This is a genomic window from Rhizobium sp. NLR10b (assembly GCF_019685435.1).
In the GTDB taxonomy this organism is placed as follows: domain Bacteria; phylum Pseudomonadota; class Alphaproteobacteria; order Rhizobiales; family Rhizobiaceae; genus Rhizobium.
On the sequence record NZ_JABDWV010000004.1, the window covers coordinates 341,110 to 398,780 of the forward strand.

A 57,671-nucleotide genomic window follows, 5' to 3' on the forward strand; every position below is an offset into this window, starting at 1 on the left:
CGGCCGCTGCCCAATCCCATATATATTGAAAAGGCGCAATACCACCACCGGTATTTGCTCGTATGTAGCAGCGAACTCACAGAGCTGTTCGGCAAGATATTTGGAAAGTGCGTAAGGGTTGTTCGGCTTGACCGGATCGCTTTCATGGATCGGCAGCCGTTCCGGCACCCCATAAACATAGGCGCTTGCGAAGACGAGTTTGGCCTTGTGCCGCTTGCACCAGTTCAAAGCATGCTGTGTACCGAGAACATTGGCGGCGGTGAAACTCGGGCCTTGTGTCCAGCTATCCGGAACGAATGTCCTGCCGGCAAGATGAAACAGCGTGCGCGCTGCCGGAAGCTCCTTCCAAAGGCGCTCTTCGCTAATGTCCCCATGCGTTCGCTCAAGCGCAAGCACATCGATGCCAGCTTGTTCAAGCCGCTCCACCAGACGCTTCCCGAGGAAGCCGCCTGCACCGGTGACGATGGCGTCAACCATTCAAGAACCTGGATTGCATGGTTTCGAACTCTTCGATCGCCAATGCATAATCGTCGGGGCGTCCGATATCGAGCCAATAGCCCGGAAAATCGCGAACCGTGGCCGGCTTGCCTGCCGCCAGTAGATCGAGCATCAACTGGTCAAAGCCGTAAGCGCCGCGTTGCGGTATGTGCTCGACGGCCGCCGAAGACACCATGTAGACGCCCATGCTGACTTTATACTCGGCCGTGGGCTTCTCCCGGAAGCCCGTTAGTCGTCCTGCGGCGTTGGTATCAAGAACGCCGTAGTCTATGCGATGCTGGCGCGTCTTGGACGAGATCGTGAATATATTGCCGTCCCGGACATGGACATCATGAAAATCGGCATAATTGAGGTCCGTCAGGATGTCGCCGTTCATCACTAGAAAATTCTCAGGAAGATCCTTGATCAACCGCAGCGGCCCCATCGTGCCAAGCGGCTCGTCCTCGAGCGAATAGTCGATGCGTACGCCCCACTTGTCGCCATCCTGGAAAAACGCCTTGATCAATTCGGCCTGATGATTGACGGCAAGCGTGATGTGCTGAAATCCGCCTGCTATCAGCTGCCGGATGATGACCTCAAGAATAGGATAATCGCCGATCGGCATCAAAGGCTTTGGAAGGACGACGGTATAGGGCCGCAACCTCGTGCCCATTCCCCCCGCCAGAATGACTGCGCGTCTAGACATTGAAAATATCCGCCTTATACCGCGCCAGATTCTGCGGCTGACGCAGCCATTCGATCGTTGCCTTCAGACCATCCTCCACGCTGTAACGCGGCGAAAATCCCGTCAGAGACTTGATCAGGCTGTTGTCGCAGCACAAGCGTTCCACTTCACTGTTTGCGGGACGCAAACGCTGTTCGTCGCATTCAATCTCGACGCTGACGCCGATGATATCGGCGATGAGCTGAACGGTATCGCCAATCGATATCTCGCTGCCGGAACCGATATTGACGGTCTGGCCGATCGCTTGGTCGCAGGCCGCGAGCGCCAGAAAGCCATCGCAGGTATCCTGGACGAAATTGAAGTCCCGCGTTGGTGAGAGCGCACCAAGCTTCAGGGTCGTCCGTCCGCTCAGAAGCTGTGAAATCACGGTCGGAATAACCGCCCTTGCAGATTGTCTCGGGCCAAAGGTGTTGAAAGGCCGGGCAATCGTCACCGGCAGATCAAAGCTCGAATAATAGCTGTAGGCGATCGCATCCGCACCGATCTTGGAAGCCGAATAGGGCGACTGCGCCTGCAGCGGATGGCTTTCGCTGATCGGCACAAAACGCGCGGTGCCGTAGACTTCGCTGGTCGAGGTCTGGATCACCCTTCCCACCCCAGCGTCGAGGGCTCCTTGAAGGACGTTCAGCGTCCCATGCACATTCGTATCGATGTAGCTTGAGGGTGCTTGATAGGAATAGGGAATCGCAATCAGAGCGGCGAGATGGAAAACCGTATCCACGCCTTTTGCGACGGTGCGCATTTGCGAGGGATCGCGGACGTCTCCGAGGATCACTTCGAACTGGCCGCGGTGTTCGGATTGGTCAAGCCAGCCCCAGCTGGAAAACGAGTTGTACTGGCATAGGGCGCGAACTTCGACGCCCGACCTGACCAGCGTCTCGACAAGGTGAGAGCCGATAAATCCATCCGCCCCAGTGACAAGCACTTTCTTCATTTCAAAACACCCTCAGAATCGCGCTGGAAGAGCTTCTCCACCTCCCAAGGCAACTGGATCGCCGAAATCGACGGCTTGCGTTGCTGACCCAGCATCTGGATAATTCCGACATTGTCCTCCACGTCAAACCGAATACCCTCGGCGACGGAATAGATCGAGAACCGGCTCGATATGCCGAGCCGCAAGTAGAAGGTGCCGGTGTTGAGGAGATATCCGGGAAATCTGACGCGCGCTTTGTAATAGCCGGCTGGCCGGGTATCCAGGCGCCCGACGTCGAGTTCGGGATCGGAAAGGCTGACGAGCGTGGTGTAGCCGTCCTCCATCTTGATCTGCATCCCGACCGAGAGGCCGGAAAGAGGCTCCCTCAATTCGTATTCGACCTCGACCGAGAAGCCGTTCGACAGTTCCACGGTTTCAGAAACCTCGTCCTTCTCGTTCAATACCGCGACGCGGCATATCACCGCCTTTCCGTCGATGTCCTCGGGATTGACCGAGTAACTTGCGGTACCGCCGAATTCCGGGCGATTGAGATAGGCCTTGATCACATCTGCGGTCTCGCCCATCGCAGCAACCTTGCCATCGGCCATCAGAATCGATTTCGGGCAGATGCTGCTGATCGCGGTCATGTTGTGACTGACGAAGATGATCGTTCGACCTGCCTTCGTGACTTCCTGCATGCGTCCCATGCATTTGTTCTGGAAGTTGACGTCGCCGACGGCCAGAACTTCATCAACCAGCAGAATCTCCGGCTCGAGATGCGCCGCGACCGAGAAAGCCAGACGCACATACATTCCAGATGAATACCGCTTCACCGGGGTGTCAATGAACTCGCCGATTTCAGCAAACTCGACGATCTCATCGAATTTGGACCTGACCTCGGCGCGGCTCATGCCAAGGATGGCTCCGTTGAGATAGACGTTCTCGCGACCGGTGAGCTCCGGATGAAATCCGGTGCCGACCTCAAGCAGGCTGGCAATCCTGCCCCGTATACCTATGAAACCCGAATTGGGCATGGTGATACGTGACATGACCTTCAACAGGGTGGATTTGCCGGCACCATTCCTGCCGATAATCCCGACGATCTCGCCGTTCCCCACCTCGAAGGAGACATCATCCAGCGCTTTAAAGATGTCGCCCTTCACTCGCGACTGCTGACTCTTGTTGGAAGCATAATCGGATACAGAAACATTCGGATCGGGAAGGTTGCGCCACTTTGCCCACCAGCTTTGAAGGTCGCGATAAAGCGTGCCATGGTTGATCACGCCAAGGCGGTATAGCTTGCTGACGTGCTCGGCTCGAATAACGATATCGTTCATCAGACCGTATCCATCGCAGTTGCCTCCGCACGAGCGAAAAGCATCAAGCCGCACGTCGCGATCGCGACAGTCACAGCCAGATTGGCGAGACACAGACTGACCGGCAAAGCGGGAGAATCAAGCAGCGCCCAACGGAAGGTCTGTACCGGGGTCGTCATCGGATTGATATAAAAGAACCAGTGATACCGTTCAGGAATCTGACTAAAAGGATAGACAATCGGCGTGGCATACATCCAGAGCTGCGTCATGAATCCGACGGCATAAACCAAGTCACGAAAACGGACTGTTAGCGCCGAAACCACAAGCCCCGCACCTATACCAAGCACCGCAATATAGAGCAGCAGGAGCGGCGTCATAAATAGGAACCTGTAGCTCAATGCCAGATCGGGGGCGGCGATCTTCATCCCAACCGCAACCGTCAACAGGAGCAGGAACTGGATGGCAAATGCGACAAGCCCGCTCATGGCAACGGATAGCGGCACCACGAGCTTGGGGAAATAAACCTTTCCGAACAGGTTGGCATTTTTTGAGAAGACGTCGGAGTTATTGGCCAGACAGACGGAAAAATAACTCCAGATGATCGTTCCCGACATATAAAACAGGAAAGGTGGCAGGCCATCCGTGGAAAGATTGGCGATTTTTCCGAACACGATATAATACGTCATTGCCGTCAGCGACGGTTGAATAATGTACCAGACCGGCCCCAGAACCGTCTGTTTATAAAATGTCGTGAAATCCCGCATAAAGAACATCCAGACGAGATCGCGATATCGCCAGACGAGTCCGAGATCCGGCGCGCTGCCCTTCGAAGGCTTGATAACGATATCCCAATCTTCCTCGCGGGTGGAGGCCGATCCCTTCAGCTGTTCTGTCATGCCGCCAACTTCAGCTTTTCCGGGAGCGCAGTAAGAAGGCTGCAGACGCGCTCGATCTCATCCTTTCGATGCCCAGCCGAAATAGGCAGGCTCAGCTCGGTGGCATGCAGCTCATCGGCAATGGGATAGTCGCCGGAAAGAATGCCTTGCATTGCCTTCTGCCGATGCGGGGCGATCGGATAATGTATCTCGGTCTTGACGCCGTTATCGAGCAGCCACCGACGCAATTCGTCGCGGGCCGGATGACGTATCGCGAAGATATGAAACACGTCATACTCGGCAGGTCGACGAAGCGGCTGCGCGAGCCATTTGGGCAAATTGGCAAAATAAACATCGGCCAGTGCCCGCTTATGTTCAGTCACCTGGTCGAGGTGACGGAGTTTAACCCGCAGGAATGCCGCCTGCATCTCGTCAAGCCTCGAATTTACACCAATATAGACGTTCTCATATTTTTTCTTCGAGCCGTAGTTGCGCATATGTCTCAGGCGATCGGCAAATTCGTCATCGTTCGTGACGATGGCGCCCGCATCTCCGAGAGCTCCAAGATTCTTGGTCGGATAGAAGCTGAAGCAACCGGCAATTCCGAAGGTGCCGGTCAGCTTGCCGTCAAAGCGCGCGCCGTGAGACTGCGCGCAATCCTCGATCACCTTGAGACCATGCTCGCTTGCAAACGCCGCGATCTCGGTCATCCGGCAGGATTTGCCGAAAAGATGCGTCACGCAGATTGCCTGCGTCTTGTGTGTGAGCGCCGCTGGAAGGCGCTCCGGATCGATATTGAAGGTTTCGCGCTCGGGCTCCACCAGAACGGGTTTGTGGCCCGCGCGAAGAATCGCCAGAACAGTGGCTATATAGGTGTTGGAGGCAACCATGATCTCGCTGCCTTTCGGCAGGTCGAGCGCTTCGATCGACAGGATCAATGCATCCAGACCATTGGCCACGCTGATGCAATGTTTGCTTTCCGCAAAGGCAGCGAATTCAGCTTCGAACGCGGAGACCTCATTGCCAAGTATGTACCATCCGGACCGAATGACACGGGATGCAACCGCCTCCAACTCTTCCATCAGCGGGCGGTTGGCCTGCGCTAGACTTTCATACTCAATCATCTCAGAGCCGTTCATAGGGGGTGTCGATGTAGTCGTCCTTATCATATCCGTGAGAGGCAAAAACCAGCAGGATAGAACCAGGACCGAAGGTCATTTCATGCCAGTCCCTTGGCTCTACCAGCAGGCACTGGTCCGGTGACGACAAGGTGACCTCTTCCCTGGCTTTTCCATCGTCCATCAAAACCATCACGCTCCCCGAAATCGCCACCAAGGCCTGCCGCGTCTTGTGATGACGATGACCGCCGCGTGTGTATCCGTCAGCACCATAGATCCAGAAGCTCCGGACCACCGGAAATGGCAGTATTCCGTCCATGACGGTCAACGCGCCTCGTGAGTCGGACATTGTCTTTAACTTAAGCAGGGTAAAAGCAGACAAGATTGATTTCCAGTTTTGCAGGTCAGCCGGGCGGGAAATGCGGAGTTGGTTCCCTCACCAGGCTGATGAGGTATCGACCGTAAGAGCTCTTTTCAAGTGGAGCTGCCAGCCTCAGCAACTGCTCGGCATCTATGTATTCCAAATGAAAGGCGATTTCTTCGGGGCAGGCAATCTTCAGCCCCTGGCGCCGCTCGATGGTGGCAATGAATTGACTGGCTTCAAGGAGTGAATCGTGCGTGCCCGTATCAAGCCAGGCATGTCCTCTGCCCAAGACGGCAACATTCAGCCTGCCGGCCGCCAAATAATGACGATTGATATCGGTAATTTCGGTTTCACCGCGTGGCGATGGTTTCAAGGCGGCAGCAATATCAACCACGTCATTGTCGTAGAAATATAAACCGGTTACTGCATAAGAAGAGCGGGGCCTGGATGGCTTTTCCTCCAGGCTGAGGACTTTGCCCTGACCATCAAATTCCACTACCCCATACCGGTCGGGATCGTGGACTTTGTACGCGAAGATCGTCGCTTCGTCCGACCTCGCGGAAGCCGCGGATAAATCATGAGTCAGGAGGTTGCCGTAGAAGATATTGTCTCCCAGCACGAGGGCGGTTGCATCCCGCGCGATGAATTCCCTGCCAATCGAGAATGCCTGGGGAATTCCGTCCGGTGCAGCCTGCACGGCATATTGGAGATTTAATCCCCATTGGGCGCCGTCACCCAGCAACTGTTCAAAACGCGGGGTGTCCTGCGGCGTGGAGATAATCAGGATATCCCGGATGCCTGCAAGCATCAGCGTTGACAGGGGATAGTAGATCATCGGCTTGTCGAAAACCGGAAGAAGCTGCTTCGAAATGGCGAGAGTCGCGGGATGAAGTCGGGTGCCCGAGCCACCGGCGAGCAAGATGCCCTTGCGCAGTTTTTTATTCGAAGACAAGAGACCTCCTGTAAAACCTGGTAAAGCCGCGTGCATTCACGAGCCTGGCGTGGTGACCATCGCTGTTCGACACTGCTCACTACAGATAGATTGATCTGCATGCAATGCACTTACCAAGACGGGAAGTCGACCAATCGCCGGTCAATCGGACATTGATCGAGGATAATCTGCAGGACTGGATTGCGACGCCGCCTCTCCGTCTGCTACGGGTCGGCTAGATTTCGCCCCTAGAATGTGAGCAAGATACTCGTCAAAATGGCTGTAGACACCGCCGATCCACGCCCTCCTCGGATAAGCCTCATCACTGTTTGCTGGAACGCCGAACAGACCATTACCGATACGCTGCGCTCCATCGACACGCAAACCTACCGCGATTTCGAGCATATCATCGTCGATGGTGGCTCAACCGATTCCACCCTCGCCATCATCGCTTCGGCGCCGGCGGATAACCGCCGTGTGCTTTCTGAGGTGGACGGAGGTATCTATGAGGCCATGAACAAGGGGATTGGCCTTGCGAGCGGCGACATCATCGGATTCCTGAATGCCGACGACACTTTCGAGAGCAGCGACTCCCTGGAAACCGTGGCGGCAGCGCTGGACGATAAAGCCTATGACGGCTGCTATGGCGATCTCGTCTATGTTTCCAACCGGCACATCGATCGCAAGATCCGTTACTGGAAATCCCGCGCGTTCAAACCCGGTTTCTTCGCGCGCGGCTGGTGCCCGCCGCACCCAACATTCTATGTTCGGCGCAACATCTATGAACGGTTCGGGCGGTTTGACCTGCGTTATCGGCTTGCAGCCGACGTCGAGCTGATGATGCGATTTTTGGAAGTCGCGCGGATCAGAACGATCTATATTCCGCGAGTCTTGGTCAGAATGCGCTTAGGGGGCGCCACGAACAAGAACGTTCAAAATATATCGCGTCAGAACAAGGAGGTGCTGCGCGCCCTTGCCGACCACGGCCTCAAGGTCTCAACATCAATGTTCTGGGCCTTCAAGATCGTGAACCGGCTAGGCCAGTTCCTGATGCGCAATCGATCGCAGGACTGATCAGCTTAAAGCCGCCGGCGTGGCGGGTCACACCGCCACCCTCCGCCGCACCCCATCCGCAATTGCCGTCATCCTGTCCGCCGCCGCATAGCCGATCAGCATAAAGGCGTGCGTCTCGTTCGACCAGTAGACGACATTCATCCCTTTGCGGTTTTCCAGATCCGGCGCCTTCGGCCCCGCATCAGATTTCACGATGCAGAGCGCCATCGGGCCGGTTTCGGGATCGAGATAGGCGATCTGGGCGAGCGCCTTACCGTCATATTGCAGCAGCAGGGCGCTTTTGAAATCGATCCCCGGGAGCGAAACTGCTTCCGGGGAGAGCGACAGGCCGAGCTTCTCGTCAAGACTGGCGAGCTGGGCGGCCTGGTCCTGCCTGCCAGGAACGGGGCCGGCGAGCGTTTCGGCGGTATAGAGCGAGATATAATCGGCGACCACGGCGCGCCATTCGCTGTTTTCGCCCTTTGCGGAAAAGCCCCTGCCGATGCCGATGACGGTGCGGTCGATGGCGATGCCGGCCACAAGCGAGGCGGCGAGCGCGCCGAGGAAGCGACGGCGGACGACCGCAGGCGCGGAGGCGGGTTTTGCGTTCTCATGCGCAGGAATGGCGGCGAGCATCGCCTCCAGTTTTTCCCGCGGGGCTTCCGAGAGGAGCGGAGCGAAAGCCTGCTCGAACGGCAGACTGGCGCGCGCCAGGAATTCCAGCCGTTCGGCGACGCTCTCATCTTCCTTGACGATGGCCTCGATGCGAGCTGCCTCTTCCGCCGTCAGCTCGCCGTCGATGAAGGCGGTCAAGTCCTCGTCGGTGGGAATGGTGTGTTTCATGCTCATGGCCGTCCCCCTGCCGGTCCGGCGCCGGAGAGCCTGGCGCGGGCGGCCGCCAGCCGGCTCATCACGGTCCCGATCGGAATATCCAATATGCCTGCAACTTCGCGATAGGACAGTCCTTCCACATAGGCGAGGAAAACCGCCGTCCGCTGCGCCTCGGGCAACGCATTTACCTGTTTCAAAACCTGCCCCGCCATCACATGCGTTTCAGTATCGTGCGCGCCGTCGAACGTCAGCGCCTCGCCGGCATCGACGAAACCCTGGCCCTGGCGCACCCGGCGCGAGCGGATCTCGTTCAGCCAGATTGAATGCAGGATCGAAAACAGCCAGCGGTCGAGCCGGGTGCCGGGAACGAACTGGCCGGCGCGCTCGAGCGCGCGAAGGCAGGTCGCCTGCACTAGGTCGTCGGCGACATCGCGCTGATGCGAGAGAACGAGACCATAACGCCAGAGCCTGGCCAGGTTTTCCGTCAGACCGCTCCTGATATCCGCTTCGCTCGCGATGGCCGCCTCCGCCGATCCTGCATCCTTGGAACCGCCTGATAAACCGGCGATTCCATTCTCGCGACTATAGGCAGGAAATGGCGCGTCCGCGACCGACATTCGGATATCCTTTTCCGGCTCCATTTCCCGCCAGTGGCCTAATCTCAGATCTTCGACGGGTCGAGGATGACAGCGTTCAGATCCTGATATTCCTCGCAAGCCATGCCGCAGATCGTCTTGATCATGTTCAATTGCTCCTTTGCGAGATCGAGCCGGCCCTTGATGACATAGGCTTCGCCGAGATATTCACGGACCTTGGCGTACTGCGGATCCATCTTCACCGACTGCAGGTAATAGGAGATGCCTTCGTCGGTGCGGCCGAGCTTGCGGGTGGCGTAACCGCGATAGTTCAGCACCTCCGCGCTGTTCTGGTCCCTGACCGTATCGAGCATGGCAAGCGCCTCTTCATAACGGCCGGCCTTGGCCAGCGAATAGGCATAGTCGGTACGGTTCTCGTCCGAGACATTAGCGCTCTGCTGCTTGACGCATTTCTTGGTCTTCTGGTCGTAGATCTCGCCCTTCTTGCAGGTCGGCATCGTGCTGTTGTCATTGCCGACAGCAAAGACCGGGCCGGAGAAGAGCGAAGCGGCAAGGCAGCCGCCAAGAAGGACGGCAGCAATACGGGCTGTCATGATCGTCATGGGAAAACTCCTGGAAAGTGACGTTGCGGGGAGAAAACACCGCTGCCCCGTGGTTTATTCGCCGGCCGCTCCATTTTCTCCATCACGGCTTCGTGAAGCCCCTGAGGCCGAATAAACCGTCCCAACCGGGTGTTTTCAGCGTTGCGCCGGGAAGACAAGGAGAATTCTGTGACCGATACCGTGAAACTCGCCAGCCTCGCCACTGCCACGCCCGAACATATCATTTTCCAAAAGCAGGCGGCCGAATCTTCAGCTCGGCTGTTTGCCGGCCGTTTCGAGGATTTCCGTCATCTTGCCCGCGTCTTCGATACCGCCGGTATTAACAAGCGCCATGCGGCGCGGCCGCTTGCCTGGTTCGACGAGCCGCACGGCTGGCAGGACCGCATGCAGGCCTATGCAGAAGTGGCGGGCGAACTTTTCGTCGAGGCAGCCAGCTTGGCGCTTCGTCGGGCCGGGCTTGAGGCTGGCGATGTCGACTGTGTCGTTACCGTTTCTTCCACCGGCTTTACGACCCCAAGCCTCGATGCGCAGCTTAGCCGCAGGATGGGCTTCAGGGCCGATATCGAGCGTGTTCCGGTCTTCGGGCTCGGCTGCGCCGCCGGCGTCTCCGGCTTTGCGATCGCGTCGCGGCTCGCACGCAACCGGCCGGGCGTCGTTGTGCTTTTCGTCTCAATCGAACTTTGCACGCTGGCCTTCCGGCTGGACGAGCTGACGCGGCCGAATATCATCGCGACGGCGCTTTTCGGCGATGGCGCCGCTGCCTGCGTGCTCTGCACGAGCGGCGGCGGCCTGGCGGAAGTCGAATCGACTGGCGAGCACCTCTTCCCGGACACGCTCGATATCATGGGATGGAAGATCGACGATGGCGGCTTCGGCATCGTGCTGGCGCAATCCTTGCCGCCATTCGCCGAACGAGAGCTCGCCCCGGCGGTCACCGCCATACTGGCGCGAAACGGCCTGAGGCCGGCAGATATCGACCGCTTCATCTGCCATCCCGGCGGCATGAAGGTGCTGGCCGCAATGGAGAGCGCGCTTTCACTGACACCCGGCACGCTCGATCACGAACGCGCCGTGCTTGCCGAATATGGCAACATGTCTTCGCCGACCGTGTTGTTCGTGCTGGAACGGGTAATCCGCGCCGGGCTGCCGGAGCGGGCAGCGATGATCGCCATGGGACCAGGGTTTTCGGCGAGCTGCGTGACGCTGCGGAGGGCGGCATGAATGTGGCCGTCGATCGCGCTCCTGACATTCGTGACGCTGCAGCGGTTGGGCGAACTCGTGCTTGCCCGGCGCAACACTGCCGCCCTGCTCGCCAGAGGCGGCCGGGAGGTCGCCCCGGAGCATTATCGCGTCATGGTGGCGCTGCATGCCGCCTGGATCATGGGGCTTTGGCTGCTGGCGCCGGGCAGGTCGGTTCAACCCTTCTGGTTTTTGGTGTTCCTGGGGCTCCAGGCGCTGCGCCTCTGGGTGCTTACGACCCTGAAAGATCGCTGGACGACGCGCATCATCATCCTGCCCGGCGCGCCGCTCGTGAAATCGGGACCCTATCGCTTTCTCCGGCATCCGAACTACACGATCGTCGTTTGCGAGATCGCCGTCCTTCCCCTTGCTTTCGGCCTGCCGGTCTATGCGATCGTCTTTTCGTTTTTCAATGCCGCAATCCTGCATGTGCGCATAAAGGCCGAAAATGCAGCGCTGAAAAGCGCAATGATTTTGAAATGAATGCGATTTTCGTTTGCGCGGCGGGATCGGCAGGGGCATTTTCAATCTGGAACAATGCGGAATGCAGGGGAATGACGAAGAACGCAATCGTGCTCGGCGCTGGTATCGTGGGGGTGTCCACGGCAATCCATCTTCAGCGGCGCGGTCGGCAGGTGACGCTGATCGACCGCAAGGATCCAGGCAGCGAAACCTCCTTCGGCAATGCCGGCCTGATCCAGCGCGAGGGGGTGGCACCTTACGGCTTTCCCCAGCAACTCGGCCTTCTCCTGCGTTATGCGCTCAACAACCGCATCGATGCGCATTATCATCTCAGTACGCTGCCGAGACAGCTCGCCTTTCTCGCCCGTTACTGGTGGAATTCGAATGCCCGGCGACACGCGGTCATCACCCGGGCCTATGCGCCACTGATCGAAAATTCGATCGCCGAGCACAAGGACCTGATCGAGGCGGCGCAGGCGCAGGCGCTGATCCGCAAGAACGGCTGGGTGAAGATCTTCCGGACGGAGGCCAAGCGCGACGAGGCCCTAGCGGAGGCCGCGCTTTGGCAGAATGAATTCGGAGTGGACTATGACAGCCTGACGTCGGCCGATATCGCACGCATGGAACCCGATATGAGCGTCCGTTTCGCCGGCGGCATCCGCTGGCGCGATCCCTGGTCGGTGCTCGATCCGCATGCGCTGACATCGGCCTATCGCCGCTATTTCGAAAGCCTCGGCGGCCGCTTCGTCACAGGCGACGCCGCCTCGCTCGGCCAGTTCGGCGCCGGCTGGAAGATCATGAGCAGCGAAGGTGCAATGGAAGCGGAGGATGCGGTCCTTGCGCTCGGTCCCTGGGCAGCCGTCGCGACGCGCCGGCTCGATTATTCCTTTCCCCTCGGCGTCAAGCGCGGCTATCACATGCATTATGCCGCCAAGGGCAATGCCATGCTCAACAACTGGATCCTCGATGCCGAGCGCGGTTATTTGCTGGCGCCGATGAACCGCGGCATCCGCCTGACGACAGGGGCGGAGTTCGCAATGCTCGACGCGCCGAAGACGCCGGTGCAGCTCGACCGGGCCGAAGCCGTGGCGCGTACGATCTTCCCTCTCGGAGGAAGGCTCGATCCCGAACCATGGATGGGCGCGCGCCCCTGCACGCCGGACATGTTGCCTGTCATCGGCAAGGCGCCGCGCCATCAGGGCCTGTGGTTCGCCTTCGGCCACGCCCATCATGGACTGACGCTCGGGCCCGTTACCGGCCGCGTGCTGGCGGAACTCATCACCGGCGAGGTTCCGTTCATCGATATCTCAGCCTATTCGCCGCAGCGCTTCAAGCCATAACACCGAGGGTGGAGAGACCCCGGAGGGCCGTTGCCGTGATGCCGTCGATCGTATCGTCGATGTCGACGGTGACGACTTCGGGTTCGCCCGTCGGCACCTCGAGTGTCGCCAACTGACTTTCGAGTAGCGAGACCGGCATGAAATGCCCCTTGCGCTCGCCCATGCGCTTCGTCAGCAACGCCTTCGACCCTTCGAGGTAAACGAAGAACAGATTGCTGCCGGCAGCAGCCCTCAGCCTGTCGCGATAGATGCGTTTCAGCGCCGAACAGGAGACAATGATGCCCTCGCCCTTTTCCAGCGAGGCCTGCATCCGTTTGCCGATCAAGTCGAGCCAGGGCATCCGATCCTCATCGGTCAGCGGAATGCCCTTCGACATCTTCTCGACATTGGCGGCCGGATGAAGCGCATCACCTTCGAGGAAGGCCAGATGCAAGGCCTCAGCGAGTTTCTCGCCGACCGAGGACTTGCCGCAACCGCTGACCCCCATGACGATGATCGCATGGGCTCTGTTGATCCGATGGTCCTGCATGTTTCCTCTCAAACGGCGGCTCCCGCTCAGTCGAGCGGGAAATGACAGGCATATTGTTGTGCGCCTTCCCCACTTAATTCGGGAGAAACCTGGCGACAATAGTCCTGCGCCTTCCAGCAGCGCGGATTGAAGTGGCAGCCGGACGGCGGCTTCAGCGGCGACGGCAGTTCGCCCTGCAGGCGGATGCGGTTCTTCTCCCGCTCGGGATCGGCGATCGGGGTCGCCGACAGCAAGGCGGCCGTATAGGGATGGCGCGGACGGGCGAAGACTTCGGCGGCAGGACCGGTTTCGATCGGGCGGCCGAGATACATCACCATCACCTCGTCGGCGATGTGATGGACGACCGAGAGGCCGTGCGAGATGAAGAGATAGGCAAGGCCCATCTCCTTCTGCAGGTCCATAAGCAAGTTCAGCACCTGCGCCTGGATCGAGAGGTCAAGGGCCGAAACCGGTTCGTCGAGCACCAGCACCTTCGGCCGCAGCATCAGCGCGCGGGCAATTGCGATGCGCTGGCGCTGGCCGCCGGAGAACATATGGGGGTAGCGGCCGTGATGTTCCGGGCGCAGCCCGACGCGGGCCATCATCTCCTCCACCTTGCGGCGGCGGGCGCTCGCGTCGAGATCGGTATTGATTTTCAGCGGCTCTTCCAGAATTGCACCAACCTTCTGGCGCGGGTTGAGCGAGCCATAGGGATTCTGGAAGACGATCTGCACCTGGCTGCGCAGGCTGCGGTCGCCGACCCGCGCCGGCTTGCCGTCGATCAGCAACTCGCCGGCTGTCGGATCCTCGATCATCGTGACCAGACGGGCGAGTGTCGACTTGCCGCAGCCGGATTCACCGACGACGGCGAGCGTCTTGCCGGAATGAAGGCTGAAGCTGACGCCGTTCAGCGCCCTGACCGTGGCGTCGGCTTTGAAGAGACCGCGGTTGACGGTGTAGAAACGGGCGAGATCCCTGCCCTCGAGAACAGCGCCCGTCATACCAGGTCTCCTGCAGTTTCAACGCGCATGACACCGGGATGCCCGAGTGGCTTACCGTCCTTCAATGGATAGTTACACAGCGCCCGCCCGAGTTCCGGTCCCTGGCGCACGACGCCGCGATCGCATTCGACCGTGGCATAGCCGCAGCGCGGCGCGAAAAGACAGCCTGTCGGGCGACCGTGCTGGCCGGGAACGACGCCGGCGATCGAGGGGAGACGATGGCCGACCTGGGCGCGTTCCGGCAGAGCCGCAAGCAGGGCTGCCGTATAGGGATGATGCGGATCACGGAAGAGCGCCTTCACCGGCTGTTCCTCGACCTTCTGGCCGGCATATTGCACTTGCACGCGTTCCGCGGTTTCGGCGACGACACCCATGTCATGAGTGATCAGCACCAGCGCCATGCCCTGCTCCTTCTGCAGGCGCACAAGCAGATCGAGGATCTGCGCCTGGATCGTCACGTCGAGCGCCGTCGTCGGCTCGTCGGCGATCAGAAGCTTCGGATTGCAGGCGAGCGCCATGGCGATCATGACGCGCTGGCTCATGCCGCCCGACATCTGGTGCGGGAAGTTCGACAGGCGGTCTTCCGGCGCCGGAATGCCGACGAGGCTCAAGAGTTCGATCGAACGTTCGCGGCGCTCTTTCCGGTTGAGGCCCATATGGACGCGCAGGGTCTCGCCGAGCTGGAAACCGACCGTGAAGCACGGGTTCAGGCTCGACATCGGCTCCTGGAAGATCATCGCCATGTCCTTGCCGACGATCCGGCGGCGCTGACGGGCGGAGATGCCGCGCAGATCCTGACCATCGAACTGCATGCGGTCGGCGGTGATCCTGGCGGTCCAGGGCAGCAGCCCCATCAGGGCCAGCATGGCAACGGATTTGCCCGAGCCGGATTCGCCGACGACCGACAGGATCTCGCCCTTGTCGCAAGTCAGCGACACGCCGTCGACGGCGCGGAAAAGACCGGATGATGTCTGGAATTCGACAGTCAGATTTTCGATTTCGAGGAGCGGCATCACGACCTCTTCAGTTTGGGATCAAGCGCATCGCGCAGGCCGTCGCCCATCAGGTTGATGGCAAGAACGGTGATAAGGATGGCGAGGCCCGGAAATGTCACGACCCACCAGGCGCGCGAGATGAATTCGCGGGACTCGGCGAGCATGGTGCCCCATTCGGGTGTCGGCGGCTGAGCGCCCATGCCGAGAAAGCCGAGGGCGGCGGCATCGAGGATCGCCGCTGAGAAGGCAAGCGTCGCCTGAACGATCAGCGGCCCCAGACAGTTCGGCAGGATCGTCTTGAACATCAAGCGCAGCGTGCCCGCGCCGGCAACACGCGAGGCGATCACATATTCCTTCTCACGTTCTGAAATGACCGAGGCGCGGGTCAACCGCACGAAATGCGGCTGGTTGACCAGCGAAATCGCGATCATCGCGTTGGTGAGACCAGGGCCGAGGACCGCCACCAGAACGAGCGCAAGCAGCAGCGACGGGAAGGCCAAGATGATGTCCATCAAGCGCATGATGGCGGTATCGATCCGGCCGCGGAAGTAGCCGGCGACGAGGCCGATCAGGACACCACATATGACCGACAGTGTGACGACAACGACGCCGATGAAGAGCGAGAACCGCGCGCCGTAGATCAGCCGCGAGAGGATATCGCGGCCGACGGCATCCGTTCCGAGCGGAAAGGAGGCGTGGCCTCCCTCCATCCAGGAAGGCACGGCGAGCAGCACCTCCCGGTTCTGCTCGTTCGGCGCATGTGGCGCAAAGACCGGTGCAAAGATCGCAACGACGAGGATGATGACGAAAACAACGAGGCCGATGACGGCGCCCTTGTTGCGGGAGAAATAGTGCCAGAATTCCGCAAGAGCGGATGGCTGGCCGGTTTTAACGGTGACCGTGCTCATGGACCGCTCCTAGTGACGAATGCGCGGATTGATGAAGCCGTAGAGGACGTCAACAATCAGATTGACCAGCATGATGACGCCGGCGATCAGCAGAAGGCCGCCCTGCACCACCGCGTAATCGCGTTTGAACACCGAATCGACCATCCATTTGCCGATGCCCGGCCAGGAGAAGATCGTCTCGGTGAGGATGGCGCCTGCCAGAAGGACACCGATCTGCAGGCCGATCGTGGTGATGACGGGAATCATTGCATTGCGCAGTGCATGCACGCCCACGACGCGCAGCGGCTTCAAACCTTTCGAGCGTGCGGTGCGGACATAGTCCTCGCCGAGAACCTCGAGCATGGCCGAGCGCGTCTGGCGGGCGATGACGGCGAGCGGGATGGTCGCCAGTACGATGGTCGGCAGAATGAGATAGCTGACGGCCGAAGCAAAGGCCCCTTTCTGACCTGACAGCAGGCTGTCGATCAGCATGAAGCCGGTCACCGGCTTGAAGAAATACATCAGCGAGATGCGGCCGGATACCGGCGTCCAGCCGAGATAGCCGGAGAAGAAGATGATGAGCAGCAGACCCCACCAGAAAATCGGCATGGAATAACCGACGAGGGCGACACCCATCACGCTCTGATCGAACCACGTGCCTCGCTTGACGGCCGCAAAGACGCCGGCGGGCACGCCAAGACAGACCGCAAGGATGATGGCGCAGAAGGACAGTTCCAGCGTTGCCGGAAACAATGTCAGGAATTCGCCGAGAACGGGCCGCTTGGTGACGATCGAGGTGCCGAGATCGCCCTGCAGCACTTTTCCGAGATAATCGAAATACTGCATATACATGGGCCGGTCGAAACCGAGATCGTGCATGATCTGGGCGTGCCGCTCCGGCGCCATGACGCGTTCACCCGAGAGCAGCATCACGGGATCTCCGGGCAGCAGGCGGATGAAAGAAAAGGCAATCAGGGAAACGCCGAGGAATGTCGGAATCAGCACCGCAAGGCGGCCGATGAAAAAGCGCAACATGGCAGATGTCCAATAGTTTCCGGCGGTCAGGAGGGTCCTGACCGCCGGCTGTGCCCAGCACTGCCGGGCATTTTTACATTATTCTTGTTATTCGGATACGTCGACGCCGTCGAAACGGTGAATGCCGAGCGGGTCCATCTTGAAGCCCGACACCTTCTTGCTCGTCGGAACGAAGACAAGCGAATGGTCGAGGGTCGCCCAGGGGGCTTCCTTCTTGAAGATCAGCTGCGCCTGCTCATAGGCCTTGGTGCGCTCGCCGACATCGGCCGTCAGCTTGGCCTTGGTCATCAGGTCGTCGTACTCCTTGTTGCACCACTGGGCGCGGTTGTTGCCGCCGACGGCATCGCAGCCGAGCAACGTATCCATGAAGTTGTCGGGATCGCCATTGTCACCGGTCCAGCCGAGAATGACGGCGCCGTCACGCTTCACATCGGAGGAGAGCTTCAGGTACTCGGCCCACTCATGCGTGACGATCTCGACCTTGACGCCAATCTTGGCGAAGTCGGCCTGGATCAGTTCGGCAGCGCGGCGTGCGTTCAGCATGTAGGGGCGCGACACCGGCATCGCCCAGACCTTCATGCTGAGATCCTTGACGCCGGCATCTGCCAGAGCCTTCTTGGCGGCGTCCGGATCATACTTCTCGTCCTGAACGGCATCGTTATAGGACCACATGGTCGGCGGGATCGGATTCTTGGCAACGGTTGCCGCGCCCTGGAAGACGGCATCGACGATCGCCTGCTTGTTGATTGCCATGTTGAGCGCGCGGCGAACTTCCGGCTTGTCGAAGGGCGCCATCTGCGTGTTGTAGGCGAGGTAGCTGACGTTGAGGCCGGGCTGCTCCAGAACCGTCAGATTTCCGTCCTTCTTCAGTTCAGGAACGTCGGCGGCATTCGGATAGGGAATCAGGTGGCATTCGCCGGCTTTCAGCTTCTGAGCGCGGACGGCGGCGTCGGAGGTAATGGCAAAAACCAGATCGTCGATCTTTTCCTTGCCCTTGAAATAGCTTTCGTTGGCCTTGTAGCGGATGACGGCATCCGGCTGGTAGGCGACGAAGGTGTAGGGGCCGGTACCGAGCGGCTGCTGGTTCAGCTGTGCCATCTTGCCGTCGGCTGCAAGCTTGTCGGCATATTCCTTGGACATGATGGAAGCGAAGTCCATGGCGAGGTCGGCCAGGAACGGCGCTTCGGGATGGTTAAGCGTGAACTTGACGGTGAGGTCATCGACCTTCTCGACCGACTTGATCAGTTCCGGGAAGCCCATGCCGGCGGCGTATTCGTAAGAACCGCCCTCGACATACTTGTTCCAAGGATTGTCGGACTTCAGCTGGCGCTCGAAGGAGAAGACGACGTCGTCGGCGTTGAAATCGCGCGTCGGCGTGAAGAAGTCGGTGGTCTGGAACTTGACGCCGGGATGAAGTTTGAAAGTGTATTCCTTGCCGTCGTCCGAAACGCTCCAGCTGTCGGCCAAGCCGGGTTCGATCTCGGTGCCGCCATGCTTGAATTCGACGAGGCGGCTGTAGACGGTGCGCGAGGACGCGTCGAAGGTCGTGCCTGCCGTATAGAGGCTCGGGTCGAAGCCTTCCGGCGAACCCTCGGAGCAATAAACAAGGGTCTTGGACCAGGCGGACGTCGCCATGACCGAAATCAAGGCCGTCGCTGCCAGCATGACAGAGATCTTTTTCATAGTATTGTTTCCCGGTTGTTCTTTTTTGATGTCTGGAGACCCGTAGGCATCCCGATCGACGGTCGATGGAACGACATTTATCTACTGAAAGCAACGGCCTACGGAGAAAATTTTTCCAGCTGGACAATTTTAGAAATTTTTGGTCAAAAATCGGCCTCATTCGGAAATATTCGGACAAAAATGTCCGGGATTTCGTCGCATTCTGGACAATTGCGCCTCTCAGCAGCGCATGTTGGACATTTCAGCACCCCTGGGTGCAACCGGATGGCGCAAACAAAAACCGCGATCGCCGAGGCAACCGCGGTTTCATAAGTCAGACCTGTTTCTTGAAATCAGGCGGCGGGGGCAACGGCCGCCGGCTTGCGGTAGTGGTGCTCGCCGGTAATTCCGAGGAGGAAATTGATCTGGGGTCGGGCTTTGACGAGGTCATCGATCGAATATTCCGAGAGCACGCCGAAGAAGGCGTTCAACGCCTTGCGCAGCGCCGAGTTCAGGCCACAGCTGTCGACCAGCGGGCATTCGACCATGCCGTCATCCTCGAAGCATTCGGCCATGGCGAAACTGTCTTCCGTGACCCGGACGACGTCGAAGAGCGTGATCTCGGGTGCCGGCTTGCCCAGGCGCACACCGCCGTTGCGGCCGCGCACGGTTTCGACCAGACCGGCCTTGTTCAGCGGCTGCAGGATCTTGAAAAGAAAGAGTTCGGAAACCCCGTAGGCCTTGGCAATTTCCGGAATCCGGCTCAGCTGCCCTTCGTTGGCAGCACAATACATCAACATGCGAACCGCATAGTTGGTCTGCTTCGTCAACCGCATGCCGATCTCCTGACTCGTGCCTGTTCAGACGTATATAGGCGGTTTGGTAGTTTTGAACAATTCCAAAATATGAAATTCGCATTCAGCTTATGAGGCCATTTGCCGCGAGATCAATCCTGCTTCAGAGCGCCGGCATAATCCAGGATTGCCTGCTTGCGCTCGGGCGTGCCGGGGTGGCTGGACAGCATGCTGGTGCCGGAGCGATCGCCGAGTTCTTCCTCCAGCAGGTCGAAAAACCGGGCGATCGAGGCCGGGTTCATGCCGGCCTCGCCCATCAGTTCGACGGAGCGCCGGTCGGCTTCGGCTTCGGCGTTGCGGGAATAGGATAATGCGAGCAGGCCACCGCCCTGGGTCAGGATATCCTCGACCCCGGAACCGATATCGCCGGCAATCAGCATGACGAGACCGGCGACGCCCGCCGCGCGATAGAGCTGCCTGAGGCTATGTTTATATTCGACATGGCCGATCTCATGAGCGAGAACGCCTGATATCATCTCATCGTCGCCACCCGCCAGGTCCACCAGTTGATCGGTGATGATGATGTTGCCGTCCGGAAGCGCGAAAGCATTGGCACCGATCAGGCCGCCATCGCGGAAATTCAGCACGTAACGCTCGGCGCCGCCCTCGGCATTGGCGGCCACCTGCCGAAAGAGACCGGCAATTTCCGCCTGCCGGAGGTCCGTCAGGCGACTCGGCTTCATCGCGGTATTATCCAGCGTGTTGAGAGCGCCGTACGATATCGCCCCGGAGACGACAGGTGGCGTCACGAAGATGGCGACTTCGACCAGGGCCGGCAGTGCATAACGGTAGATTCCAACGGCAAGCAGAAGGACGGCGATCACGAAGACGAAGATGCGCGGATGAAATTCTTCCAGCCGATGCACCCAGCCGCTTCTGCCCGCGCCGCGAAGGAAAGCATCGATGGCATCGTTGTCCGCGCTTTCGAAAACCGAGCCATTGGCAAAGACGGCGCGCCGCGGGATCGACCCGACACGCGGCGTGAAGGAGACTTGCCCAGCATCGCCGTCAGAAAGAATTGCGTCTTCTTCGGTCATGGCGACCAGGCGGCCGCCGCGCGACCGCAGGCGCGCGGGAACGGCGCCGCTCGAATGCGGCGGAAACCATTCCCCCTTGGCAATGGTCTCTGTGTCAGAAACCAAAATCGATCCCTTCCATGCTCATATATTCCGCACCGATGGCCGCACCTGTCGTTTGAATCTGCGTGAAAACTTCCCCGATTTCGCCGTCGATGCGGATTGCCGTGTGCTCGGCAACATAACGCGCCAGGCGGACCGCCGCCCAGGGACGCATCAAGCCGAGGGTGAGCACTGTGACAAAGACATTTGATATGGCTATCCAGGCATAGCGCACTGGAGAAAGATCGCTTCGCAATTTGTGCCGGCCATCAATCCACGTCGACGACCACACCATGTTATGGACGTCAGCCCGATAGATGATGCTCGCAAGACCATACACGATGAAGACAGTGAAGAAGATTGCGTATAGTCCGACCGCCGTTAAGGCATCACCGAGTTCGCTCCTGACTCCATCTGCGTTATAGGCCTGAAGCCATCCAATCATCGTCGAACCAAGCGTAGAGACAAGGACCGCTCCCACCACGACTATCAGCGCCGGGACAACGAGCGCACCATAAAGCGCTCCGACCCTAGGATCGGTTTGGAACGGCCGGTTTCCGTAGCGCAGATTGTTCAGGATATAGCGGTTGAGCCAACGGCTGGCGACGGGCGCAAGCAGGCCTAGCGACAGGAAAGCGACGAATCCTCCGAGCAACACAGAGACGAAGGCACCGCCGGCGGTGCCGGTGAAATCAAACCGTACGTTGCGGTAACTCGTCACGCGGGCGTTGAAACGAAGGCCTCTGGCGATCAGCCAGGGCAGAGCGATGAGCACCAGGATCGTGGTTACAAGTGAGAACAGCGGATGGATCGTCGCGAGAATGTTGGCCACAACAATGAAAGCGAAGACGATGAGGCGGCCAATGAGGATCTGCTTGCCGGTGGCGTGATATTCGAAAGCGCGGCCGAGCAGGACGGTGTTGCCGTAGAAGTAACGGTTTCGCCGCACTTTCGCCCAGGCGGAATAAATCCCGAGCGTTACGATCGTCAGCAGGACATTGACAATCCAGATGCCGAAATATTCGGACGCCGTGCCGGTGAACCGGGCACGCTCGAACGCATTTGCCGCGGAGCCCGCGGACACTCTGTTATCCATGATCTTTGCTTCCCCCAGCACACTTGCCCAACCACCCTTGATGGGAATCGCGGTGGACGCATTATCTGAAAAGCAAAGAGGCGCAGAAATCAACAACCTTAAATCGAAAACGGGGGCCGAAAGGCCCCCGAATTGCAGATCGATGTGTCCGGTCACTTCATCGTCGGCATGACGAATTCGGCGCCGCTCTTGATGCCGGACGGCCAGCGGGCGGTGACGGTCTTGGTCTTCGTCCAGAACTTGATCGAATCCGTGCCGTGCTGGTTGAGGTCGCCGAAGCTCGATGCCTTCCAGCCGCCGAAGGAGTGATAGGCGAGCGGAACCGGGATCGGAACGTTGATGCCGATCATGCCGATATTGATGCGCGAGGCGAAATCGCGGGCGGCGTCGCCGTCGCGGGTATAGATCGCGACGCCGTTGCCGTATTCGTGCTTCATCGGCAGCGACAGCGCTTCCTCGTAGTTCTGGGCGCGAACGACGGAGAGGACGGGTCCGAAGATCTCGGTCTTGTAGATGTCCATCTCAGGCGTGACGTGATCGAACAGGCAGCCGCCGACGAAATAGCCGTCTTCATAACCCTGGAGCTTGAAGGCGCGGCCATCGACCACGAGCTTGGCGCCTTCCTCGACGCCACGGTCGATGAGGCCGCGAACGCGGTTATAGGCTTCCTTGGTGACGAGCGGGCCCATGTCGGCCTTGTCGTCGGTATAGGGGCCGATGCGCAGCGACTCGATCTTCGGCGTCAGCTTCTCGACGAGGCGGTTGGCAGTCTCTTCGCCGACCGGAACGGCAACCGAGATCGCCATGCAGCGCTCACCGGCCGAACCGTAGCCCGCGCCCATCAGCGCGTTGACGGCCTGGTCCATATCGGCATCCGGCATGATGATCATGTGGTTCTTGGCGCCGCCGAAGCACTGGGCGCGTTTGCCGTTCATCGCCGCCGTGCCGTAGACGTAGCGGGCGATTGGCGTGGAGCCGACGAAGGAAACGGCGCCGATATCCGGATCGGTGAGGATGGCGTCGACGGCGCCCTTGTCGCCGTTGACGACATTGAGGATGCCCGCCGGAAGACCGGCCTCGATCATCAGTTCGGCAAGACGGATCGGCAGGGAGGGATCACGCTCGGAAGGCTTCAGGATGAAGGCATTGCCGCAGGCGATCGCCGGCGCGAACATCCACATCGGGATCATGCCGGGGAAATTGAAAGGAGTGATGCCGGCGCCGATGCCGACCGGCTGGCGGATCGAATACATGTCGATCGCCGGACCCGCGCCCTCGGTGAACTCACCCTTGGCGAGATGCGGGATGCCGCAGACGAATTCGCAGACTTCGAGGCCGCGAATGACGTCGCCCTTGGCGTCTTCGATCGTTTTGCCGTGTTCCTTCGAAATCAATTCGGCAAGTTCGTCCATATGCTTGTTCAGGAGCTCGACGAACTTGAAGAAGACGCGAGCGCGGCGCTGCGGGTTGGTGGCAGCCCATTTCGGCTGCGCGGCCTTGGCGTTCTCGACGGCGGCGCGAAGCTCCTCGACGCTGGCGAGGGCGACGGTCGCCTGCACTTCGCCGGTCGCCGGATTGTAGACGTTGCTGACCCGGCCGCTGGTGCCGGCGACCTGCTTGCCGCCGATGAAATGTCCGATCTCACGCATGAATGTTCCTCCTGTTTGGATGGCCTACATTCGCACTTCAATTTGCACAAATCAACGCGATGATATAAGCAACCGTTGTGCACAATTTATAGTTCTGATGCAGGCGCTGCTGCTCCCAAACTTGGAGCGGCATGCGGACAAGTCAAACTCAGGGAGGGTCAATCGATGAGCCAAAATCCGGTCGTGCGAATGGCGGATGTGGCGATCGCCGCCGACAGGCTCGACGCCTATCGGGCATTGCTGACGGAGGAGATCGAGGCTTCGGTCACGCTGGAAGAGGGTGTCCTTTCACTCAGCGCTGTTTCCATCCGAGAGGCTCCAAACCGCGTTCGTATTCTCGAAGTCTACGCCGACCAGGAGGCCTATGAGGCGCATCTGCGGACACCGCATTTCCTCAAATATAAGAGCGAGACGGCCGGCATGGTGACGTCGCTGACGCTGATCGATGTCGATCCGATTGCAATGCGGGCCAAGTGATGAACTGGGACGACGTTCGCATCTTCCTCGCCATCGCCCGAACCGGCCAGATCCTCGCCGCGTCAAAGCGATTGGGGCTTAACCACGCCACGCTTTCACGTCGGCTGACCTCACTCGAAGAGGCGCTGAAGACGCGGCTCTTCGTGCGCCGGACGAATGGCTGCGAGCTGACGGCTGAAGGCGGCATCTTCCTTAATGCCGCCGAGCGGATGGAAACCGAAATGCTCGCGGCGCAGGCCAATCTCGGCCACACCGACACGGCGATTGCCGGGACGGTGCGCGTCGGCGCACCCGATGGTTTCGGCGTCTCCTTCCTGGCACCCCGCATGGGCAGGCTGATCGAGCGCCATCCGGAGCTGAAGATCCAGCTCGTGCCGGTGCCGCGCTCTTTCTCGCTGTCGCAGCGTGAGGCCGATATCGCCATCACGCTGGAACGTCCCGAACAGGGCCGGCTCGTCTCCTCCAAGCTGACGGACTATACACTCGGCCTCTATGCCTCGCGCGACTACATCGCCTCGAACGGCAGACCCGGCGATGTCGAAGCGCTGAAGGCGCATCCGCGCATCGGCTATGTCGAGGATCTGATCTTCACCGCCTCGCTGAATTTCTCCGGCGAGGTAATGCGCAGCTGGGACGCCGGCTTTGAAATCTCGACGGCGATTGGCCAGACGGAGGCGGTGCGATCAGGCGCGGGTATCGGCATCCTGCACGATTATATCGCCCGACAATATCCGGAACTGCAGCGCATCCTGCCTGACATTTCGATCCGACGGGCTTATTGGACGACCTATCACGAAACCGCGCGCGACCTCGTCCGCGTCCGCAGTGTCGTCGACTTCCTACAGGAACTCGTCCGTGCCGAGCGCCACATCTTCCTTTAAATTCCCGAAACGTGCTTGGCCGGCTCGTCGTTCTCATCGGGGTTGGGAACAGGAGCTTCGTCGGGGAGTCGGTCCGGCTCCGGTTCGGTGATCGGCGGCACCGGCTTCCAGCCGGGCGCCGGCATCGGCGGCTGATCGGGAATGGGTTCGTTGGGCACGGACATGACCGCCTCCCTTTATGTTTGCGATGTTCGTCGGGACTATTTGTCCGACTTCAGCGTCTCGGCAGCGCGCATCGGCATGCTGTCGATGATGGCGAAGAGCTCGCCATTGGTGATCGGCTCGCTGACCTTGAGCTTGACGGTGCCGTCCTTGCCGACAAGGAAGGCGGCGAATTCACCGGTCTCCGGCGCATCGAGATCGCGGCGGATCACTTCGCCGTCGAGGCCATCGGCGGCGCCGAAAAGCGCCCGCACCTTGCCGCCCGAGACCTTCAGCACCACCATATCGCGCTCATCGACCGCGCTGCGGTCGGCCAGCAGCTGGTTTTCCTGGCGCGCCGCGCGGGCATTGTCCCTGTCGGCGAAAAGAATGAAGACGCGATTCTTCCACTGGAATGCGGCCAGGCTTTCGATCGGCGAATAGGCGCCGTTCGTCTCGTCGATCTTGGTCGCGCCGTAGAGCAGCGTTTTCGACATGCGTATTCTCCCGTCAGCTTGGAGAACGGTGAGGGATGGCATGGGTTCCATTTAATCGACAGGATCCTGGTTTCGAGCCTGCACCTGCAGATTGCACGCTGCACTTTTGCGCGACATGCTCTCTAACCCCGCTGCCGTGCCTACCGTTGATCGAAAGAGCTACGCCCGCACCGACGTCCGTCAATATCCGCCGGACTTGATTCACGCCGTTACGGGTTCAGCCCCTTCCCGAAAAAAATGCGCCGCGAGGTCCGAGCAAGGATCACGCAAAGAAGAAGTCCCACGAATGCAGGCTTGAAAGAGCAACATTTGTTAGCGTTATGGTGTTGTCGGCATCGGCTCTGATAATTGTATCATTCCCGGACTGCTCAGTTGCCGCAAAAAGCGATTCCCAGTTGGCGAAAATGCTGTCATCGATCGAGATCACGTCACTTGCTGAGCCGGTTGCGACGAAGTTTGTGATCGTATCATGGCCCCAGTTCGGCGAGTAAATGAAGACGTCGGTTGCCGCTCCGCCAGTGAGGGTATCATTGCCGGCACCCCCCGTTAGCGTATTCGAACCACTGCCGCCGACGATAATGTTGTCCAGCGCATTCCCTGTTCCGACGATAGACGTCCCAGATCCGATAAAGGTGAGGTTCTCGACATTGGCAGCAAGCGTATAGCTCGCCAGTGTCGTGCGAACCGTATCGGTCCCGGCGTCGGCGGCTTCGGTGACGATGTCGCCGGCATTGTCGACGATGTAGGTGTCGTTGCCCGCACCACCGATCAAGGTGTCCGCACCTGCTGCGCCATTCAGCGTGTCATTGAAGGCGCCGCCGGTGATCGTATTATCAAGCGCGTTGCCGGCGCCGGTGAAGCTGGCGGACCCGGTATAGGTCAGGTTCTCGACATTGTTGCCGAGCGTATAGCTGGCAAGCGCCGTCCGGACCGTATCCGTCCCTTCATTGACATTCTCGATCACCACGTCGGTTGCGATATCGACCACATAGATGTCGTCGCCAATCCCACCCAGCATCGTGTCGGAGCCAGCCCCGCCGATCAATGTGTCATTGCCCGCAGCGCCTATAAGCTTGTCGGCGGCGACACCACCTGTGATGACGTTGTCGAGCAGATTCCCTGCCCCGGTAAAGGCTGCCGTTCCGATATAGGTGAGGTTCTCGACATTGGCCGCCAATGTGTGGGCACTCAGGGTCGTGCGAACCGTGTCGATCCCCTCATTGGCGTTCTCGGTGACGAGGTCGCCGGCATTGTCGACGATATAGGTGTCGTCGCCAACACCACCGATCAAACGATCGGCCCCGCCCCCGCCATTCAGCGTATCGTTGCCGACGCCGCCCGAAAGCGTATCGGCGGCAGCGCCACCCGTGATCACGTTGTCGAGATCATTGCCCGTTCCGGCAAAGGCTACCGTACCGATATAGGTCAGGTTCTCGACATCGCTGCCAAGCGTATAGCTTGCCAATGTCGTGCGAACCGTGTCGGTTCCCTCGTCGGCAGCTTCGGTGACGATGTCACCGGCATGGTCGACGATATAGGTGTCATCGCCCGCACCGCCGATCAAGGTGTCCGCACCTGCCCCACCATTCAGCGTGTCATTGAAGGCGCCGCCGGTGATCGTATTATCAAGCGCGTTGCCGGTGCCGGTGAAGCTGGCGGAGCCGGTAAAGAGCAGGTTCTCGACATTGTTGCCGAGCGTATAGCCGGCAAGCGCCGTCCGGATCGTGTCCGTCCCTTCATTGACATTCTCGATCACCACGTCGGTTGCGATATCGACCACATAGATGTCGTCGCCCGTTCCGCCCGACATCGTGTCGGAACCGACGCCGCCGATCAATGTGTCGGTGCCGGCGCCGCCGTTCAACGTGTCATTGCCGATGCCGCCGTCAAGCGTGTCGTTGCCGGCGCCGCCGATGATCGTGTTGACGAGCGCATTGCCGGTGCCGGTGAAGCTGCCGGATCCCGTATAGAGCAGGTTCTCGACATTGTTGCCGAGCGTATAGCTNTGCCGCCGTCAAGCGTGTCGTTGCCGGCGCCGCCGATGATCGTGTTGACGAGCGCATTGCCGGTGCCGGTGAAGCTGCCGGATCCCGTATAGAGCAGGTTCTCGACATTGTTGCCGAGCGTATAGCTTGAAAGCGCCGTCTTGATCAGATCGGTTCCTGCATTCAGCCCTTCGGTGACCACGTCGCCAACGTCATCGACAAGATAGGTGTCGTTGCCCGCACCGCCGATCAAGCTGTCCGCACCGGCCTTCCCATCCAGGGTATCGGCACCTGCCCCGCCCAGAATGGTGTTGTCGAGATCATTGCCCGTTCCGGCAAAGGCTACCGTGCCGATGCCGATATAGGTGAGGTTCTCGACATCGCCGCCAAGCGTATAGCTTGCCAATGTCGTGCGAACCGTGTCGGTTCCCTCATTGGCGGCTTCGGTGACGCTGTCGCCGACATTGTCGACGATGTAGGTGTCATCGCCTGCACCGCCGATCAAGCTGTCCGCACCGACTCCGCCATTCAGCGTATCGTTGCCGGCGTCGCCGGTGATCGTGTTGGCGAGCGCATTGCCGGTGCCGGTGAAGCTGGCGGATCCAGTGTAGGTGAGGTTCTCGACATTGACCAAGGCGGCGATCGAGTAGGCTGCAAGCGCCGTGCGGATTTCGTCGGTGCCGGCGCTGACCGCCTCGTTGATCACGTCGCCCGCACTGTCGACCATATAGATGTCGTTGCCGCCGCCGCCATTCAGCGTGTCATTGCCGGCGCCGCCGTCCAGAACATCGTTGCCAGCGCCGCCGGTGATCGTATTGGCGATGCTGGTTCCAGTCCCGGTAAAATCGCCGGTGCCGATGAAGGTCAGGTTTTCGACATTGGCATTGATGGTCAAGGCATAGGAAGAAAGCGTCGTCTTGATCAGATCGCCTCCTTCATTCAGCCCTTCGGTGATCACGTCGGCAAGGGTATCGACAATATAGGTGTCGTTGCCCGCACCGCCGATCAAGCTGTCCGCACCGCCCTTCCCGTCCAAGGTGTCGGCACCTGCCCCGCCCCTGATCGTATTGGCAAGGTCATTGCCCGTCCCGGTAAAGGCTGCCGTGCCGATATAGGTGAGGTTCTCGAGATTGGCGGCAAGCGTATAGCTTGCCGATGTCGCGCGAACAGTGTCGATCCCCTCATTGGCGGCTTCGGTGACGCTGTCGCCAACATTGTCGACGATGTAGGTGTCGTCGCCCGCACTACCGATCAAGGTGTCCGCACCAGCCCCGCCATTCAGCGTGTCGTTGAAGGCGCCGCCGGTGATCGTGTTGGCGAGCGCATTGCCGGTGCCGGTGAAGCTGGCGGACCCTGTGTAGGTCAAGATCTCGACATTGTCGCGGAGCGTATAGGTTGAAAGCGCCGTCTGAACGGTGTCCGTCCCCTGGTTCGCACTCTCGATCACAAAATCGAAGTTATCGTCGACGGCATAGAGATCGTTGCCCGCCCCGCCCACCATCCAATCGGAACCAACTCCGCCGATCAATGTGTCAGCGCCTGCGCCGCCATAAAGCGAATCATTCCCGGCATTGCCCCAAAGCGTATTGTTCGCTTCGTTGCCTGTGATATTGTCGTTGCCGGAGCCGGCCTGAACGTTCTCGATCAAGGACGCAACGTTGCCGTGAAACAGAAGCGCGTTGAAAATGTTGCCGCGGGCGTAGCCATTGTTCGGACCACCCCACAGATCGGCCAACTGGTCCTGGGAAAAGACCGAGTATCCGCCTGCTCGCAGGTCGATCTTGAGGGCGGTGGTATAAGCGCTCAAATCATAGGTATCGATACCGCCACCGTCCCAGATTGTTGCGAAGATCCGGTTGGCATCGGGCGTGATGGCCGCCACTCCGTTGACATAGGTGATGCCTTCGTCGGGATTCCACTTGTAGACGGTATCGCCATTGTTCGTGGTGTAGTCCGCACCATACATTTCCTGCAGGGCGGCGATGTCGAGCATCATGAAGGTTTGCGGCGCGCCATCATGCTCATACTTGTACCCACTCAAATTGTCTCCGACATAGGTGCGGTAGGTCATGATCGTGTATTCGACCGAGTCATACGCACTCGGAACAACTGTCGTATTGGCGTCATCCGGTTCATGAGCATGCTTCAAACCGAGAGCGTGACCCAACTCATGCGCCACGGTGTGGCCCGCATAGTTGCCGAACCCCGGAAAGCGAAGGTCATCTTCTGTGCCGGCATATTCGGTTCCGAACCAGACATCGCCGCTGTAGCTGCGATTACCCGGATAATAGGTCCATGCCGTCGGAGGCAGGGACGACTGAGCGAAGCGCACGGATGCGGTATCGGCGCCTCCCGCCTCAAAGTTCGCGTTCGTAAATCCCTCAACCGAAAAGCCGTCATTTGCCGCGTTTCCGTAGGATTGCTCCATAAGAAACAAGGCTGCAGACTGCTGTTGCGAAGAAATCGACGAGAAGTCGAAATCTTTCTCGCCCTCATAGGAATACGATGTCGAAAGGGTGGGAAACGCATAGGTTATCGTGCCGTCCCAGGCAACGCCGCTGATAAGCCCGTCAATTCTCTGATCCCCAGTCGTGTCGACGTACTTAATAAAAGTAATGAGGTTCGTCATAAAATCCCCGTTTGCCTATTCCATTTCGGCCGCGCCTAATGCCAATTTCCTCTGCTCCATTTGAAGAGGAAATTCAACCAAAAGCTTTATTTATATTCGAGAAGGTTTTTGATCTTGGCGACTAGCGCTTATGAGGCGCTTCCACCGCAACCTCTAACAAAGGCTAGAAGACATATTCCAGGATCCTGCGCCCTGCCCGTCCGAACCTGCGCAATTGCTCGCATGACGGCACTTAAATTGAAGTTACGGTCATCTGCTAAAATTTAGTAAGTCTCCACGCTTATCGGGAAAACGAGGTCCGAATTGTTTAAGCGCCCCTGAATGTTGTCTACGCCTCTCTTGCCACGGATCGGCTTCGCGGTTCGCATCCTTGGCAATTTTGCTTGCGTGGGGCATCGTTCCGGATCAAGTGGCGGATTGTTGCAATTGCGGAGCTCGCTGCTGCGTGCCGCATATGTGGCTCACCCAGAGGTATGGCACCATACGAGTGGGTTGTGCTTCCTGAATGTTCGAGCTGATGTGGCAAATAGGCAGCAAATTCGCCGGAAGCGTAGGCTCTTTTTAAGCGCTGCTCACTTTGCCTTCGGGATGTTGCCATCTGGTCAGGAGAGGCGCCTCGCCTACCATCCCATACGTGAAAGCCCGTGCTTTTTGGCAAGGCAAGCCAGCCTCGGTGCGGCATCACTACAGATACAGTCAAACGTCTGTACGTTTTTCGGTCGAAATGACGTCAGCCAGAACGATTTGTCTGATAGGGAGCTGACCTAGAGAGAAATGGTACGGTTGGGGGGTCTCGAACCTCCGACCTCAGGTGCCACAAACCTGCGCTCTAACCAACTGAGCTACAACCGCATAAATCACGTTTGACGCGACGGGGGTCACATACGAGGACTTGGCGATGAATTCAAGTCCCATTCCTCATCAATATACAAAAAGGCTGGACGCGGGGTCCAGCCTTTTGTCACGCAATGGTAAAACCGATCAGGCAACCTTGAAGGATGCCATGGCCTTTTCGGCGGCTTCCTTGGAGGGCTTTGCGAGCTTTTCGGCAACCTGCTTGGTGGTTTCCTGGATCGACTTCGCCTGTTCGACGGCGAGTTCGGCCTGCTTGCGCAGGAAGGAGGTCTGCAGTTCGAAGAATTCAGCCGGGGACTTGACGCCGAGCAGTGCTTCCATGTGCGAGAGCGAGGTTTCGGCGTTGACGCGCAGGACGTCGATCGCCTTCAGGCCGATCTCGACGGTGCCGGCCTGTGCCGTCTGGACGGTGGCTTCGAGCGTCTTGCCGGCTTCCTCGCCAGCGGTCTTCAGCTTGGCATAGGCGTCTTTCGACTGCTGGGCGCCCTTTTCAGCGAATTCGCGGAAGGATTCAGCCAGCTTGGACGGGTCGAAAGAAGCGATTGAAAAAACATCATCGGTCTTTATGGTAGCCATGGGTCGCATTCCTTTGGGCTAAGGCAGTTGCTGCCTGCGATCATCGAATGACGTCTATATAGAATATTTCATTGTGCATTGCAACATAAATTGTGCGACGCACAAGTCGTTAACCCTTTCGGCTGAAAGCACCCCGCTGTTCTGGACCGGCGTGCGACCTGCAGTTATTAATAAGCCGTTAATTTAGAAGGCCGACAGCGACAAGGTTTGATCATGCCCGCAGTCCAATATCCGTTCATCGATATCGCCGTGCATGCGCGGGTGCGGGAACGCTTTTCGCGCGGCGAGGCCATGGTGCTATTTTCGGCCGATCTTGCCCGCCTGCTCTGGGCAAACGGCGCAGGCGCGGAGCTTTTCGGCCATTCGGCGGTCTACGACCTGCTCGACCAGGGAGCCGATCGCACCGACATCACCTTTCGCCAGCTGGAAACGGCGGCGCGTCAGCTCGCCGATATCGGCGACAACAGAAGCCTGATGATCCGGGTCGCCAAGGGCTTCCAGCGCGTGCAGGTGCAGGCGGCGGCCGAACTGATCCGGCTTTCATCAGGCGAGAAGGCTATTCTGTTTTCCGTGCCGGTGTCGGCAAGGCCGCTAACGGCGGGCGCTGCGGCGGCCCAGATGCTGCAAGGTCTCGATGATCCCGACACGCATATGGCCGTCATCGGCGCCAATGGCGAGGTCATCGCGGCCTCGCCCGGCTTCGCCTCGCTCGCCATATCAGGTGAGACCGCAAAGGCCTTGATCAATCTTGCCGGCGCGCATCCCGATCGCCTGGTGAAGCGCCCGGTCGCCACCGGCAGGGGTTATCTTCCGGCAGCAGTCGGCAGGCTCAGCGACGAGCCGGCGCTCAATCTGCTCTTTGCCGTGGAAACCGCGATCGGTCATCTGGATCCGACCGATGCGCCCGTGCTCGACGCAGTCGATGCACCCCCGCAGGCGGCTGACGCGCCGGCGAGGGAAGAAGGCACGTCGTCATCCGAACTTCCTCCGCAAGAGGCGGCTGCGGCGACCGGCTTCGGCGAGATCGTCAATGCCGTCTCGGGAATCGAAGAGGTCGAGGAGACACTGGAGGAGATCGCCGACGACCGGGAACAGCCGGCCGAGGCGGCTGCCACCACCGCAGAGGCGGCGGTTGCGGACGAGAATCCGACCGCAAAGGAAGCGGCGGAGAACGACGACGCGACCGAGAGCCGCATGGATGAGGCCGACGAGCCCGCGGCGCCCGTCGATGAGGCCGCGAGCCATTCCGCCGACGAGACGGCGGAAGCGACCGCGATGGCGGGGACACCCGCCGAGACCAGCCAAATGCCGCGCGATGAGGCGCCGGACGCCGCGCGCGAAGAGCCGGCCATCGCAGCCGACGCGCCCCCTCCCGCGTCGCTTGCGCCCGAGCCTGGTTTCGTCTTCAGGCCGAACAGCCGCGCCACCCGCTTCGTCTGGAAGATCGATGCGGAAGGCCGGTTCAACGAAGTCAGTCACGAATTTGCCGAGGCCGTCGGTCCGCATGCATCCGCTATCATCGGCTCTGCCTTCAGCGACATCGCCGCTCTCTTCAATCTCGACCCCGACGGCAAGATTTCCGAGGCCCTTGCGCGCCGCGACACATGGTCGGGGAAGACGATCCTCTGGCCGGTCGAAGGCACCAGCCTCGTCGTTCCGGTCGATCTCGCCGCACTGCCGACCTATACCCGCAGCCGCGACTTCGACGGCTTCCGCGGCTTCGGCGTCGTCAGGCTTTCCGATACGCAGGAGGATCCGCTGGCGCTCGGCCTGACGCTTGGCCCGGACGGTGTCGGCCATGATGCGGCAGGCCTCGGCCCGGCGGCCGACGCGGTCAGCGAACCGGCGCACGAGATTGACGCCGCGCCCGAAGCGGCCCCGGCAGAAACGATCGCGGCGGACGTGATCGAGGACCACCCTCAGATCGAAGAGACGCCTTTCGAAGCGGCCGGAGGGGAGGCCGGCTTCGAGCCGCCCACCCGGGAGAGCGCCGCCGAAGAGGTGCAGGAGGGCGCCGGTGAAGGGCTGGCGGCCGATGCCGCAGACGAACCCCCGGCGCTTCGCATCGTGGAAACGCCCAATCGTCGTTCCACCGACAAGGTGGTGCAGCTTCACAGCACAGGCGCCGCATTGACGGCCGCCGAACAGGCGAACTTCCGCGAAATCGCCAAGCGCCTGGAAGCCTTCGGCGCCCGCAGGGAGGAGCCCGACACCCCGGCGCCGACGGGCACCGCCGCCACGGAACCGGCGGCTTTCGAAGAAAGCGCGGCGCCCGAAGCCTTCACCGGCGAAACGCCCGGCGCCGATACGCCCGACACAGCTTCGGCCGAGGAGATTGCGCCGCAGGAAGCGATCTTCGAGAAGGCGGCCGAGTCGTTGCGAGAAGACGGCGCCGCGGAAGAACCCGCCGCCATCACCGAGGACGAGGCGACGGAAGGGCTCGAGGAGACGGTCAGCCAGATCGAGGTTCTCACAAGCTTCATCCCGCCGCGCGTGAAGATGATTGACGGGCTTTCGGCCGGAACGGTCGACCAATTGCCCGTCGCGGTGCTTATCCATGTCGGCGATGCGCTGATCCATGCCAATCCCGAATTCATGCGGCTGACGGGCTACCAGTCGCTCGACGCGCTGCGTGAGGTTGGCGGTATCGAAGCCCTGCTGCAGCGGCGCGAACTTGAGGAAAAGGCAGCCGGTTCCGGCACCATGATGCTGGTCAAGGCCGACGACACGCTGACACCGGTGACTGCGCGGCTGCAATCGGTGCGCTGGGAAGATGCCAATGCTCTGATGCTGGCGCTGATGCCGGTGGAAGGCAAGGAGGATGGCCGCGGCGACAGCAACCGGTCCGAAGCGCGTCCGGAGCGGATGGTCGAGAAGGTCGCCAAGCTTCAGGTCGAGGTCGAGGAATTGCGCTCGATCCTGGAAACGGCGACCGACGGCGTCGTCGTCATCGGCACCGAGGGCGATATCCGTTCGATGAACCGGTCGGCGAGCGCGCTGTTCAATTACGACGAGCAGGAGACGCGCGGCAAACCCTTCGTCATGCTGTTTGCCCATGAGAGCCAGAAAGCCGTCCTCGACTATCTGAACGGCCTTGCCGGCCACGGCGTGGCAAGCGTGCTGAACGACGGGCGCGAAGTGATCGGCCGCGAGGCCGGCGGCGGCTTCGTGCCGCTGTTCATGACGATGGGCCGGCTTACCTCCTCGAACGGTTATTGCGCCGTCATCCGCGATATCACCCAGTGGAAACGCACCGAGGATGAGCTGCGCAATGCCAAGGGCGCGGCCGAAACCGCCAACGCCCACAAGACCGATTTCCTCGCGCGCGTCAGCCATGAAATCCGCACGCCGCTCAACGCCATCATCGGCTTTTCCGACATGATGGCCGGCGAGCGCTTCGGTCCGATCGGCCATCCCCGATATATCGAATATGCCAACGATATCGGCCGCTCCGGCCGGCACGTCCTGGATATCGTTAACGATCTCCTCGATATTTCGAAGATCGAGGCGGGCGAGATGGATCTTGACTTCGCCGCCGTCGGCCTCAACGAGGCGGTCTCAGAGGCCGTCGCCCTCGTCCAGCCGCAGGCAAACGGCCAGCGCGTCATCATCCGCACGGCGCTGTCCCATTCGGTGCCCGAGGTCGTAGCCGATCTGCGCTCGATCAAGCAGATCGCGCTCAACATCCTGTCGAACGCCATCCGCTTTACGCCGTCTGGCGGACAGATCGTCGTTTCCACCTCCTACGAGGCGAATGGCAGCGTGGTGTTGAGGGTTCGCGATACCGGCATCGGCATGACGCGCGCCGAACTCGACCATGCGATGAAGCCGTTCCGCCAGGTCTCCTCGACCCAGTCACGCCATCGCGGCGACGGCACCGGGCTCGGCCTGCCGCTGACCAAGGCGATGGTGGATGCCAATCGGGCGACATTCTCGATCAATTCGGCGCCGAACGAAGGCACGCTTGTCGAGATCACCTTCCCGTCGCAACGTGTGCTGGCTGGCTGATCCCTATCGACGGGGCAGAGCCGCCGGAACGCTGCACGGCAGGCAAAAAAAAGGCAGCCGGAGGCTGCCTTGAATGGGTGCTGTTCAACAAGAGCTCAGTCGATCAACGTCATGTTTCGTAAGCCCGGAGGCTTCAGGCCGCCTCGTTCATGTGCGGCCCCCAAGTTGTTTCACCTTTGACAAAGGTTTCTTAACGAAAGGTTTCCATGACAGGGGATTGCTGAATGGTGAAAGCTTGTGGTTTACGGCTCCTTATCAGTCCCTCAGTTCACTCAAATCAGCGAAGAGCCGCAGCGCTTCCGGATTGGCGAGCGCCTCCTGGTTTTTCACCGGCCGGCCATGAACGACCTCACGCACTGCAAGCTCGACGATCTTGCCGGATTTGGTGCGGGGAATATCGGCAACCGCGATGATCTTTGCCGGCACGTGCCGCGGCGAGGCGCCGGCGCGAATACGCGCCTTTATCGCCTTGACGAGATCCTCGGTCAGCGTCACACCTGAGGCAAGGCGGACGAAGAGGATGACACGCACGTCGTCATCCCATTCCTGGCCGATACACAGTGCCTCGGCCACCTCGTCCATCTGTTCCACCTGGTTGTAGATCTCGGCCGTGCCGATGCGCACACCGCCGGGGTTGAGCGTCGCATCCGAGCGGCCATGGATGACGAGGCCGCCATGCTCTGTCCATTCGGCAAAATCGCCGTGGCACCAGACATTGTCGAACCGCTCGAAATAAGCGGCGCGATATTTGGCGCCATCAGGATCGTTCCAGAACATCACAGGCATGGAGGGGAAGGCCTTGGTGCAGACGAGTTCGCCCTTCTCACCGCGAACCGGCTTGCCGCCATCGTCCCAGACGTCGACCGCAAGACCGAGACCAGGACCCTGGATCTCGCCGCGCCAGACCGGCTGCAGCGGATTGCCCAGCACGAAACAGGAAACGATATCGGTGCCGCCTGAGATCGAAGCAAGCTGCACGTCCGCCTTGATGCCCTCATAGACGAAGGTGAAACCCTCGGGTGACAGCGGAGAACCGGTGGAGGTCATCAGCCGGAGGCTGGAAAGATCGTGGCTTTTGCGCGGCGTCAGCCCGCCCTTGCGCACCGCATCGATATATTTTGCCGAGGTGCCGAAAATTGCGAATTTTTCCGCCTCGGCATAGTCAAACAACACATTGCCGTCCGGTGCAAAGGGCGAACCGTCGAACAGGCAGAGCGCGGCGCCGCTGGCGAGCCCGCTGACCAGCCAGTTCCACATCATCCAGCCGCAGGTGGTGAAGTAGAAGAGCTTCTCGCCCGCCTGCAGGCCGCAATGCAGCCGGTGCTCCTTGAGATGCTGCAGCAGCGTGCCGCCGGCCGAATGCACGATGCATTTGGGCACACCGGTCGTGCCTGAGGAAAAGAGGATGTAGAGCGGGTGGGCGAAAGCAAGCGGCGTGAAGGCGATCTCCTTGGCCTCGTAGGGCGCAATGAAGGCTTCCAGCGTCGAAGCCCCTGATGTCTTGCCCGCCACTGCCTCGGCATCGCCGGCATAGTGAACGACGACCGTGGGGACACCGAGGCTTTTCGCCACCGCGGCAACCTTGGGGCCAACGTCCTGCAGCTTGCCGGAATACCAATAGGCGTCGCAGGCGATGAAGAGCCGGGGACCGATCTGGCCGAAGCGGTCGAGCACGCCCTGCTCGCCGAAATCGGGAGAGCAGGATGACCAGATGGCGCCGATCGAGGCGGCGGCCAACATGCAGGCGATGGTCTCCGGCATGTTGGGCATCATGGCGGCGATGCGGTCGCCCTTGCCGATGCCGAGTGCCGCGAAGGCCTGCTGCAGCTTGGAGACCTGCGCGCGCAGCCGATCCCACGACCAACGGTCTTCGGCCTTGTCCTCGCCGCGGAAAATGATGGCGTCGGCCTCGCCGCGGCCGGGCAGCAGGTTTTCGGCGAAATTCAGCGTCGCATCGGGAAAGAAGCGGGCCTCCAGCATGCGGTCGCCGTCGACGAGCACCCGTGCGCCGCGTTCTCCCTTTACGCCGCAGAAATTCCAGACGCTCGACCAGAACTTCTCCCGCTCGGCCACCGACCATGCGTGCACATCCTCAAAGCCTGCAAGCGAGAGGCCGAATTCTCTATTGCAACGCTCGATGAAGGCATGGATCGGGCTTGTTGCAACGGTCTCGGCCGAGGGCACCCAAAGTGGCTTGTTATCCTGCATTCATTCTTCCTCCCCAATCCCGTCCTTATATCATGCTGCATTGCATTATAAAGTGCGACCGCCCGATCCCAAGCCTAAACGCGTCGCATAAACCGGATTCATGCGACGCGGTTCGGCTCTTCGTTTTATGATGTCGTAGTCTTGGAACCGTTGCACGCTTCCAGGCGACATGCATTGGATTTGCATAGGCCTGATATTTCATATATCGGGCGAAATCAGCGCATAACCGGTAACCGGCAGAGATCATGAGCACGTCTAGACATCGCAGGTGGCGCAGGAAAATCGGGCCCGTTTCGCGCTGGCTTCCGGCCTTCGCCCGCATGTCGACGCTGTTTCTGCTGGTTGCGCTTGCACTGTTCGTGGCCCTCAGGGTCGCAGCGCCCTATCTCATCACGACGGGTTTCGTGCGCTCCGGCATCGAGGATGCGCTGTCGAAATGGACGGGCTACCATGCCGAGATCAAGGGTAATCCGGTTCTCGAATTCTGGCCGACGCCGCGCATCACGCTGAACCAGGTCACCATCCGCCAGCCGCGCGAAAGCGGCGACAAGCTGCTCGGCAGTATTGAAAGCCTGTCGGCGGATTTCAGCCTCATCGATGCGCTGAGAGGCCGGACGAGTTTCCACGAATTCCATCTGCTGCGGCCCAACCTGGCGCTGACGCGTGACGAGAACGGCCTGATCGACTGGAGTTACGCCGGCCTGCTTGCCCGCGCGATCAGCGGCGTGCGCTACGAAAACGGGGCTGAGATGCTCGATCCCGCTCTCGATGCCGAGATCGGTGCGGTGACCGTCGAGGACGGCACGCTTGCCGTCACCGACGTCAAGAGCGCCAAGACTTACAATTTTGACAGCGTCACGGCCGACATCGGCTGGCCACGGCTCTCGGGCGCGATCTCGGCTGTCGTGATCGCCCGTATCAACGGCGTGGACCTGAAGGTGGATTTCGCCTCGCGCCAGCCGCTGCTCGCCTTTGCCGGCAAGAGCGCCGAGACGCGGACATCGCTGACGTCAAACCTGCTGACGGCCCGTTTTCAAGGGATCGCCAGCATCGCCAGCCTTTCGGCGCTTTCCGGCAATATCGCCGTCAGCATTCCCGATGTGCCGGCGTTTCTGACATGGTCGGGCAGATCGCTCCCCGGCGTCGGCACGCTGAAGAGCGCCTCGCTGGAATCCGACATCATGTCATCGGGCAGCGGGCTGCGTTTCAACGATCTCAGCCTGTCGCTGAACGAGGCGAGCGCCACCGGCGTGATGGACCTTACGACTAGGGCCGGCAGACGGCCGAAGATCGGCGGCACGCTCGCCTTCGACCAGATGAACCTGAAGCCGTTCCTCGACGCTTTCGCGCTGCGATTGGCGGCGGGTGAGGCGGAGGAAATCTCCACCGGCATCAGCGCACCGCTGCAACTGCTCGACGTCGACGTCAGGCTTTCGGCGCGGCGCGCTGAGATGGGCCGCTTCGAGCTTTCCGATGTCGGCGCCAGCATGATCGTCACCGGCGGCGAGGCCAAGTTCGATATCGGCGACAGCGGCTTCGAAGGCGGCGAAATGACGGCGCATCTGGAGGCGACGCGGCGCGACTTCGACGGCGGCGGCAAGCTGCAGCTGTCGATCCGCGATGCCGACTTCGCCGGCCTTGCCGAGCGTCTGCAGCTCAAAGGACCGCTGCCGCTTGCGACGGGATCGCTCGATCTCGACCTGCAGTCGTCGAAGGCGATCTGGACGGCCGGTCTTGCCGACGTCACCGGCAAGCTGCATTTCTGGACGAGGGAAGGCACGATTCCCGGCGTCGACTCCGGCGCGCTCAGGACACAGGCGGCCCAAAAGCCGTTCTTTCCACTGAGTGCCGCAGCCGGCAGCGCTTTCGCGTTCAACCAGTTGGAACTTCGGGCCGATTTCGCCAACGGCTCCGCCGAAATCCATGACGCCCATGTTGTCGGGCCGACGCAGACGCTGGCGCTTTCCGGCGTGGTCACCTATCAGTCCAACGGGCTGGCGCTTTCCGGTTCTCTGGAGGCGACCGATCCGGCCAAGGCGGCAGAGCTGCCGCTTCTGCCGTTCTTCGTGGGCGGCTCATGGCCGAATCCGGTGATCTCGCCGGTTCCGCTTTTTGGCGGCACGCCCCACGCGCAATAAAGAGCCCTGCGTCCAAGGGGACATGCCGCTCAGGCGCCGGCTGCCGCCGCCCGCTCGTCGCGCTCGCGCTGCACTTCCCGCCGCTTGGTGATCACGGATGCGCAGATAACGCCGACCGCGACGATGGCGATCAGGATCGTGCAGATCGCATTGATCTCAGGCGTTACCCCAAGGCGCACCTGGCTATAGATCTTCATCGGCAGCGTGGTTGCGCCGGGGCCGGAGGTGAAGCTTGCAATGACGAGGTCGTCGAGCGACAGCGTGAAAGCCAGGATCCAGCCCGAAAACACCGCCGGCGAGATGATCGGCAGCGTGATCTCGAAGAAGGTCCGCACCGGCGGCGCGCCCAGATCCTGCGCGGCTTCCTCGATCGACTGGTCGAAGCTCAAGAGCCGTGATTGCACGACGACGGCGACGAAGCACATGGTCAGCGTCGTATGCGCCAGCGTAATGGTCCAGAAGCCGCGGTCGAGGCCGATTGCGACGAAGAGCAGCAGCAGCGACAGACCGGTGATGACTTCGGGCATGACGAGCGGCGCATAGACCATGCCTGAAAAGAGCATGCGGCCGCGGAAGCGGGTATAGCGCACCAGCGTTAGCGCCGCCATCGTGCCGAGGATGGTCGCAAAGGTGGCCGACAGCAGACCGACACGGATCGTTACCCAGGCGGCATCGAGCAGGGCCTGGTTCGAGAGCAGCGACGCATACCATTTGGTGGAGAAGCCGCCCCAGACGGTGACGAGTTTCGATTCGTTGAAGGAAAAGACCACCAGCAGCACGATCGGCAGATAGAGGAAGGCAAAGCCGAGCACGACGGAGATGATGTTGAAACGGGTCCATCTCAGCATGGCTTATTTCCCCCGCTCTTCGGCTTTGGCCTGCGCATTCTGGAAGAAGACGATCGGAATCACCAGGATCATGAGCAGGATGGTTGCGACCGCCGAGGAGACTGGCCAGTCTCTGTTCGCGTTGAATTCGTTCCAGAGCGTCTTGCCGATCATCAACGTCTGCGAACCGCCGAGAAGATCGGGAATGACGAACTCGCCAACGGCAGGGATGAAGACCAGCATGCAGCCGGCAACCACGCCGGGGATCGACAGCGGGAAGGTGACGCGCCAGAAGGCCTGGGTCGGCGTGCAGCCGAGATCCTGCGCTGCCTCGATCAGCGTGCCGTCCATCTTTTCGAGCGCCGAATAGAGCGGCAGCACCATGAAGGGCAGATAGGAATAGACGATGCCGATATAGACGGCGGTGGTGGTGTTGAGGATGATCAGTGGGATGTCGATTACATGCAGCGACAGGAGGAGCTGGTTCAGCAGCCCTTCGGGCTTCAGGATGGCTATCCAGGCATAGACGCGGATCAGGAAGCTCGTCCAGAACGGCAGGATGACGAGCATCAAAAGTGTCGGGCGGATGCGCCGCGGGGCCTGCGCCATGCCATAGGCGATCGGATAGGCGATCAGCAGCATCAGGAAGGTCGAGACCGCCGCGATGATGACGCTCGAGAGATAAGCGTTGAAGTAGAGCGGATCGTCGGTGAGATAGCCGTAATTATCCAAGGAGAAGGTCGAGACCTTGCTCCAGAAGGCACTCCAGCCATCGGCAAAGGAGAAGACCGGCTCATAGGGCGGGATGGCGATCGCCGTCGTCGACAGGGAAATGCGGAAGACGATGAAGAACGGCGCCAGAAAGAAGAGCAGCAGCCAAGCGTAGGGGATGATGATGACGAGGCGGTTGTAAAGGCGCGATGCGAAGGTTTCCATAACCTCAATCCTTCAGCAGCACGCCGCCATTCTCGTCGAACGAAACCCAGACGTCCTGATCATAGGTGAACGGGTCTTCGACGGAACGCTGCGCGTTGAGGGAAGAAGCTCTGACGAATTTGCCGCTCGGCAGCTTGATATGGAAGACGGTCATGTCGCCGAGATAGCCGATATCCCAGATCTCGCCTTTGGCGGCATTGACCGAGGCATTCGCGGGGGCCGTGCGCGCCACGCGGATCTTTTCCGGGCGGATGGCAAAACCGACCGTTTTGCCGACGGCCGGCGTCTCGGTGGCGGCCGTCCGGATCGTCAGGCCGGTTTCGACCGAAATCTCGACCGCGCCGTTTTCCGACGTCGTCACCTTGCCGTCGAAGATATTCACGTCGCCGATGAAGTCCGCGACGAAGCGGGAATTCGGCGCCTCGTATATTTCGGCCGGCGTTGCCACCTGCACGACCTTGCCGTGGCTCATGACCGCGATGCGGTCGGCCATGGTCATCGCCTCTTCCTGATCGTGGGTGACCACAACGAAGGTGAGACCGAGCGTCTGTTGCAGGTCCATCAGTTCGAACTGAGTTTCCTCGCGCAGCTTCTTGTCGAGCGCGCCAAGCGGTTCGTCGAGCAGCAGCACTTTCGGGCGTTTGGCGAGCGAGCGGGCGAGCGCAACGCGCTGGCGCTGACCGCCGGAGAGCTGGTTCGGTTTGCGTGAGGCAAACTGCTCGAGCTTTACGAGCTTCAGCATCTGCGTCACGCGCTCAGTCATTTCGTCCTTCGGCATGCCGTCCTGCTTGAGGCCGAAGGCGATATTCTTCTCGACGGTCATATGCGGAAAAAGCGCGTAAGACTGGAACATCATGTTGACCGGCCGCTTGTAGGGCGGCGTGCCGGCGAGGTCGGTGCCATCGAGGATGATTTCGCCCGAGGTCGGCTGCTCGAAGCCGGCGAGCATGCGCAGAAGCGTCGACTTGCCGCAGCCGGACGCACCGAGCAGCGCGAAGAACTCGCGGTGATAAATGTTCAGCGACAGATCATCGACGGCGGTGAAATTGCCGAAGCGCTTGGTGACATTCTTGAAGGCTATGAAAGGTTTTGCAGAAGGGTCGGTCCAGGGTGCGAAGGCGCGGCGGATATTGCCCAAAGATTTCATAATATTCCCCGAATCTAAGTTTTCAGCCGGCCTCCACCCCGGGCCGGTAATGAAAGGCCCGGACGTTTCCGTCCGGGCCTGGCATCGACTTACTGGCCGGTCACGACCTTCGTCCAGATTCGCGTTGCCGTGCGCTGCGTCTTCGGATCCCACGGCTTGACGGTGAAAAGGTTCTTCATCACCTCGTCGGTCGGATAGACCGCCGGATCTTCCAGCACTTCCTTGCTGACGAACTGCTGCGAGGCCTTGTTGCCGTTGGCATAGAAGGTGTGGTCGCTCGCCTTGGCGATGACCTCGGGCTTCATCAGGTAGTTCAGGAATTCATGCGCTTCGGCCACGTGCTTGGCATCGGCGGGGATTGCCATCATGTCGAACCACATCTGAGCGCCCTGCACGGGGATCGAATAATTGACCTCGACGCCGTTCTTGGCTTCGGCCGCGCGGTCGCGGGCCTGCAGCATGTCGCCGGAATAACCGAAGGCAATGCAGATGTCGCCATTGGCAAGGGCGTTGATATATTCGGACGAGTGGAACTTGCGGATATAGGGGCGCACCGCCGTCAGCAATGCCTCGACCTTCTTGAAATCCTCGGCCTTGGTGGAGTTCGGATCGAGGCCGAGATAACGCAGCGCCGTGGTCATCACGTCCTTCGGCGTGTCGAGCACGTAGATGCCGCAGTCCTTGAACTTTTCGGCGACCTTCGGATCGAAAATCACTTCGAGACCGGGCTTGGCGTCAGGCCCGAGGATTTCAGCGACCTTCTTGACGTTATAGCCGATACCGTCGGTCCCCCACATGTAATCGACGGCGTATTCGTTGCCCGGGTCATAGGAAGCGGTGCGCTGCTGGATCACGTCCCACATGTTGGAAAGGTTCGGCAGCTTCGACTTGTCGAGCTTCTGGAAGACGCCTGCCTGGATCTGGCGCTGCAGGAAGTCGGCGGTGGGAACGACGACGTCATAACCGGTGCCGCCGGCAAGCAGCTTGGTTTCCACCGTCTCGTTCGAATCAAAGGTGTCGTAAACGACCTTGATGCCGGTTTCCTTGGTGAAGTCGGCAAGGATGCTGTCGTCGATATAATCCGACCAGTTGTAAACGTTGACGACGCGCTCCTGCGCAACGGCCGGCGCGGCGGCAAGGAGCGCGGCGATGGCTGCGGCCGTCACGGTTGCGATGGTTGACCTCATGACTTCTCCTGTTTGTTCGAAGAGCCCGCATCCGCGAACCTCTTTTCCCTCTGGTTTTGCCCCGCAGACTAAGAAGGAATTTCTAACCCCACAAGCGCAAAAACTGCGCTTTCAATCATTTCACCTCACTGGAAGTCGAAGGCGCTGAGGCCCGCCACCATCTCGTCGAGCCCGAGCGGCCGCGTTACCGGCGGCTCAGCGCGGGAAAGGCAGCCGCGCCGCTCGCAAAGACGACAGGCTGAGCCGATCGCAACCGGATCGAGCGCCGCCGCCTGCCCGTAGACCACGCCATCCGCGAGGGCGGCATCGCAGCCGATCAGAATCGCGGTGCGTCTGATCCTTTCGCCGAATTCGACGCTCGGCCCCTCCAGGGTGCGCGCGACCGTCAGGAAGGAGGCGCCATCCGGCATGACGACGGTCTCGGCGAGAATCTGGCCCGGCTGCAGGAAGGCGGCATGGATATTGAGCTTTGGACAGCCGCCGCCGAAACGGGCCTGCGGAAAGCCCTGGGCGCCGGCGCGCCGCAGCCGATGGCCGGCCGCATCGATCTCGACCAGGAAAAAGGGGATGGCTGCCGCCCCAGGTCGCTGCAGCATCGTCAGACGCGTTGCCGCATGGCCGAAGGAGACGCCGAAACGCGCGCGAAGAATATCGATGTCGTAACGCGTCGCCTTAGCCGCCGACAGGAAGGCCTCGTAGGGCATTGCCAGCGCCAGGGCCGCAATGCGGGCAAGCTCGAAGCGGGCGATGCGGCGCGCCTCGGCGGAAGAAAGCGAGAGATCGTCGAGCTCGGCATCGATGGCCGGCAGCAAGGCAAGGTTTGCGACCTCGACTGAGATTTCGTGCGCACGATCGGCCGGCGACAGCCGTTCCGAAATGAAAAGCCGCATCGAATGCCGATCGAAACGGCGGCGCAGATCCGGCATGACGTGCACGGGCAAGACGCGCACAGCAATGCCGCGTTCGGCGCGCAGCCAGTCCTTCAGCCCCGCCGCAAGATCGAGGCCGCCGGGCACCGTCGCAGCAAAGGCCTCCGCCGCGGTCTCGATCCGTCCGAAATAGCCCGATCGGCGCTCCAGCGTCTCGTGCAGCTCGTCCAGCGGCAGCCGGCCGGCGGCAACGGGCGCATGCCCTTCGGCCGCCATCAGTGCCGTCAGATCGGACAGCCGCGCGGCCTGTTCGCGGTAGGCGCGATAAAGCTTGATCATGCCGCTTGCGGCATTCGGCGCCGCCTCGGCCACCTCCACCAATTCCTGGTCGCCAGGCAGTTCGCCTGATAGCAGCGGGTCGGCGAAGACCTCCTTCAGCTGCCCGAGGCTGCCGCCGGTCTGCCCCCGCAACTCCTCCAGGTCCACCCGGTAGACGGCCGCAAGCTTCAGGAGCAGCTGCACCGTCAACGGCCGCTGGTTGCGCTCGATGAGGTTCAGGTAGGAAGGCGAAATCTCCAGCGCCTCGGCCATGGCGGTCTGCGTCAGCGCCAGCGCATTGCGGATGCGCCGCAGTTTAGGGCCTGCGAAGATCTTCCGTTCCGCCATGTCACACCTTTGACAAAGAACAGGAGCGTTTAATTTACAAAATTTTACAAATTCACAGCGCCCCTCTGTCAATCCTCGTCATCTTAACCTCTTTCCAGTGCAGAAATCAAAGGTTTTCCTGGCCAGATCAGCGCAAATTGTCAATCTTGTCATTCATCCATCCAAAGACGATTTTCAGTGAGGAGAGCCGCATGACCGATTTTTACAAGCTTGTCCGAAATGCACCAGCAGGCCGCTTCGACGGTATCGAACGGCCCTATTCGGCCGCTGACGTACAGCGGCTGAGAGGCTCGGTGGCGCTCAGCCATACGCTCGCCGAAATGGGGGCGGGTCGCTTGTGGCAGCTCATTCATCAGGAAGACTTCGTCAATGCGCTTGGCGCGCTCTCCGGCAACCAGGCTATGCAGATGGTGCGCGCCGGGCTGAAGGCGATCTATCTCTCCGGCTGGCAGGTGGCGGCTGACGCCAATACGGCATCGGCGATGTATCCCGACCAGTCGCTTTATCCCGCCAATGCCGGGCCGGAACTCGCCAAGCGCATCAACCGCACGCTGCAGCGGGCCGATCAGATCGAGACAGCTGAGGGCAACGGCCTTACCGTCGAGACCTGGTTTGCGCCGATCGTTGCCGATGCGGAAGCCGGTTTCGGAGGACCGCTCAACGCCTTCGAGATCATGAAGGCCTATATCGAGGCGGGTGCGGCGGGCGTCCATTTCGAGGATCAGCTCGCTTCGGAGAAGAAATGCGGCCATCTCGGCGGCAAGGTGCTGATCCCGACAGCCGCCCATATCCGCAATCTCGACGCCGCCCGGCTTGCCGCCGACGTCATGGGCGTGGCGACGCTGGTCATCGCCCGCACCGATGCGGAGGCAGCAAAACTGCTGACGTCTGATATCGATGAGCGCGACCAGCCCTTCGTCGACTATGATGCCGGGCGCACGGTCGAGGGATTCTACCAGGTCAGAAACGGCATCGAGCCCTGCATCGCCCGTGCCGTCGCCTATGCGCCGCATTGCGACCTGATCTGGTGCGAGACCTCTAAGCCGGATCTGGAGCAGGCGCGCCGTTTTGCCGAGGGTGTGCACAAGGTCCATCCGGGCAAGCTGCTCGCCTATAATTGCTCGCCTTCCTTCAACTGGAAGAAAAATCTTGACGAGGCGACGATCGCAAAGTTCCAGCGCGAACTCGGCGCGATGGGCTACAAGTTCCAGTTCATCACGCTCGCGGGCTTCCACCAGCTGAACTATGGCATGTACGAGCTGGCGCGCGGCTACAAGCAGCGGCAGATGTCGGCCTATTCCGAACTGCAGCAGGCCGAATTCGCCGCAGAGGCGAACGGCTATACCGCCACCAAGCATCAACGCGAGGTCGGCACCGGCTATTTCGACGCCGTGTCGCTCGCCATCACCGGCGGCCGGTCTTCGACTACGGCAATGCACGATTCAACCGAACATGCGCAGTTCAAACCGGCTGCGGAATGAGCGCAAGAGGAGGATAAGATCATGGCATCCATCGCACGCGTCCGGGAGCGGGCCGAGCAGCAGGCATCGAGCATGAGCGAGGATCAACAGACGACGATCCGCATGCTCGCCAACGACCTGCATCGGCTGAACCAATCCGTCATGAAGGCCGTCGAGGCCGGCGTTTCGGTCGAACTGGTGCGCTCGGCTCGTCATCACGGCGGCGACGGCAACTGGGGCGACCTGTTGATCCCGGTTGTCGTCACCAACCGGCACTGACGAAACAGCCGGCAGCTCGGGCACATCGCTCGATCTGCCCTCGATCACAGCGTCCGCGCCTCGAAAGAAGGCGCGGACGCCTTATCGTCTTTCAGTCTTTCCAGCCTCGGCATCAGCCGCGGCTTGGACGCTTGCCGGCGAAGAGATCGGCATAGCTTCGGATCAGCCTGGTCATGCGGTCGGCGACCGTGCGGATCTCCGGGCGATAGCGATCCTCGGCATTCATGACGATCCATTGGCGGTGGCGCAATTCCGGCAGTTCGCTGCCCTGGCGCTGCAAATCGGGATGGAGATCGCCGACGAAACAGGGAAGCACTGTTTTGCCGGCGCCGGCGCGCACCAGATCCGGCAGCGAACGCGGCCGGTTAACCGTGGCGACGATCTCGGCGGCGGCATGGGCATGCGGCCAGCGCAGATAGGACGAGATCGCGTCCTCCTCGCCGACGGCTATCCAGCGCTCGTCCGGTTCGGCGGCGTTGCGCCTGCTATAGACCGCATAGGCCACCTCGCCGAGCTGGCGGGCGGCAAGATTGCCCTCCTCCGGCTCGAAGGCGCGAATGCCGATATCGCTCTCGCGATAGGCAAGGCTTGCCCGCGCCTCGCCGATTGTGAGCGCAACGGCGAAGGCATCGCCCGGCATGCGGATTGCGGCGAAATTCTCCGTCAACAGCCAGGCGACCCAGGTGCCGGCGGCGATCCGGACGGTCGTGCCACCCTCCCCGGACTGCCGCCAGGCTTCGACCTTGCGGGCGGCCGCCTCCATCTCTTGAAGGTGATCGAGCAGTGCCTGGCCGTCGCCAGTCAGCCGATAACCGGTCTGGCTGCGGGAAAACAAGGTGCGGCCGACCTCCTGTTCGAGATCGAGCATGCGCCGGCCGACGGTCGCCGGGCTGAGCCCGCTTGCGGCACTGGCTCCCGTCAGGCCGCCAAGCCGGGCGACCTGCAGGAAAAGCTGATAGGAATCCCAATTCGCGTTTTTCATCAGTGAAAAACATAGCGTGGATTTGCCTGTTTATGAAGAGAAATTCGATGCTTAAATCCAGGGATGTACTCGAGTAGGAAAGGACATCCCATGTTCGATATGATCACCATCGCAGGCGTCCACGGATTTCGGCATCATTGCGGTCCGAGCAACAGCAAGGCCGACGAGGATCGGTTCTATGCCGAGTTCGGAGACAGCGGCATCATTCGCTTTGCAGCTTGGCTGACCTCGCTCGACCTCATGCTCAAGCGTGTCGCCCCAACGGAAAGACGCCGCAAAGTTGCGGCGCAATCCTGCGGCAGCGGCCGCGCTCCTCAGGCGACCTTCCTTGCGCCGCGGTGAGCGGCCGCGGGCTCTACGCCGATGCGGAAACGCTCGATCAGCGCCATCAGCGTATCGGCCTCGCCGGCAAGCAGGCGGCTTGCCTGCGTCGTCTCGGCAACCATCGAGGCGTTCTTCTGGGTCATCTGGTCCATGGCGTTGACCGAACTGTTGACCTCCTGCAGCGCGGCCGCCTGGTCGCGGTTGGCGGTGGCGATGGTCTCGACATGGCCGCTGATTGCGATGATCTCCTGGCTGATCGAAGCAAGGACGCTGCCAGTCTTCTGGACGAGCTCCGATCCGGCCGTGACTTCGCGGCTTGATGTCTCGATCAGCGACTTGATCTCGCGCGCCGCATCGGCCGAGCGCTGGGCGAGTTCGCGGACCTCCTGGGCGACGACGGCAAAACCCTTGCCCGCCTCGCCGGCGCGCGCCGCCTCGATGCCGGCATTCAGCGCCAGAAGGTTGGTCTGGAAGGCGATGTCGTCGATCACCTCGATGATCTGCTCGATACGCTGCGAGGCTCCTTCGATACGCTCCATGGCGGCGACGGCATCGCCGACCACGGTGCCGGAATTGTCGGCCGTCTTCTTGGTCGCGGCGACGACGCTGTTGGCTTCGCGGGCACGCTCGGCGGAGGAGCGAACCGTGACCGTAATCTCCTCCACCGCGGCGGCGGTCTCCTCCAGGCTCGCCGCCTGCGCCTCGGTGCGCTTCGAAAGCTCGCCGGCGGAGGCCGAAACGGCGCTGCTGTTGCGCTGGATCGTCGAGGCGCTGTCGCGGATGCCGGAGAGCGTATCCTGGAGCCGGAGCAGCGATGCGTTGAAATCGACGCGCAGTTGTTCCAGCCGGCCGATAAAGGGCGTGCCGATCGTTTGCGAGACATCACCCTGGGACAGGCGCCCGAGGCCAGCCGCCAGCTGGCTGACGGCAAAATCGATCTGGCTGTCGAGCGAGCGCTTGTCAGCATCGTTGCGGGCGCGTTCGGCATCACCCAAGGCGCGCTGTTCGACTGCCTGCGTTTCCAGATTGCGCCTGGCACGGGCGCTGTCACGGAAGAGCGCAAGAGCCCGGCCGATTTCGCCGAACTCATTCTTCTTCTCGAGACAGGGGATCGCGCCGTCAAGATCGCCCGAGGAGATCGAGTGGACGCTCGCCGTCAGCGCCTGCAGGGGCCGCACCGACAGGCGGATCGCATAGAAGGCGAGAACGCCGACGAGCAGCATGACGACGGCGCCGATGCCGAGAACCAGGATCAGCAGCTCATTCATGCGTTGATAATAGAACTCCATCGGGATGCCGATGAAGATTATGCCGACATTGACGTTCGACGCGTTCTTGATCGGGAAATAGCCTGTCATGAATTTGCGGCCGAATAGCTCGGCGGGTCCGTAATAGGCCTCGCCCCGGGCGAGAACCGCCTGGGCCGGGTGCTCGGCTGCAAGCTTGGTGCCGAGGGCGCGGTCGCCGTTTTCCTTCTTGACGTTGGTGGAGATGCGAACGTAGTCGCTGCCCTGCTTTTGGAAGATCGTCGCGACACCGGCGATCGACTGCGCGGTGCGGTCGACAAGCGAATGATCGGCAAGGGCCGGAACCGCGTCCTCGGTGACGGCGGCAAGCTGATTATTCATCACCTCGATCTTCGCGGCCGGATCAGCCGCGCCGTAAAGGACAGCCATGGCGCGGGCGGCGTTCCGGGCATCCGAGACAGCCCCGTCCATCACATGGCGGCTCAGATTGTAATAGGTCGCGCCGACGATAGCGGCCGTGCTGATCGCCAGCAGAAACAGCGTGATCGCCACGATCTGGCTGACAATAGATGTAGAGAAAAGGCGCAGCATGAAAAACCCCCGGCCGGCAACAAGGGCTAAATTAGAGGAAAAGCGTTAAGGAAAATTTTCCGTAAATCAGGGCGGCAGTGAGCGCGATTCTGGAACAAAAGAAAACGGCCCCGGGAAGAGCCGGGGCCGTTTGGATGAGAAAAGGATCAGCGATCAGGCGGCGCGGTAGACCTGGGCCTCGGCCGCCTCGCCGTGGATCTTGAACTGCTGGATGAGGCGGCGCAGCGCATCGGCCTCGTCGGCGAGTTCGCGGCTGGCAGCGGTCGTCTCCTCGACCATGGCGGCGTTCTTCTGCGTCATCTGATCCATCTGGTTGACCGTCGAGTTGACGCTCTGCAGCGCGTTGGACTGATCGTGGCTGGCACGGGCGATCATCTCGACATGCTGGCTGATCGTGACGATCTGTGCGCTGATCTTCGCAAGCACGGTGCCGGTTTCCTGGACGAATTGCGAGCCGGAGCTGACCTCGCTGGTCGACTTGTTGATCAGCCCCTTGATCTCCTGCGCGGCAGCGGCGGAGCGCTGAGCGAGTTCGCGGACTTCCATGGCGACGACTGCAAAGCCCTTGCCGGCCTCCCCGGCGCGCGCTGCCTCGATGCCGGCGTTGAGCGCCAGCAAATTGGTCTGGAAGGCAATCTCGTCGATGACGCCGATGATCTGCTCGATCTGACGCGAGGCTTCCTCGATGCGGCCCATGGCGTCGATCGCATTGCTGACGACGACGGCGGAATCGTCGGCGCTGCGCTTGGCCTGGCGGACGATCTGGTCGGCATCCTTGGCGCGTTCGGCCGACGAGCGGACCGTGACGGTGATCTGATCGACGGCGGCGGCGGTCTCTTCGAGCGAGGCGGCCTGCTGTTCCGTGCGCTTGGAGAGATCCTCGGCCGAACGGGCCATCTGGTTGCCGTTGCCCTGGATCAATTCGACGTTGTCACGGATCTGGCTCATCGTCGCCTGCAGGCGCAGCATCGAGCCGTTGAAATCCTGGCGCAGCTGTTCGAGACGGCCGATGAAGGGTGTCGCGATCGTCGTCGAGATATCGCCCTGCGACATGCGCTCGAGGCCGGCGGCGAGTGCGTTGACCGCGAATTCGATCTGGCGATCCATCTCGCGCTTTTCGGCATCGTTGCGCTGGCGCTCGTGTTCGGCGGCAGCGCGCTCCTCGTCGCTCTGTTCTTCTATGCGGATCTTCGAGATGGCGTTTTCTTTGAAGATGCCGAGTGCCCGGGCCATGTCGCCGATTTCGTCGTGGCGCTGCTCGCCCGATATGCTGGTATCCAGCGCGCCTTCGGCGATGCGGCGCATGGCGCCGGTGATCTGGCTGATCGGACGCTGCAGCGTCAGCACCAGAGCGATGCCGCCGAGGATCGACAGGAGGATGCCGAGGCCGGTGGTCATGACGGAGATGCTGTTTGCCTGGGTGCGCTCGGTGCCGGCCGTCTGCTTCTGCAGTTCGGCGAAATCGGTGAGCTTCTTCCAGATGCCGTCGAGTTCCTGGCGGGCCGCTGCATAGGCCGTGACGCGCTCGCCGATCGTATCGACGATCTTCGAGCCGCCGCCGGAAATGGCGTCGAGCGCCGGCTTGATCGCCTCCGATATGCCTTCGGCAAAACCCATGCCCTTGGCGCTTGTTGTTAGCACTTCCATGTCCTTGCCGAGCGTGCCGGTCTGCTGTTGCAGACGGACGAGATTTTCCTTGCTTGAATTGGCGAGGAAATCGGAAAGGACGATCTGCAGCGCGTAGACGGAGTTTTCGAGACGCCGCGTATCCTGAAGGACGGAATTGGTCTGGGCGATGCGGCCTTCCAGTTCGGCGAAACGCTGCGTCGCCTCACGCATCTTCTGCGTCGCGGTGAGCTGCGTATAGGTCGAGGTCTGGCGGAAGCGGGACACGAGACGACCGAGCTCGGTGATGTTTTCCTCCGTCGGGCTGGGCATCTCGGCGATCTGCTTGATGCTGTCGATGGTCGCAGCCAGCGAATCGATGACATTCTTCTGGTTGGTGGGGACCGAGATTGCGATCAGCCGCTGGGACTTCATGATCTCCGGCAGCTGTTCCTTGATGTAGGCGATCTTTTCCTCAGGCGTCTGCGGCTTGCTGTAACCGCTGGCGACGCTGCCAAGGAAATCGCCGCCCTTCAGCAGGCGGTCGGCCGTGCGCAGCGTGATCGTGGCGGCGCCCTCGTCGCGCTGAAGCGCGGTCTGCAGTTCATCGGCCTGATAGGAGACCGTGAAGCGGGTGCTGATCAGGCTCTTCTGCGCCGCGTCGATCTGCTCGTGCAGCTTCTGCTCCTGCTCGTGCAGGCCCCAGAGCTTGTCGACGACGCCGGAAATATCCTTGGTGCGGCGCGATGCCTCGGCAAGGCTGTCGCGGCCGGCGGCCTCTTCTCCGACCTGATCCAGCGTCTGGTCGAGCACGCCCTGCTGGGTCTTCAGATCCGACAGCAGCTTGTCGCGCGCCTCGGGGCTGGTGACGCGCAGGAAATCGTCCATCGAACCGTAGAGATCCTTGAATCCGCTCAGCGACTGCAGCACGCTGTTGGATATTTCCATGCGGCCCTGGAGAAGCCCGGATGCGTAAAGGCCGGTCAAGCCCACCGCCGAAATGGTGACGACAAAGGGCAGAACGAAGATCAGAACCTTGGTCTTGATCCTGAAGCGGGAAAGAATCTTGTCAATCAACATGGCGTTCCGAGCCTTTCATACACTACTCCTCCCGCGGGCAGCCATAAGGCGCGCCAGCCGAGTGCACATCGAACTATTCTCTTTCCATCGGGGAACCTGGAGGCCAGGCGGCAGTCATTGCCGGTTCATGTCCAAGCAGAGTTGGAAACGCCCAAATAATCGCGGGCAATAGTGTCAGATTAGATATTAATTTTCAGATAAGCGGTCATGGTGACTTAAGCCAAGGCGGTGAAATAATTGCAGATTATGCGCCACGCAGCCGCAGTGTTGCGAACGGGGGCCGCAAGTTTGCTTGTCGACGCTCGGCAAGATCAGATGAGGTGAGCGAGCAGCAGCGCCAAGCTGGCGGCGGTCGCGCCGGCTGCGAGCATCAGGTATCGCAGGGTGGCGATGCGGGCGTCGGGTTTTGCCTGGGCGATTGCGATGGCGCGGGCGCGTCGTGCGTTTCTGTTCATGCTCGAAACCTCACTTTTGTGACACAACAGTCCAACAAAAAGGCCTGCCGGTAAAGCTTAATTTGGGAAAAGCTTTCAGAGCCGGCAATTGAGACAGGATGGCGCACCTCTCTTAAGAAGTCTTGAATCGTTACACCGGATATTTCTATGCGCATTCGCCGGCGGCAAAGCCGGAAGCCCAAGCCCATTGGAAATTATAGCCGCCGAGCCAGCCGGTGACGTCGACACATTCCCCGACGAAATAAAGGCCTGGAACGGTCTTTGCTTCCATGCTGCGGGAATCGAGCGCCGCCGTGTCGATGCCGCCGAGCGTCACTTCGGCGGTGCGGTAGCCTTCAGAGCCGGACGGTTTGATGATCCAGTTCTGGGCGCTGGCGGCCAGCCGCTGCAGCGCCTTGTCGGGCAGATCGGCCATATTGCCGGCGATCTTTTCCCGCTCGACGAGAAACTGGGCCAGCCGCTTCGGCAGGATATCGCCGAGAGCTGTCTGGGCCGACTGGCGGCCTTTCAACTGCTTTGCCGTCTTCAGCTGCGCTGATATGTCGACATCCGGCTCGACCGCGACAACGATTTCATCGCCCTCCCGCCAGTAGGACGAGATCTGCAGGATGGCGGGACCGCTTAAGCCCCGATGGGTAAACAGCAGCGCTTCGCGAAAAGCGGTGCGGCCATGGCGGATTTCGGCAGGTGCGGAAATGCCGGCAAGCGGCGCTAAGCTTGCAAGCAGGCCGGGATCGAGCGTCAGCGGCACGAGACCCGGGCGGGTTTCGAGCACGGCCAGGCCGAACTGCTCGGCAAGGCGATAGGCAAAGCCGGTGGCGCCCATCTTCGGGATCGATTTGCCGCCGGTCGCAACGATGAGAGAGGATGCCTCGAAGACGCTTTCGCCCGTGGAGACGCGGAAGCCAGCCTCACTTCTCTCGACACCTGATATTTCGGTGCCGAGATGCAGGCCCGCGCCGGCCGCGCGCATCTCGTCCAGCAGCATGCGGATGATGTCCTTGGCGCTGTCGTCGCAGAACAATTGGCCGAGCGTCTTTTCGTGCCAGGCAATGCCGTGTCGGTCGACCATGGCGATGAAATCGGCGGGCGTGAAACGGGCAAGCGCCGACTTGCAGAAATGCGGATTGGCGGACAGGAAATTCTTCGGCTCGGCATGGATATTGGTGAAATTGCAGCGACCGCCGCCCGATATGCGGATCTTCTCGCCAGGCACCTTCGCATGGTCGATGACGACGACCGAGCGGCCGCGTTTACCCGCGCGAATGGCCGCCATCATGCCGGCGGCTCCGGCGCCGATGATGATGACGTCGCTTTTGTGCTGCAAACCCTTTTCCCCAATCCAACCGGCGTCTTCTTTTCCATCAAAGGGCGAAAGTCAACGTTCTCAACCCCTCGCCAATTGGCAAACTCCGGCTATGATGGCGCCACGATCAACCAAACCGGTGTGTCATGTCCCCAAAAAAGACGACGCTGAAGCCTGCCAGAAACGTACCCGCCTCGACGAAAACACCTCCGGACCCCGGATCCCTGCGCGGCGTTGCGAACTGGAAGGAAGCGGCGCAGTGGCTGAGGGCCAGGGGCATCGAAGACATCGAATGCATCACGCCGGACCTTGCCGGCGTGCCGCGCGGCAAGATGATGCCGAGTTCCAAATTTACCTCCAACACCTCGCTGGCGCTGCCTTCGGCGATCTACCGGCATACGATTTCCGGCGAGTATCCGGAGGAGACGGAGAGCTTCCGATACGAGCCGCGCGACAGCGACCTGAAGCTGATGCCCGACCTTTCGACGCTTTCGGTCGTGCCCTGGGAGACCGACCCGACGGCCCAGGTGATCTGCGACATCGTCGATTCGGACGGCGGGGAAGTGCCCTATACGCCGCGCAACGTCTTGAAGCGGATCATGAGCCTCTATCACGACCGCGGCTGGAAGCCGATCGTGGCGCCGGAGATCGAGTTCTATCTGGTCGCCAAGAATGACGACCCCGACTATCCGCTGCATCCGCCGAAAGGCCGCTCCGGCCGCTCGATCCTCGGCGGCCAGGGCTATTCGATCGCCGGCATCAACGAGTTCGACGAACTGATCGACGATATCTACCACTTCTCCGAAAAGCAGGGGCTGGAGATCGATACGCTGATCCACGAGGAGGGACCGGCGCAGCTCGAGATCAACCTGCGCCATGGCAATCCGATCGAGCTTGCCGACCAGGTGTTCCTGTTCAAGCGCACGATCCGCGAGGCGGCGCTGAAGCACGACATCTACGCGACCTTCATGGCCAAGCCGATGCAGGGGCAGCCGGGCTCAGCGATGCATATCCACCAATCGGTGGTCAATATCGAGACGGGTAGGAACGTCTTCTCTAATCCGGACGGATCGGCCTCGAAGGAATTTTTCCATTTCATCGGCGGCATGCAGAAATTCGTGCCGAGCGCGATGGCGATGCTGGCCCCCTATGTGAATTCCTACCGCCGCCTGCAGCCCGACATGTCCTGCCCGGTCAACAATGCCTGGGGCTACGACAACCGGACGACCGCCTTCCGCGTTCCGGTTTCCGATCCGCAGGCGCGGCGGGTGGAAAACCGGCTGCCGAGTTCGGACGCCAATCCCTATCTGGCGCTCGCAGCCTCGCTCGCCGCCGGCCTGCTCGGCATCATGAGGCAGATCGAGCCGACGGCGCCGACCGAGGATTCGGCCAATGAAGGCTCGATCGACCTGCCGCGCGGTCTGCTGGAAGCCGTGGCGCTGATGGAGGACGAGCTCGCCTTCGAAGAGGTGTTCGGCAAGCAGTTCATCGGCCTTTACGCCGGCGTCAAGCGCGGCGAGTTCGAGACCTTCATGCAGGTGATCAGTCCCTGGGAGCGGGAGTTTCTTCTGCTCAACGTGTGAGGATATCATGGCGTCGCAGGAGATGTGGCAAAGCCCGATTGCGCCCGGGCTATCCTGGTACCAGGCAAACGTCGGGGAGCGACCGACCTACGCCGCTCTCGACGGCTCGAGGACATGCGACGTCGCCATTGTCGGCGGCGGCTATACCGGCCTGCAGGCCGCCTACAACCTCGCCAAGTCGGGCGTTTCGGTGGTGCTGGTCGAGGCATGGCGCTTCGGCGACGGAGCCTCCGGGCGCAATGGCGGCCAGCTCGGCACCGGCCAGCGGTGGTGGCCGGAAGAGCTTGAGGAAAAGATCGGCTACGAACGCTCGAAGGCGCTGTTCGATGTCGCCGAGGCGGCCAAGCGCCATCTTCTCGATTTCGCCAGGGAACATCAGATCGAGATCGATTACGTGCCTGGCCAGCTCAACGTCGCGCACAAGGCAAGCTACGAACGCGACTATCGTGAGAATGCGGAAATCGCCGCTGAGCGTTACGGCTATCCGCATTTGCGCTTCATGGACCGGAAGGAAACGCAGGAGCGGCTCGGCTCAAACCGTTTCCACTGCGGCGTGCGTGATGTCGGCACCGGCCATATTCATCCGCTGAAGCTGCTCATCGGGCTGGCGCGGGTGGCCTCCAATGCCGGCGCTGATATCTTCGAGATGACCCCTGCAAAGGCGATCCGCCAAACCGGCGGCAAGGTGATGATCGAAACCGAAAGGGGAACGATCACCGCCGACCGGGCGCTGATCGCCTGCAACGGTCATATCGGCAATCTGGAGCCGGTGACGGCAAGTCATGTCATGCCAATCCGCTCCTTTATCGGCGCCACCGTTCCGCTTGAGGCCTATCCCGATGTGCTGCCGGGAGGCGAAGCTGTCGCCGATTCGCGCTTCGTCGTTCGCTATTTCCGCAAAGTCGAAGGCCGCCTGCTGTTCGGTGGCCGCGAGGCCTATACGGCGGACAATCCCCGGGACATATCGCGGCACATCCGACGGCAGATCGGCGAGGTCTATCCTGGCTTGAAGGATATCCAGATCACCCATGCCTGGGGCGGCAGCGTCGGAATCACCATGCCGCG

47 protein-coding genes, 1 tRNA gene and 2 pseudogenes (2 of these 50 only partly in view) are annotated in these 57,671 nt (G+C 60.8%); 13 read left to right on the forward strand and 37 right to left on the reverse strand.

Annotated elements, in window-relative coordinates; genetic code table 11:
* The 8 genes in view from HJB91_RS08700 to rfbA are tightly spaced (at most 22 nt apart) and all read right to left on the reverse strand, a layout consistent with a single transcriptional unit that may run on beyond the window.
* Positions 1-477 carry the 5' portion of an NAD(P)-dependent oxidoreductase gene (locus tag HJB91_RS08700; RefSeq protein WP_221154395.1) on the reverse strand. 369 nt of this gene lie to the left of the window's left edge, so the window shows 477 of its 846 coding nt (coding positions 1-477); it begins with the start codon at positions 475-477; its stop codon lies beyond the left edge, outside the window.
* On the reverse strand, positions 470-1,183 hold the full coding sequence (locus HJB91_RS08705) for a nucleotidyltransferase family protein (protein ID WP_210629123.1): 714 nt from the start codon (positions 1,181-1,183) through the stop codon (positions 470-472). The genes HJB91_RS08700 and HJB91_RS08705 overlap by 8 nt, the downstream gene beginning before the upstream one ends.
* Complete coding sequence (locus HJB91_RS08710; RefSeq protein ID WP_210629124.1) at positions 1,176-2,156, reverse strand: NAD-dependent 4,6-dehydratase LegB; 981 nt, start codon at positions 2,154-2,156, stop codon at positions 1,176-1,178. Before HJB91_RS08710 ends, HJB91_RS08705 begins: the two co-directional genes overlap by 8 nt.
* The gene (locus tag HJB91_RS08715; RefSeq protein ID WP_210629125.1) at positions 2,153-3,472 is read right to left on the reverse strand and encodes an ABC transporter ATP-binding protein; all 1,320 of its coding nucleotides are present in this window, start codon (positions 3,470-3,472) and stop codon (positions 2,153-2,155) included. The genes HJB91_RS08710 and HJB91_RS08715 overlap by 4 nt, the downstream gene beginning before the upstream one ends.
* Positions 3,472-4,347, reverse strand: coding sequence for an ABC transporter permease (locus tag HJB91_RS08720; protein ID WP_210629126.1), 876 nt, complete (start codon positions 4,345-4,347; stop codon positions 3,472-3,474). The genes HJB91_RS08715 and HJB91_RS08720 overlap by 1 nt, the downstream gene beginning before the upstream one ends.
* Entirely contained in the window at positions 4,344-5,450 is a 1,107-nt protein-coding gene (locus tag HJB91_RS08725) for a DegT/DnrJ/EryC1/StrS aminotransferase family protein (protein ID WP_210631693.1), read from the reverse strand. The genes HJB91_RS08720 and HJB91_RS08725 overlap by 4 nt, the downstream gene beginning before the upstream one ends.
* A gap of 1 nt (position 5,451) precedes the next feature.
* On the reverse strand, positions 5,452-5,826 hold the full coding sequence (locus tag HJB91_RS08730) for an FdtA/QdtA family cupin domain-containing protein (RefSeq protein WP_210629127.1): 375 nt from the start codon (positions 5,824-5,826) through the stop codon (positions 5,452-5,454).
* Positions 5,827-5,848: 22 nt separating this feature from the next.
* Positions 5,849-6,760, reverse strand: coding sequence for a glucose-1-phosphate thymidylyltransferase RfbA (gene rfbA, locus HJB91_RS08735; RefSeq protein WP_210629128.1), 912 nt, complete (start codon positions 6,758-6,760; stop codon positions 5,849-5,851).
* Positions 6,761-7,015: 255 nt separating this feature from the next.
* On the opposite strand from rfbA, the gene HJB91_RS08740 reads away from it, so the two are divergent.
* Positions 7,016-7,813 (forward strand): glycosyltransferase family 2 protein, encoded by a 798-nt coding sequence (locus tag HJB91_RS08740; protein WP_221146730.1) that lies wholly within the window; start codon positions 7,016-7,018, stop codon positions 7,811-7,813.
* A 27-nt stretch (positions 7,814-7,840) separates the two neighbouring features.
* Here HJB91_RS08740 and HJB91_RS08745 read toward each other — a convergent pair whose 3' ends face one another.
* The 3 genes and pseudogenes from HJB91_RS08745 to HJB91_RS08755 form a co-directional block, all read right to left on the reverse strand.
* Positions 7,841-8,641: an anti-sigma factor gene (locus HJB91_RS08745; protein ID WP_221154397.1), complete on the reverse strand. Its 801-nt coding sequence runs from the start codon at positions 8,639-8,641 to the stop codon at positions 7,841-7,843.
* Positions 8,638-9,240, reverse strand: a pseudogene (locus HJB91_RS08750) (RNA polymerase sigma factor). The gene HJB91_RS08745 and the pseudogene HJB91_RS08750 overlap by 4 nt, the downstream one beginning before the upstream one ends.
* Positions 9,241-9,284: 44 nt before the next feature.
* Positions 9,285-9,821, reverse strand: a complete 537-nt coding sequence (locus HJB91_RS08755) for a tetratricopeptide repeat protein (RefSeq protein ID WP_210629132.1) — start codon at positions 9,819-9,821, stop codon at positions 9,285-9,287.
* Positions 9,822-9,989: 168 nt separating this feature from the next.
* Here HJB91_RS08755 and HJB91_RS08760 point away from each other — a divergent pair, with 168 nt between their 5' ends.
* The 3 genes from HJB91_RS08760 (at position 9,990) to HJB91_RS08770 (ending at position 12,862) form a co-directional block, all read left to right on the forward strand.
* The gene (locus HJB91_RS08760; protein ID WP_210629133.1) at positions 9,990-11,042 is read left to right on the forward strand and encodes a type III polyketide synthase; all 1,053 of its coding nucleotides are present in this window, start codon (positions 9,990-9,992) and stop codon (positions 11,040-11,042) included.
* The gene (locus tag HJB91_RS08765) at positions 11,043-11,543 is read left to right on the forward strand and encodes an isoprenylcysteine carboxyl methyltransferase family protein (RefSeq protein ID WP_221154399.1); all 501 of its coding nucleotides are present in this window, start codon (positions 11,043-11,045) and stop codon (positions 11,541-11,543) included.
* Positions 11,544-11,614: 71 nt separating this feature from the next.
* A complete protein-coding gene (locus tag HJB91_RS08770) occupies positions 11,615-12,862 on the forward strand; it encodes an FAD-binding oxidoreductase (protein ID WP_221154402.1) in 1,248 nt (415 codons plus the stop codon).
* Here the strand turns inward: HJB91_RS08770 and HJB91_RS08775 are convergent.
* From HJB91_RS08775 to HJB91_RS08820, 10 genes are all read right to left on the reverse strand, one after another.
* Positions 12,852-13,391: a gluconokinase gene (locus HJB91_RS08775; protein WP_221154404.1), complete on the reverse strand. Its 540-nt coding sequence runs from the start codon at positions 13,389-13,391 to the stop codon at positions 12,852-12,854. The two genes, HJB91_RS08770 and HJB91_RS08775, sit on opposite strands and share 11 nt — an antisense overlap.
* A 26-nt stretch (positions 13,392-13,417) precedes the next feature.
* Positions 13,418-14,371 (reverse strand): peptide ABC transporter ATP-binding protein, encoded by a 954-nt coding sequence (locus HJB91_RS08780; RefSeq protein WP_210629137.1) that lies wholly within the window; start codon positions 14,369-14,371, stop codon positions 13,418-13,420.
* Entirely contained in the window at positions 14,368-15,384 is a 1,017-nt protein-coding gene (locus tag HJB91_RS08785; RefSeq protein ID WP_210629138.1) for an ABC transporter ATP-binding protein, read from the reverse strand. Before HJB91_RS08785 ends, HJB91_RS08780 begins: the two co-directional genes overlap by 4 nt.
* Positions 15,384-16,274 carry an ABC transporter permease subunit gene (locus tag HJB91_RS08790; RefSeq protein ID WP_210629139.1) on the reverse strand — a complete coding sequence of 297 codons (891 nt, stop codon included), beginning with the start codon at positions 16,272-16,274 and terminating at the stop codon, positions 15,384-15,386. Before HJB91_RS08790 ends, HJB91_RS08785 begins: the two co-directional genes overlap by 1 nt.
* A gap of 9 nt (positions 16,275-16,283) precedes the next feature.
* Entirely contained in the window at positions 16,284-17,288 is a 1,005-nt protein-coding gene (locus tag HJB91_RS08795) for an ABC transporter permease subunit (protein WP_038686996.1), read from the reverse strand.
* Positions 17,289-17,375: 87 nt separating this feature from the next.
* Entirely contained in the window at positions 17,376-18,971 is a 1,596-nt protein-coding gene (locus HJB91_RS08800; protein ID WP_221154406.1) for an ABC transporter substrate-binding protein, read from the reverse strand.
* A gap of 332 nt (positions 18,972-19,303) precedes the next feature.
* Positions 19,304-19,786, reverse strand: a complete 483-nt coding sequence (rirA, locus tag HJB91_RS08805; RefSeq protein WP_210629142.1) for an iron-responsive transcriptional regulator RirA — start codon at positions 19,784-19,786, stop codon at positions 19,304-19,306.
* Between the two features lie 110 nt (positions 19,787-19,896).
* Positions 19,897-20,946 carry a M48 family metallopeptidase gene (locus tag HJB91_RS08810; protein ID WP_221154408.1) on the reverse strand — a complete coding sequence of 350 codons (1,050 nt, stop codon included), beginning with the start codon at positions 20,944-20,946 and terminating at the stop codon, positions 19,897-19,899.
* Positions 20,936-22,018: a YjgN family protein gene (locus HJB91_RS08815; protein ID WP_221122639.1), complete on the reverse strand. Its 1,083-nt coding sequence runs from the start codon at positions 22,016-22,018 to the stop codon at positions 20,936-20,938. The genes HJB91_RS08810 and HJB91_RS08815 overlap by 11 nt, the downstream gene beginning before the upstream one ends.
* A 152-nt stretch (positions 22,019-22,170) precedes the next feature.
* Positions 22,171-23,667, reverse strand: a complete 1,497-nt coding sequence (locus HJB91_RS08820; RefSeq protein ID WP_221154410.1) for a CoA-acylating methylmalonate-semialdehyde dehydrogenase — start codon at positions 23,665-23,667, stop codon at positions 22,171-22,173.
* A gap of 165 nt (positions 23,668-23,832) precedes the next feature.
* Between HJB91_RS08820 and HJB91_RS08825 the strand changes: the two genes are divergently transcribed.
* Complete coding sequence (locus HJB91_RS08825) at positions 23,833-24,144, forward strand: putative quinol monooxygenase (RefSeq protein WP_210629144.1); 312 nt, start codon at positions 23,833-23,835, stop codon at positions 24,142-24,144.
* The gene (locus HJB91_RS08830; RefSeq protein WP_210629145.1) at positions 24,144-25,025 is read left to right on the forward strand and encodes a LysR family transcriptional regulator; all 882 of its coding nucleotides are present in this window, start codon (positions 24,144-24,146) and stop codon (positions 25,023-25,025) included. Before HJB91_RS08825 ends, HJB91_RS08830 begins: the two co-directional genes overlap by 1 nt.
* On the opposite strand, the gene HJB91_RS08835 is transcribed toward HJB91_RS08830, so the two are convergent.
* From HJB91_RS08835 to HJB91_RS08855, 5 genes and pseudogenes are all read right to left on the reverse strand, one after another.
* The gene (locus HJB91_RS08835) at positions 25,022-25,189 is read right to left on the reverse strand and encodes a hypothetical protein (protein WP_210629146.1); all 168 of its coding nucleotides are present in this window, start codon (positions 25,187-25,189) and stop codon (positions 25,022-25,024) included. The genes HJB91_RS08830 and HJB91_RS08835 overlap by 4 nt on opposite strands.
* A 36-nt stretch (positions 25,190-25,225) precedes the next feature.
* Entirely contained in the window at positions 25,226-25,663 is a 438-nt protein-coding gene (locus HJB91_RS08840) for a DUF4174 domain-containing protein (protein WP_210629147.1), read from the reverse strand.
* Between the two features lie 262 nt (positions 25,664-25,925).
* Positions 25,926-30,277 (reverse strand): annotated as a pseudogene (locus tag HJB91_RS31115) (M10 family metallopeptidase C-terminal domain-containing protein).
* 775 nt (positions 30,278-31,052) lie between these two features.
* A tRNA-His gene (locus tag HJB91_RS08850) sits at positions 31,053-31,129 on the reverse strand.
* 129 nt (positions 31,130-31,258) lie between these two features.
* Complete coding sequence (locus tag HJB91_RS08855) at positions 31,259-31,708, reverse strand: phasin (protein ID WP_210629149.1); 450 nt, start codon at positions 31,706-31,708, stop codon at positions 31,259-31,261.
* Between the two features lie 213 nt (positions 31,709-31,921).
* On the opposite strand from HJB91_RS08855, the gene HJB91_RS08860 reads away from it, so the two are divergent.
* Positions 31,922-35,716: a PAS domain-containing sensor histidine kinase gene (locus tag HJB91_RS08860; RefSeq protein WP_221154412.1), complete on the forward strand. Its 3,795-nt coding sequence runs from the start codon at positions 31,922-31,924 to the stop codon at positions 35,714-35,716.
* A 255-nt stretch (positions 35,717-35,971) separates the two neighbouring features.
* On the opposite strand, the gene HJB91_RS08865 is transcribed toward HJB91_RS08860, so the two are convergent.
* Positions 35,972-37,924: an acetoacetate--CoA ligase gene (locus HJB91_RS08865; RefSeq protein WP_221146737.1), complete on the reverse strand. Its 1,953-nt coding sequence runs from the start codon at positions 37,922-37,924 to the stop codon at positions 35,972-35,974.
* Between the two features lie 245 nt (positions 37,925-38,169).
* Here HJB91_RS08865 and HJB91_RS08870 point away from each other — a divergent pair, with 245 nt between their 5' ends.
* Positions 38,170-40,062: an AsmA family protein gene (locus tag HJB91_RS08870; RefSeq protein WP_221154423.1), complete on the forward strand. Its 1,893-nt coding sequence runs from the start codon at positions 38,170-38,172 to the stop codon at positions 40,060-40,062.
* Positions 40,063-40,091: 29 nt separating this feature from the next.
* On the opposite strand, the gene HJB91_RS08875 is transcribed toward HJB91_RS08870, so the two are convergent.
* From HJB91_RS08875 to HJB91_RS08895, 5 genes are all read right to left on the reverse strand, one after another.
* Positions 40,092-40,910, reverse strand: a complete 819-nt coding sequence (locus tag HJB91_RS08875; protein ID WP_210629153.1) for an ABC transporter permease — start codon at positions 40,908-40,910, stop codon at positions 40,092-40,094.
* 3 nt (positions 40,911-40,913) lie between these two features.
* Positions 40,914-41,825, reverse strand: coding sequence for an ABC transporter permease subunit (locus tag HJB91_RS08880; RefSeq protein WP_210629154.1), 912 nt, complete (start codon positions 41,823-41,825; stop codon positions 40,914-40,916).
* 4 nt (positions 41,826-41,829) lie between these two features.
* Entirely contained in the window at positions 41,830-42,972 is a 1,143-nt protein-coding gene (locus HJB91_RS08885; protein ID WP_210629155.1) for an ABC transporter ATP-binding protein, read from the reverse strand.
* Between the two features lie 89 nt (positions 42,973-43,061).
* On the reverse strand, positions 43,062-44,159 hold the full coding sequence (locus tag HJB91_RS08890; protein ID WP_064800725.1) for a polyamine ABC transporter substrate-binding protein: 1,098 nt from the start codon (positions 44,157-44,159) through the stop codon (positions 43,062-43,064).
* A 125-nt stretch (positions 44,160-44,284) separates the two neighbouring features.
* Entirely contained in the window at positions 44,285-45,694 is a 1,410-nt protein-coding gene (locus HJB91_RS08895; RefSeq protein ID WP_221154433.1) for a short-chain fatty acyl-CoA regulator family protein, read from the reverse strand.
* A 191-nt stretch (positions 45,695-45,885) separates the two neighbouring features.
* On the opposite strand from HJB91_RS08895, the gene aceA reads away from it, so the two are divergent.
* The gene (aceA, locus tag HJB91_RS08900) at positions 45,886-47,175 is read left to right on the forward strand and encodes an isocitrate lyase (RefSeq protein WP_221146741.1); all 1,290 of its coding nucleotides are present in this window, start codon (positions 45,886-45,888) and stop codon (positions 47,173-47,175) included.
* A 21-nt stretch (positions 47,176-47,196) separates the two neighbouring features.
* Positions 47,197-47,433, forward strand: a complete 237-nt coding sequence (locus HJB91_RS08905; protein WP_210629158.1) for a hypothetical protein — start codon at positions 47,197-47,199, stop codon at positions 47,431-47,433.
* A gap of 112 nt (positions 47,434-47,545) precedes the next feature.
* Here the strand turns inward: HJB91_RS08905 and HJB91_RS08910 are convergent, their stop codons facing one another.
* On the reverse strand, positions 47,546-48,415 hold the full coding sequence (locus HJB91_RS08910) for a LysR family transcriptional regulator (RefSeq protein WP_221154436.1): 870 nt from the start codon (positions 48,413-48,415) through the stop codon (positions 47,546-47,548).
* Positions 48,416-48,505: 90 nt separating this feature from the next.
* On the opposite strand from HJB91_RS08910, the gene HJB91_RS08915 reads away from it, so the two are divergent.
* Positions 48,506-48,757, forward strand: coding sequence for a hypothetical protein (locus HJB91_RS08915; protein WP_210629160.1), 252 nt, complete (start codon positions 48,506-48,508; stop codon positions 48,755-48,757).
* On the opposite strand, the gene HJB91_RS08920 is transcribed toward HJB91_RS08915, so the two are convergent.
* From HJB91_RS08920 to HJB91_RS08935, 4 genes are all read right to left on the reverse strand, one after another.
* Positions 48,730-50,577 (reverse strand): methyl-accepting chemotaxis protein, encoded by a 1,848-nt coding sequence (locus HJB91_RS08920; RefSeq protein ID WP_221146742.1) that lies wholly within the window; start codon positions 50,575-50,577, stop codon positions 48,730-48,732. The two genes, HJB91_RS08915 and HJB91_RS08920, sit on opposite strands and share 28 nt — an antisense overlap.
* A 153-nt stretch (positions 50,578-50,730) precedes the next feature.
* Positions 50,731-53,262 (reverse strand): HAMP domain-containing methyl-accepting chemotaxis protein, encoded by a 2,532-nt coding sequence (locus HJB91_RS08925; RefSeq protein WP_221154438.1) that lies wholly within the window; start codon positions 53,260-53,262, stop codon positions 50,731-50,733.
* Positions 53,263-53,573: 311 nt separating this feature from the next.
* Positions 53,574-53,717 (reverse strand): hypothetical protein, encoded by a 144-nt coding sequence (locus tag HJB91_RS08930; protein ID WP_210629163.1) that lies wholly within the window; start codon positions 53,715-53,717, stop codon positions 53,574-53,576.
* A gap of 145 nt (positions 53,718-53,862) precedes the next feature.
* Entirely contained in the window at positions 53,863-55,044 is a 1,182-nt protein-coding gene (locus HJB91_RS08935; protein WP_210629164.1) for an NAD(P)/FAD-dependent oxidoreductase, read from the reverse strand.
* 125 nt (positions 55,045-55,169) lie between these two features.
* Between HJB91_RS08935 and HJB91_RS08940 the strand changes: the two genes are divergently transcribed.
* Complete coding sequence (locus HJB91_RS08940) at positions 55,170-56,606, forward strand: glutamine synthetase family protein (protein ID WP_210629165.1); 1,437 nt, start codon at positions 55,170-55,172, stop codon at positions 56,604-56,606.
* A 7-nt stretch (positions 56,607-56,613) separates the two neighbouring features.
* Positions 56,614-57,671 carry the 5' portion of an FAD-binding oxidoreductase gene (locus HJB91_RS08945; protein WP_221146744.1) on the forward strand. Its footprint extends 238 nt past the window's final position, so the window shows 1,058 of its 1,296 coding nt (coding positions 1-1,058); the start codon lies at positions 56,614-56,616; the stop codon falls past the right edge of the window.

Bases quoted from the DNA above. Each gene is read 5' to 3' on its own strand.
- HJB91_RS08705 (WP_210629123.1), bottom strand. From the start codon at position 1,183: ATGTCTAGACGCGCAGTCATTCTGGCGGGGGGAATGGGCACGAGGTTG.
- HJB91_RS08710 (WP_210629124.1), bottom strand. From the start codon at position 2,156: ATGAAGAAAGTGCTTGTCACTGGGGCGGATGGATTTATCGGCTCTCAC.
- HJB91_RS08715 (WP_210629125.1), bottom strand. From the start codon at position 3,472: ATGAACGATATCGTTATTCGAGCCGAGCACGTCAGCAAGCTATACCGC.
- HJB91_RS08720 (WP_210629126.1), bottom strand. From the start codon at position 4,347: ATGACAGAACAGCTGAAGGGATCGGCCTCCACCCGCGAGGAAGATTGG.
- HJB91_RS08725 (WP_210631693.1), bottom strand. From the start codon at position 5,450: ATGATTGAGTATGAAAGTCTAGCGCAGGCCAACCGCCCGCTGATGGAA.
- HJB91_RS08740 (WP_221146730.1), top strand. From the start codon at position 7,016: ATGGCTGTAGACACCGCCGATCCACGCCCTCCTCGGATAAGCCTCATC.
- HJB91_RS08745 (WP_221154397.1), bottom strand. From the start codon at position 8,641: ATGAGCATGAAACACACCATTCCCACCGACGAGGACTTGACCGCCTTC.
- HJB91_RS08755 (WP_210629132.1), bottom strand. From the start codon at position 9,821: ATGACGATCATGACAGCCCGTATTGCTGCCGTCCTTCTTGGCGGCTGC.
- HJB91_RS08765 (WP_221154399.1), top strand. From the start codon at position 11,043: ATGTGGCCGTCGATCGCGCTCCTGACATTCGTGACGCTGCAGCGGTTG.
- HJB91_RS08770 (WP_221154402.1), top strand. From the start codon at position 11,615: ATGACGAAGAACGCAATCGTGCTCGGCGCTGGTATCGTGGGGGTGTCC.
- HJB91_RS08775 (WP_221154404.1), bottom strand. From the start codon at position 13,391: ATGCAGGACCATCGGATCAACAGAGCCCATGCGATCATCGTCATGGGG.
- HJB91_RS08780 (WP_210629137.1), bottom strand. From the start codon at position 14,371: ATGACGGGCGCTGTTCTCGAGGGCAGGGATCTCGCCCGTTTCTACACC.
- HJB91_RS08785 (WP_210629138.1), bottom strand. From the start codon at position 15,384: ATGCCGCTCCTCGAAATCGAAAATCTGACTGTCGAATTCCAGACATCA.
- HJB91_RS08790 (WP_210629139.1), bottom strand. From the start codon at position 16,274: ATGAGCACGGTCACCGTTAAAACCGGCCAGCCATCCGCTCTTGCGGAA.
- HJB91_RS08795 (WP_038686996.1), bottom strand. From the start codon at position 17,288: ATGTTGCGCTTTTTCATCGGCCGCCTTGCGGTGCTGATTCCGACATTC.
- HJB91_RS08800 (WP_221154406.1), bottom strand. From the start codon at position 18,971: ATGAAAAAGATCTCTGTCATGCTGGCAGCGACGGCCTTGATTTCGGTC.
- rirA (WP_210629142.1), bottom strand. From the start codon at position 19,786: ATGCGGTTGACGAAGCAGACCAACTATGCGGTTCGCATGTTGATGTAT.
- HJB91_RS08815 (WP_221122639.1), bottom strand. From the start codon at position 22,018: ATGGATAACAGAGTGTCCGCGGGCTCCGCGGCAAATGCGTTCGAGCGT.
- HJB91_RS08820 (WP_221154410.1), bottom strand. From the start codon at position 23,667: ATGCGTGAGATCGGACATTTCATCGGCGGCAAGCAGGTCGCCGGCACC.
- HJB91_RS08825 (WP_210629144.1), top strand. From the start codon at position 23,833: ATGAGCCAAAATCCGGTCGTGCGAATGGCGGATGTGGCGATCGCCGCC.
- HJB91_RS08830 (WP_210629145.1), top strand. From the start codon at position 24,144: ATGAACTGGGACGACGTTCGCATCTTCCTCGCCATCGCCCGAACCGGC.
- HJB91_RS08835 (WP_210629146.1), bottom strand. From the start codon at position 25,189: ATGTCCGTGCCCAACGAACCCATTCCCGATCAGCCGCCGATGCCGGCG.
- HJB91_RS08840 (WP_210629147.1), bottom strand. From the start codon at position 25,663: ATGTCGAAAACGCTGCTCTACGGCGCGACCAAGATCGACGAGACGAAC.
- HJB91_RS08855 (WP_210629149.1), bottom strand. From the start codon at position 31,708: ATGGCTACCATAAAGACCGATGATGTTTTTTCAATCGCTTCTTTCGAC.
- HJB91_RS08860 (WP_221154412.1), top strand. From the start codon at position 31,922: ATGCCCGCAGTCCAATATCCGTTCATCGATATCGCCGTGCATGCGCGG.
- HJB91_RS08865 (WP_221146737.1), bottom strand. From the start codon at position 37,924: ATGCAGGATAACAAGCCACTTTGGGTGCCCTCGGCCGAGACCGTTGCA.
- HJB91_RS08870 (WP_221154423.1), top strand. From the start codon at position 38,170: ATGAGCACGTCTAGACATCGCAGGTGGCGCAGGAAAATCGGGCCCGTT.
- HJB91_RS08875 (WP_210629153.1), bottom strand. From the start codon at position 40,910: ATGCTGAGATGGACCCGTTTCAACATCATCTCCGTCGTGCTCGGCTTT.
- HJB91_RS08880 (WP_210629154.1), bottom strand. From the start codon at position 41,825: ATGGAAACCTTCGCATCGCGCCTTTACAACCGCCTCGTCATCATCATC.
- HJB91_RS08885 (WP_210629155.1), bottom strand. From the start codon at position 42,972: ATGAAATCTTTGGGCAATATCCGCCGCGCCTTCGCACCCTGGACCGAC.
- HJB91_RS08890 (WP_064800725.1), bottom strand. From the start codon at position 44,159: ATGAGGTCAACCATCGCAACCGTGACGGCCGCAGCCATCGCCGCGCTC.
- HJB91_RS08895 (WP_221154433.1), bottom strand. From the start codon at position 45,694: ATGGCGGAACGGAAGATCTTCGCAGGCCCTAAACTGCGGCGCATCCGC.
- aceA (WP_221146741.1), top strand. From the start codon at position 45,886: ATGACCGATTTTTACAAGCTTGTCCGAAATGCACCAGCAGGCCGCTTC.
- HJB91_RS08905 (WP_210629158.1), top strand. From the start codon at position 47,197: ATGGCATCCATCGCACGCGTCCGGGAGCGGGCCGAGCAGCAGGCATCG.
- HJB91_RS08910 (WP_221154436.1), bottom strand. From the start codon at position 48,415: ATGAAAAACGCGAATTGGGATTCCTATCAGCTTTTCCTGCAGGTCGCC.
- HJB91_RS08915 (WP_210629160.1), top strand. From the start codon at position 48,506: ATGTTCGATATGATCACCATCGCAGGCGTCCACGGATTTCGGCATCAT.
- HJB91_RS08920 (WP_221146742.1), bottom strand. From the start codon at position 50,577: ATGCTGCGCCTTTTCTCTACATCTATTGTCAGCCAGATCGTGGCGATC.
- HJB91_RS08925 (WP_221154438.1), bottom strand. From the start codon at position 53,262: ATGTTGATTGACAAGATTCTTTCCCGCTTCAGGATCAAGACCAAGGTT.
- HJB91_RS08930 (WP_210629163.1), bottom strand. From the start codon at position 53,717: ATGAACAGAAACGCACGACGCGCCCGCGCCATCGCAATCGCCCAGGCA.
- HJB91_RS08940 (WP_210629165.1), top strand. From the start codon at position 55,170: ATGTCCCCAAAAAAGACGACGCTGAAGCCTGCCAGAAACGTACCCGCC.